This is a genomic window from Bacillus sp. 7705b, assembly GCF_002289525.1.
GTDB lineage: Bacteria > Bacillota > Bacilli > Bacillales > Bacillaceae > Bacillus > Bacillus halotolerans.
In genome coordinates this window covers 57,672-115,342 of the sequence record NZ_NSDH01000029.1, presented here as the reverse complement: position 1 = coordinate 115,342, position 57,671 = coordinate 57,672, and the positions used below count along the sequence as shown (strand labels likewise).

Below are 57,671 nucleotides of genomic sequence, written 5' to 3'. Positions count from 1 at the left end.
GGATGTACTTGCGTGCGGAACATATCCCACTCGATTTCTTTTGCTTCGATGAAGTGCTCGAATAGGTGCTCGCCTAGAGCTTTGACCATCACTTCGTTTGATTTGAATTCGTCTAATGCTTCAGCAAGTGTTGCAGGAAGGTCGACGATTCCGTTTTCCATGCGCTCTTCTTTGCTCATCACGTAGATGTTGCGGTCGATTGGAGCTGGCGCTTCTAGTTTGTTTTTGATTCCATCTAAACCTGCAGCAAGCAAGACGCTAAGTGCTAGGTACGGATTCGCAGCTGGATCTACGCTGCGCACTTCAACACGTGTGCTGATGCCGCGGGAAGCCGGGATACGGATAAGCGGGCTTCTGTTTTGCGCGCTCCATGCAACGTAGCAAGGTGCTTCATAGCCAGGAACAAGACGTTTGTAAGAGTTCACTGTCGGGTTTGTTACTGCTGTAAAGCTTGTTGCATGCTTCACGATACCTGCAATGAAGTGTTTCGCTGTTTCACTTAACTGAAGATCTGCGTTTGCATCATAGAATGAGTTAACGCCATCTTTGAAGAGTGATAGATTACAGTGCATACCTGAACCGTTCACACCGAACAACGGTTTTGGCATAAATGTCGCATGCAGACCGTGTTTGCGGGCAATTGTTTTAACAACTAGTTTAAACGTTTGGATATCGTCACAAGAGCGGACTGCACCAGCATATTTAAAGTCGATTTCATGCTGGCCAGGCGCTACTTCGTGGTGAGATGCTTCGATTTCAAAGCCCATCTCTTCAAGCTCAAGAACGATATCGCGGCGGCAGTTTTCTCCCAAGTCAGTTGGAGCTAAGTCGAAATATCCGCCTTTGTCGTTTAATTCAAGAGTCGGTTCGCCTTTTTCGTCTAATTTGAATAAGAAGAATTCAGGCTCAGGTCCTAGATTGAAATCACTGAAGCCCAGATCTTCCATTTCTTTCAGAATCCGTTTTAAATTGTTTCGCGGGTCACCTTCGAAAGGTGTGCCATCCGGATTGTAAATATCACAGATGAAACGTGCTACTTTACCTTTTTCAGCTGTCCATGGGAAGATAACAAATGTATTTAGATCAGGATACAGGTACATATCTGATTCTTCGATGCGAACGAAACCTTCAATAGAAGATCCGTCAAACATGACCTTATTATCAAGTGCTTTTGGAAGCTGGCTTACAGGAATCTCAACGTTCTTGATTGTTCCAAGAATGTCGGTAAATTGCAGGCGGATGTACTTGACGTTTTCCTCATTTACTAATTTTACGATATCTTCTCTTGTATACTTTGCCATTTCGTAAAACTCCTCCTCTAAAAGGTAAATGTATATAGCAAAACAGTTGCTAACGGATTAATGAAAGAAGCGGGACATGTCGCCTTGACGGAATGTATTTCCTCTTTGAAAACGGCCGGCTTGCATAAGCTCGTTTTTCAGGAGCTGTCTCAGTTCGTCATCAGACAGATCATGTTTCATTGGTTTCTTCGTCTTCTCATTTTGTTTCTGTTCCGGCTCGGCCGAAGCTTTCGCCAGAATTTGTTTAATTCCTGCCATGTTTACACCTTGTTCAATCAGGTGTTTAATTTCTAACAGTTTATCTACATCGTGAAATGAGAATAACCGTCTATTTCCTTCGCTTCTAGCTGGAAATATCAGTCCATTTTCCTCATAATACCGAATTTGTCTTGCTGATAATTCGGTCAATTGCATGACAATTCCTATTGGAAATAAAGGCATTGAGCGGCGAATGTTATCACTCATCTCAATTTCCTCCTTTTCTTAACTTAGTTTCATTATAGGTGATGTTATATTTTGTGTCAATAACATGTAAGGATTCTTAACATGAAATTCAGTGAAAATTTTAAACTATTCAAATTAATTTCTTATCCATTAAAGAATCCACTGCACTGCATATGGCATTTTTCACATGCGCATAGGTTAATCCTCCCTGGACATACGCTACATATGGCGGGCGGATAGGGCCATCAGCTGATAATTCAATGCTTGCTCCTTGTATAAATGTGCCCGCTGCCATAATCACATCATCTTCGTATCCCGGCATGTAGGCTGGATAAGGCGTCACGTGGGCATTGATCGGCGATGCATATTGAATGGCCTGGCAAAAGGCAATCATCTTTTCTCTGTCGGAAAACTCAACGGATTGTATCAAATCTGTTCTTTTCGCATCCCATTTCGGGTTTGAAGTGAAGCCCAGTTTTTCAAGGAATCTCGCTGTAAACACCGCTCCCTTTAAGCTTTGTGACACAACGTGAGGCGCCAAAAAGAAGCCTTGATACATTTCCTGGAGCGAGTAAAGAGACGCTCCGGCTTCCCGGCCGATGCCCGGTGAAGTCATTCGGTATGAACAAGCCTCGATCCATTCAGATTTTCCAACGAGGTACCCGCCTGTTTTGGCAAGACCGCCTCCCGGATTTTTAATAAGAGATCCCGCCATGAGATCGGCGCCTACATGGCAAGGTTCCAGCTCTTCTACAAATTCTCCGTAACAGTTGTCCACAAATACGATAAGATTTTCATTGATTTCTTTTACAAAGCGGATCATTTCTTTGATTTCACTAATTAAGAAAGAAGGACGATTGGCATATCCTTTTGAGCGCTGAATGCCGATCACCTTTGTCTTCGGATTGATAGCTGCAGCGACAGCATCGTAATCTATTTTTCCGTCTTCAGTCAGTTCAACCGCATTGTAGCCGATTTGAAAATCCTTTAGCGATCCAGAATTTTCTCCGCCTCTGACGCCGACAATTTCTTCTAACGTATCATACGGCTTGCCTGTGATATAAAGCAGCTCGTCCCCCGGTCTGAGGACACCGAATAAAGCAATGGAAATCGCATGTGTGCCTGATATAATTTGAGGCCTGACAAGCCCGGCTTCGCCCCCAAACACATCTGCATAAATGCTTTCAAGTGTATCTCTTCCGATGTCATCATAGCCGTATCCTGTAGACGGCGTAAAATGAGTGTCGCTCACCTTGTGTTTTCTATAGCTTTGAAGCACTCTCCATTCATTGCGTTCACTGATTTCTTCTATTTGTTTATGAATGCCGGCAATTTCCGTTTCCACTTCCATTGCTGTTTTTTTTAATAAATCTCCGTGTGTTAAAGTTTCGAACATGTCCTTGTATTCCCTTCTTACATATACTTCTTCAATTCACCGATGATACTTTGCTCTTCTTGTACATATCCTGATATGTCGTACTGTTCGTTTTCTTCATTAAAATGAAAACGGTCAACCATCGTTTCGGATTTGATTCTGGAGAGAAGCTTGCCCTCACTTGCCGGTACCTGCGCTTCAAAAGGCGTTAACAGTTCTTGGCGCAAATAACGCTGGATGGCTTCCTTAAACTTTTCAGCATCCTCCTCAAATCTTGCACTGACCATGATATGATTCTTTCCAACGGACGGGATAAAGTCAGGCAGCTTTTGATCGCGTTTGTTATAAGCCGTCAGCACCGGGATATCATCTGCTTCAAGCTCTTCCAGCAAGCGAAGCACCGTTTTTTCGTGCCCTGTGTACTCCTCATTTGAGGAATCAATCAGATGCAGAATCACATCCGCTTCTTTTACTTCTTCAAGCGTTGAGCGGAATGCAGCGATCAGTGTCGTCGGAAGATCTTGAATAAATCCGACCGTATCTGACAGGAGCACGCTGTAGCCGCTTGGCAGCACCATTTTTCTGGTCATAGGGTCCAGCGTGGCAAACAGAAGGTCTTCTTCATAGCTGTCAGCGCTTGTCAGGCGGTTAAACCACGTTGATTTCCCCGCGTTCGTATACCCGACAAGAGCGATTTGCAGCACACCGTTTTTCTTTCTTCTTTCCCGGTAGCGGCTTCTATGGCGAATGACAGCGGATAACTGCGTGTTAATTTCATGAATGCGATTTCTAATATGGCGGCGATCGGTCTCCAGTTTTGTTTCTCCCGGTCCTCTCGCGCCGATCCCTCCGCCTTGCCGGGAAAGGTTGATCCCCTGTCCCGTCAGACGCGGGAGAGCATACTGGAGCTGAGCCAGCTCGATTTGAAGTTTTCCTTCTCTTGTTCTTGCTCTTTTCGCAAAAATATCTAATATCAATTGCGTGCGGTCGATGATTTTTACTTCAATCGCAGTTGCCAAGGACTTTAGCTGGCTTGGTGACAGTTCATCATTAAAAATAAGAAGATCGGCTTCAAGCTCTTCAACGAGCGTCTTCAGCTCTTCAACCTTCCCTTTTCCTATATATGTAGCTGCGTCAGCCCGGTTTCGTTTTTGCGTGACGCTGGTCAATACTGTTCCATCTGCTGTTTTTGTCAGTGATGCAAGCTCTTCCATGGAATTTTCAAAATGCTCATCTGTGATATGCGGCAGCTGACATCCGACTAAAATGGCCTTTTCCTGTCTTGTTTCTTGTTCGTTCAAATGGATGTTCCTTTCTATTGCATATTGGGCAGTAGTATTATCATACCAAACCCTGCATGTGTATACCACAAATCGATTGCTGTGAAAACAAGAAATACATTAGAAAAAAAGACCTCTCACAGGAAGAGGTCTATATCGAGCCAGCGGTATCTTCTTTAATTGAAAGATCTTGGCTTTTAATGGTCATCAAATCGCTTTTTAAGTATTGGTCGCCCATTAGAAGTCTCATGGCTTGCGCTCTGATCGATTTTTCTATGACATTTCTGACAAAACGGCCATTGCTGAATTTAATGGGACTTGTTGTGCTTTTGACTGTCATTAAGTAATCCTTTAATTTCCATTCAGCTTCCTGACTGAGCTGGTATTCCCGCTCTGCGATCATTCGTTTCGCAATTTCCATAAGCTGATTGACGGAATAATCCGGGAAATCGATGGAGATGGGAAATCTGGATTGGAGACCGGGATTCAATGATAAAAAATGCTCCATTTCCCGTGAATATCCGGCAAGAATTAAAATGAATTCATGCTGTTTGTCTTCCATATGCTTGACGAGCGTGTCGATCGCTTCTTTCCCGAAGTCCTTTTCGCCGCCCCTTGCAAGGGAATAGGCTTCGTCTATAAACAAAATGCCGCCTAATGACTTTTTGATTAAATCCCTCGTCTTTTGGGCGGTGTGGCCAATGTATTCCCCGACCAAGTCAGCACGTTCCGCTTCGATCAGGTGGCCTTTTGACAGTACGTTCATTTCAAAGAACAGCCGGCCGATAAGCCGTGCAACTGTCGTTTTCCCAGTTCCCGGATTTCCTTTAAACATCATATGCAGCGCTTGCTTTCCCACCTTCAAGCCCTGTTCCGCACGTTTTTGATTGACAAAAATCCAAGCGTATATTTCCTTAATGTTTCGTTTCATTTCCTCCATTCCAACCAGTGTGTTCATCTCTTTTTCTATTTCCTTCAAAATGCCGTGCTTAGCTTCGTTTTTTTGCAAAGCCGCTTGATATTCCGCCTCTGCCTCAGCGTTTGTCAGCACCTGCTTTTGTCCGTTAAGAATAATGTTGATCTGTCCGTTGTTTTTATAAGTCACAGCGCGCTCCAACATTTTCACCTCTCAGTTCTCTCTATATGATATTCAAGCGTATGCCTTATGTGACAAACGCCTATCATGTGTCGAAACAAATGCTTTTTTTCGGGAACAATGGGGAATCCTGCGCTTTCCCGAGAAATACTTTATTTCTTATTGTATTCACGAACACAGGGTGGACAAACCAAGAGATTTTATTTTCAGCAAATTTGTTAGAACAATCAGCTATGAAAGTGATATTTCTTCGATGTATAAACCTCAGTTAGGATATTTTCAATGCGCAGATATGCTTGTAATGAGCTGAGGAATTTATGAATTATCAGATATACTTCCCTTTCACTTCAGTAGGTTGACATGAAAGTAAACCCCAGTCTGCATGAACGGCGTCTACTTCAACAGTTGAGCTTCTCTTACTGTTCGTCAATTGTGACAGCTTTTCTTTCGGTCCGTCGAATATTTCTCCCTCCTCAATCAGGATGATCCGTTTACATAAACGTTCAACGTCATCAATTTGATGGAAGGTGAGAAGAATCGTCGTTTTATGCTCAGTATTTACATGATGAAGAAATTTCTGGGTATTCTTCTTTTCGCGCAGGATATCTAAACCGATTGTCGGCTCATCAGAGTGAGGATTTTGGGATGATGTATAAAAGCCAGCAACTTTTTGGAACAAATCCGGGTAAAACACCCGGGAAATCAACTTTCCTGAGAGACTAAGCCTAGGATGATGTCAAATCCCCATACTTCTTCAAATACAAATGCCCAATAATCCGATGAAGAACTGGAGAGCAAAATAATGGCACCGAGGAAAAGAGTGAGTATAAACGTTAACCCATGCAACCAAGAGTGAGTGATATTAATAGGAAACAAAAAGAATGTCTGAATGTTATTTCCATTGAGTACGTTCTGACTGACCTCCCAAACCACAGTCAAAAAGACTGAAGCAGCATGGAGACCGTTGTGTATGTCAGCATCATTTACAGAGATACCCCTCCGCTTTCTGCTGAATTTGATTGAATAACCACCTTTATTAAACCGACTAAAAGACAAACTTTTAGCAACCTTCCTGTCATATCCTGTTGAATTGTGCGCTTTCCCGAGAAATAATTTTTCGGGTAACAGGGGTTATTTCCTCATTTTTCTGCCGGATGATAATCGTACAAGCAGAAGCCGTCTTTTTTCATATCCTGTAATGAGGTGATGGAGAATGGTTAAAATTTTTATTGATCCAGGTCATGGCGGGTCCGATCCAGGCGCAACAGGCAATGGTCTCCAAGAAAAAACGTTAACCTTGCAAATCGCTTTAGCTTTACGCACTATATTGACGAATGAGTATGAGGGTGTTTCTGTGCTGCTGAGCCGGACAAGCGACCAATATGTCAGCTTAAGCGACCGGACAAATGCTGCAAATAACTGGGGAGCCGATTTCTTTTTATCCATTCACATTAATTCCGGGGGCGGAACAGGTTTCGAAAGCTACATTTATCCGGGAGTCGGAGCACCGACAACGACTTACCAATCGGAGATTCACTCTGAAGTCATACAAGCTGTCGACTTTTCAGATCGCGGTAAAAAAACAGCAAACTTCCACGTATTAAGGGAATCCTCAATGCCTGCCCTGCTTACGGAAAACGGTTTTATTGATACGGTTACAGATGCGAACAAGCTTAAAACGAGCAGTTTTATTCAAAGCTTGGCAAGAGGACATGCAAACGGGTTAGAGCAATCCTTCAGCCTTCAGAAAACATCCGACTCAGGGTTATATAAGGTTCAAATCGGGGCTTTTAAGGTTAAAGCAAATGCGGACAATCTTGCAAGCAGCGCAGAGTCTAAGGGCTTTGACGCCATTGTGCTCTTAAAGGACGGATTATATAAAGTTCAGATCGGCGCTTTTTCTTCCAAAGATAATGCCGATGCCCTTGCTGCCAGAGCTGAGAATACCGGCTTTGACGCTATGGTCTTCCTAGAATCATAATACTGTTTGCGGACGAGCATGCCTGATAAAAAAACCCGGTTCCTCTTCATGAGAAACCGGGTTTTTTTATTCAAGAATGTCAACCACGAATTGCGACCATGTTTCCAGACGGTTATAAATGTCTGTTTGTTTTAGTTCAGAAATTTTCATCCATTTACCCGCAATTTGCTCTTTCTCTTTGACTTCCACATGTGAGCCTGGATTTAATTGAAGCGCAGATAGAATCCCGATATGCACTTTGCCGACACTGTTGTCATCATCATTTATCAAACCTAATGTGACAATGGCCTGCTTATCCTCTTCTTCGATTTGCAGTTCTTCATCAAGCTCCCGGTCTGTGTTCAGCTTTAAGACCTCGGCAAAGGAAGCAGCTCCTTCAATATGATTCATATGGCCGCCAAAGCCAAGAGAAAGCTTATTGTGAAGACGTGATTCTCCGCCGCCAGCCAGCCGCTCATAAAGGAAAACTTCATCCTCGCGTTTAATGACGACATAAGGAATCGGCTGCTTATAATGAGGATCTTCTTCTGCGTCTCCCCTTCTCATTTCAGAATAGGTCGCCTCAATTTGAGCCATAATTTCTGCTACTCGGGCATCTTCACTGTTTACGCCTTGAAAAGTCAATTTTTCTTTTTTAAACACTTCATCGCGCGGAGCGACCAAGATGATTTCATCCATTTTTCCCATGATTACTGCGTCCTCCTATTTCAACCTTCAAGCCGAAAAGAGCAGATATTATATCTGCTCTTTTTCATCATCAAAGAAAAAGTCGTCGTCTTTGATCGGCTCAACGGTCGCCTTTTTGTACCCATTCCCCTTCATGGAGAAGAAGTCATGTGATTTTGTTTTTGTATTTAATCCGTTTAAAACGATCGGATTAATGTCTTCCTCTTCAAAGTACGGATCAAATCCAAGGTTCATCAGCGCTTTATTCGCATTATAGCGGATGAACTTCTTGACATCGTGCGAGAGTCCGACTTGATCGTATAAGTCCTCGGTATACTCAAGCTCATTCTCATAAAGCTCATTCAAAAGGTCAATGGCAAATTCGCGAAGCTCTGCTTTTGTCTCTTCTGTCTGCTTATTGTAGATTTCTTGAGCGAGAAGTCCGACATAAACACCGTGAATCGCTTCATCACGAAGGATCAGGTTGATAATTTCACCGCTTTGCATCAGTTTTCCTTGTCCGTAGAAATATAACGGATAATAGAAACCGCTATAGAATAGGAAGCTTTCTAAATACACAGATGCAACCATTGCTTTGAACAGTGAAATCTCGTCATCTTTTTTAATCGCTTTGTAGAGTCCGACGATGATTTGCGCTTTTTTCTGCAAAAATTTGTTTTGTTTGACCCATTCGAATACTTCATTAATCGTTTCAGTCGGTGCCAGTGTCATGAAAATATTAGAGTACGATTTTGCGTGAACGGCGTTCTCCATCATCGCCATAAAATTCAGCACGGCTTTCCGCTGGTGGCCGTCTACGTGCTCAGCCACGATCGGCATTCCTGTATTCCCCTGCTCTGTATCAAGAAGAGTCAATCCGGCCAGTACCTTCATATACGTGTCTTGCTCGTTTTTCCCGAGGTACTTCCAAGTGAGGAGATCGCCGTTTAAAGCAATCTCTTCCGGAAGCCAGAACTGTTTCACATTTTGGTTATAAAACATTTGGGTAAAGTCGTCTTCATGCTTTGACCAGTTTGCTGCGTCATAAATTTTCGTCACTATAAACTCTCCTTTAATCAAACAACACAAGAAAGGCAGCTGTCTTGCCCAGTATCTTTCGTTCTTGCATAGTAAATGGTTTTAATTCCTCTGTGATGTGCATACAAATCAATCCGGTTTAAATCACGAGTCGTCATTGTATCTTTTAGGAACAATGTAAAGCTGATTCCCTGATCAACGTGCTGCTGGATTGTCGCGATCATATCTACGACTTTGAACATATCCATATCATAGGCTTCTTTGTAGAAGAACCAGTTATTAGATGCAAGCCCAGGCATTGGGTAGTACGTTTTTGAGTTGCCGTATGTTCTTTCTTCAATCCGTTCCATAATCGGCATGACAGATGCCGTGCTTGACTGAACGTATGAAATCGAGCCTGTCGGCGCAATGCATAATCTGTAGCTGTGATACATGCCGTGTTCAGCCACAAATGCTTTTAATTGACTCCAGTCCTCTGTCGTCGGGATATGCATACCTTCAAATAGATTTGCGATTTTTTCGTATTTCGGCGAGAAATCAGTTGAAACGTATTTATCGAAGTATTCACCAGTTGCATAGGTTGATCCTTCATATTGATCAAACGTCTCGCCCTTCTCTTTTGCGATCTCTGCAGAACGCTGGATAGAGTAGAAGTTCACCATCATAAAGAATGTGTTCGCAAAGTCGCGCGCTTCTGGACTTTCATACGCGATGCCGTTTTGCGCAAGGTATCCGTGAAGGTTCATAGCGCCGAGACCGATTGATTTCATCGCTTTGTTTGCCCGTCTTACAGCAGGTGCATTACGGATATCAGTCGTTTCAGATACGTGAGTTAAGGAATCAGTCGCAAGCTTAACAGTCTTTTCGATCGATTTGTGCTCCATCACGTTGAGAATGTTAAGCGATCCCAGGTTGCAGGAAATATCCAAACCGATTTCATCTTCTACATCGTAGTCAGTGTAAGAAGAAACCTGAGATGCCTGCAGCACTTCAGAGCAAAGATTAGAAAATTTCACCTTTGAAATATGGTTATTCGCATGTACTTTGTTGACATTATCCTGGAACATGATGTATGGATAGCCTGATTCAGAACGAAGCACCGCCAGTTTTTCGAGCAATTTCCGCGGGTTGATTTTCTCTTTTTTCACCCTAGGGTTGTCGACGAACTTGTCGTACATTTCATTCATGTCCATTTCGTCCATGTGCTGTCCGTACTCTTTATAGATGGTATGCGGATAGAATACATAAGCCGCTTTGTCCTCACGCGCAAGCTCAACGAACTTGTCCGGAATGACGACACCGATAGAAAGTGTTTTGACGCGCACATCCTCGTCGGCAGAAATCTTTTTCGTATCGAGAAAATCATTGATATCGCGGTGGAAAATGTTTAAATACGCCGCACCAGATCCTTGTCTTTGTCCCATTTGGTCAGCATAACGGAACGCGTTATCAAGAAGCTTCATGACGCCTACAACACCTTTTGTGGCATTTTCAACATCTTTGATGGCTTCACCTTTCGCGCGAAGCTTGGACAGGTTAAGAGAAACCCCGCCGCCCAGTTTAGAAAGCTGCATGGAGATATCGATCGCTCTTGAAATATCATTTAATGAATCATTGACTTCGAGCAAGAAGCAGCTCACCAGTTCACCGCGGCGTTTTCTGCCGGCGTTCAAAAATGTCGGTGTACTCGGCTGATATTCCTGATTGATCATCAGGTTCACATATTCTTTTGCTTTCTCAGTGTCCCCGTTTGCGAAGAACAGCGCAACAATTGAGATCCGATCCTCATAACGCTCGAGGATTCTTTTCTTGTCATTCGTTTTCAAAGCATAGTCATTATAGAATTTAAACGCACTCATGAAGGAAGGAAAACGAAACTTCTTAGCGTAAGCTGTCTTAAACACTTCTTTAATGTCTTCAAAAGAATAAAGGCTTAAGAATTCCTCTTCGTAGTATTGATTTTCAATCAAATAATCCAGCTTCTCTTTTAGATCGTGAAAGTAAACTGTGTTTTGATTGATATAGTCTACAAAATAACTATGTACAGCCTCTTTATCCTTATCAAACTGGAATTTTCCATCTTTTTGGATCATGATTTCGTTATTTAACTGGATCCATTTTGGCACTTGATTTTGTGACAACTCTTTCTACCTCCTGAGTAAACAATTCAACGTCTTTAGATGTGCCGCTGAGTTCAAATTTGTGCAAAATCGGCACCTGATATTGTCTTGAAATGGTATCGGCGCTTTTCGCAAAGTTATCGCCCCATACTTTATTGCCGCTCGCAGCGACCCCTAATAAGAGATGGGCGTATTTTTCGAGAAATGATTGTGTTGATGCCGGTACCTGGCCGAAGTTTGTCGTGTAGGTGACCAAAACAAATGGAGTGTCCAGGTGGTCAATTTCGTCCACCTTGCGTATTTGCTGAAAGTCTATTTTATTCACAAAGCGCTGAACATTCCCTGTTTTTGAATCAAATATGATTTGTACCACGTTTTATCACGACCTATCAAAAAATATGAATCTCTCAACCACTAACACTATATATAGTATACTACCCTCTGGTAAAAACACAATATATAGATTCGTTTTAATAAAAAATTCATATTTTCTCTCTGGCACCCTCATCAGGGCCCAAAAAAGAGAGCAGAACGAGAATCATCTCTCATCCTACTCGAAGTGTCGTTTTTAAGCCGATGTATATCATAACATGAAAAAAAACTGCTTAGTAGTCTAGATTTTTTTTTCTTATACTGTCACAGCATTTTTCGCTTTCGACTGTTTCTTCTATTTCTGCATCAGCGCCGATTTCTTCTAAAACTGCCTTCAATGCGCTTATAATTGAGGCTTCTCTGATTAATTCTTTTCCATTAACAATAATACTCGTTCCATATTCATAGCAGGAATCGTCTTCACAGATTTCTTCCCAGTGATTGACAATAATCTTATGCTTCATCATTTCACCCTCTGTATGTTCTGTGTCAGTATTCAGTTTAGCGGCCTGCGTCTGCTTTGTAAAATTCCATGCTTGTGAATTTTATTCAAGCTCATCAGACGGAAACGCTTTTTTAAGCTTTACCTTGTTATCAGCCTCATTATACTCATAAATTTCTATATTGCCGTCATTTACGATTCCAAAATGATTATTTTCGAGCGGAAATGAACTTGGCTGGGGCGTTTCATAAGAATCTCCGCTATCTGTTTCAATCACTGTTTCATCTCTCCCGCACGCACCAAACAATAAGAACACAGCAATCCAGACAAGTGCAATTCTGATTCGTCTCAACTCCGCTTCAGATTCAGAAAACATTCGTTCACTCCTCTTACGTTCAAATTTTTTACATTATATACACTTTCCTCCTTCTTATGTTCTCATTATAAAAAAGACCACGCAAGATAAAAAACAAGAGAGGCTGCTGTGTTAGCCTTTCAGCCCCTCCCTTTCTTACTTCTGTACATAAATGGATACTGAACCTCCGTTTACATGAAACTCTCCCCATCCATCAGAATGAATTGTAACAGGATCGGAGCGGTTCCCAGTAATGTCATACCATGTCTCGCCGGCATTTTGCTTTCCGACGTACATCCTCTTTGACCCGCCAGGACCGTCTGTGATTAATGCAGCCAATCCTGATTGGGCGGCCGATTGATCACCTTCCCTCGTCCAGCCAATCACATCCTCATGGTCAAAATAATCATGCTGGGTCCCGTATGCATAATGTTTACGCGCTTTTAAAATGGGTTCTATTTTATTTTTGAGCGACGGAATTTCCCTTGACGATGAACCCTTTGTTCCATACATATCTCCATAGAAAACCTGCGGGTAACCAGCCTCTCTTGTTAAGATGAAGGCATAAGCGAGGGGCTTAAACCATGTTTGTACAGTCGACTCCAATGATTGCCCCGGCTGTGTATCATGATTTTCCACAAATGTTACCGCTTGCATTGGATGCTTCGATACAACAGTGCCGTCCAGCAAATGTCTCATATCATAGCCGCCCCCCTGTGAGGATGCAGCCTGCAAATGATAGTGAAGCGGGACATCAAAAACAGATTGCTTAAAATCAGTTTTATTCAAATAGTTTTCGAGCTCGTTCAGGTTATTTTGCCAATACTCTGCAACTGTAAACATTTCCTTTCCTGTTGATTGTCTGACTGCCTTTACCCAATCACTCAGAAAAGAAAATTTAATATGTTTAACAGCGTCGAGCCGAAAACCGTCGAGTTGAAGCTCGTTTGCATACCAGGTACCCCACCTTTTCGTTTCTGCGACAACATCCGGATGATCATAGTCGACGTCTGCATACATCAAATAATCGTAGTTGCCGTTTTCCCTTGATACTTCCCAATCCCATGCCTTTCCATCCCCTCGAAACTTATAGATGCGGTTCAGCTTTCGGGATTCGTCCCAATCCGCTCCGTCGAAATGGTACCAATGCCACTTAAAATCGCTGTACGTGCTTCCGCGGCCCGGGTAATGAAAGCCTGTCCATGCTTTTATTTGATACTCTCCTGATATTTCCTGATTTCTATCGTTTGGATTCACTTCGACCGCGGTTACATCTTCCGTTGCATCCGCGCCTGCCTTATGATTCAAAACAACATCACCGTACACTTGGATGTTTTGCGAGTGCAGGGAGCTGATCGCTGACTGAAGCTCCGGTTTTGTGCCGTATTTTGTGCGCATTGTCCCTTTTTGCTGAAATTCTCCTAAATCGTACAAATCATATGGGCCATATCCATTGTCAGATTGACTCGTTCCTTTGTATGCAGGCGGAATCCATACAGCAGTGATTCCAATTTCAGATAAATGCCCCGCATCTTCTTGCAAACGTTTCCAATGTTGTCCGTCATTAGGCAGGTACCATTCAAAGTACTGCATCAGCGTGCCATTTACGCTTGCAGCCCAAGTTTTAGATACCGGCAACGTGACAAACAGCAATGTTAAGAAAAACACCAGACCGCATGATATGGCACGTTTTCGTTTGTGATTCATTTTCCTCTCCCCTTTCCAGTGATTACAAATCATTGTACAACAAAAGGGATTTTACACAAATAACCAATTTCCTGTATTTTTTGTAATCTCTATAGGAATTTCTGCGACACAAAAAACCTCGGGCTGAAAACCCGAGGTTCTTCTATTTCGTTTTATCTTTATGGTCTATTCTAATTCAAGCTGGACGTTTTTTTGCGGTGCAAAAGTTGAGATCGCATGTTTATATATAAGCTGCTGCTTACCTTCCGATTCTAGCAATACGGTAAAGTTATCAAAGCCTTTCACCTGGCCGCGCAATTGAAAGCCGTTCAGTAAAAAAACAGTGACATACGTATTTTCTTTGCGGATTTGATTCAAAAACTGATCCTGAATATTAATCGGTTTCATGTTTCGTCCTCCTTGATTCTCTATATCATACAGTTTCGATTAAAGTTGCAGTTTTCCTGCTATATGTGTGAAAATTTCCTTTTTTTTCAGCTCCATATCAACAGGCGGGGTCATATTGAACCAGTCAACCGGCATTTTGTTGCGAAACCACGTCAGCTGGCGTTTCGCATACCGTCTGGAGTTTTGTTTTAATTGCTCGACAGCCTCAGAAAGTGTCACAAATCCGTCAAAATATGCGTACAGCTCCTTGTAGCCGATCGCCTGTATCGATTGACAGTCTCTCAATTTTCGGTCGTAGAGCTGTTTCACTTCCGGAAGAAGTCCGGCTTCCATCATCAGATCGACTCGCTGATTAATCCTGTCGTAAAGCGTGTCTCTGTCCATTGTAAGCCCGATTAATACAGCATTGTACAGCAGCTCCCGCTTTTGCTCTTTTAAATGCTGCGACATCGTTTTACCAGATGTATGTAAAATCTCCAGTGCGCGAATCACTCTTCTTGTATTATTCGGATGAATCGCTTTTGCTGCCTCCGGATCAGCCGCAGCCAGCTTAGCATGAAGGAATTCAGCTCCCTCCTGCGCCGCAGCCTTCTGCATTTCTTCCCGAAACGCCGGATCGTTCGCCTCTTCCGTAAAGGTATAATCGTAAAGGACGGATTGAATGTAAAGCCCTGTACCGCCTACAATCATCGGAAGCTTTCCTTTTTTTGCGATCTCGCTGATTTTATTTCTGACCAAGCCTTGATAATCCGCGGTGGAAAAAGAATCTGCCGGGTCTAGAATGTCAATCAGATGATGCGGCACACCTTCTGTCTCCTGTTCAGAGATTTTAGCTGTCCCGATGTCCATTCCTTTATAAACCTGCATGGAATCTCCGCTGATAATTTCCGCGTTCAAAGCCTTAGCAAGCTGAATGCTTAAATTGGTTTTCCCCACTGCCGTTGGTCCGACTAATATGACAACGGGCTGTTTGTTATTTTTCACTATGTATCACTCTCTTTTACAAATCTCCCCCCATTATAGCACTCATCATATATAACCACCTATCCATTTTGCCCTTTTTTTGCAGCAGTAAACATTTCTTCTACCAGCCAAGAGGCTCATTTCCGACAATTTCCCGTGTCTTGCCTTTCAAATGATGGCGATGCGTTTTTTTGCTGTGATTTCGGGGATCGTACACAACGCCTCCGTAACGGATCTGAATCGGCTCGTTATAAGCGAGATAAGTGTTTTCTTCAATTTTGTGATAATGTGTTCCGTCAGCCCTGGGAATGGCAGGGCCCGAGATCCCGTAATAGCGGTGGAAATGACCATTTTCAAACGAAGTAATCCCAGTGAAGTAGTGTGTATGGCGATCCGTATTCGTTCCGTTTGCCGGCTGAGTAAAACCTTCAATGATATGATAATGCCCCTGTTCACTGGTTGTTTTAGCACGATAAGCATGTACGTGAGGCGGCGCCATGGCCCAGTCAGACTGATACAGGCCCAATCAATTCACTCTCCTTCTTTTTCAGCTGAACGCCCAATCAAATTTGGGTAGGCTGAATACACTGCATCATCTACACTTTATTATTGGAGGAAAGAAAAAATGAACGAAGTGGAATATTTCATTGACGAAAATGATGCAAGAATCTTTGGCAGACCAGGGTTCGGCTACGGGTTTGGACGGCCAGGTTTTGGATTTGGAAGACCTGGGTTTGGCTATGGCTTTGGACGGCCGTTTGGATTTTACGGAGGACCTTTTTTTGGCGGGCTGGTAGGCGGACTTGTAGGAAGTGCTTTATTTAACCCTTATTTTTATGGCGGATATCCTTATCCCCCGTACCCATATTACTACTAAACCCGGCAGACCCCTTATAAAAGGGGTCTTTTTTATCCCCCGAATCTGAGTTGAAATGAATCTCTTGACTCATACATAGGTTTGCACTAATATTTTTCTAGCTGATGATCTTTTCATTACCTAACATTTATCATATTTTGAGTGAGGAGGATTACGATGATGATCGGTTACTTATTCCTCACAATTGCCATATGCTCAGAATCAATCGGAGCAGCCATGCTGAAAGTGTCTGACGGCTTCAAAAAGTGGAAGCCGAGTGCATTGGTCGTGATTGGTTATTCCCTTGCCTTTTATATGCTGTCGCTTACCTTAAACCGCATCCCTCTAAGCCTTTCATATGCGACATGGAGCGGCGTGGGTACGGTGCTGACGGCCGTTATCGGTGCGAAATTTTTCAAGGAAAAACTGAATGTAAAAGGACTTATTGGGATTGCTCTATTAATTTCAGGTGTTGTGCTGCTTAATTGGCAGTAAGGGAGTGTTGTATATGAGAGGATTTCTTTATTTGGCTCTTGCCATATTATCTGAGGTATTTGGGAGCACAATGCTCAAACTCTCCGAAGGCTTTACGCAATTCTGGCCTATTATCGGAGTGGCTGCCGGATTTCTGTCCGCCTTCACGTTTTTAAGCTTTTCTTTAAGAACCATAGACTTATCAAGCGCTTACGCCACTTGGTCCGGTATCGGGACGGCGCTTACAGCTGTAGTCGGTTTTTTGCTTTTTGGCGAAACCATCAGCTTGAAGGGTATATTTGGGCTGACACTCGTTATTGCAGGCGTTGTGCTGTTAAATCAGTCAAAAGCCCCTAATAAAGAAAAAAAGCAGACGGCCTGTCAGTGACCGTCTGCTTTTTTATGATTGCTCCGATATTTTTACAGAAGCTTCTAGCTGCAGTTCGACGTTTCCTTGAATGGCTCGTGAGATCATGCAGGAAGACTCCGCTTTTTCACAAAGCTTGTGGGCTAACGCAACGTCTTCTTCTGAGGCATCGTGTCTGAGGACTACTGCGGGGCGGTGAATGATTTTTTTGTATGTAAAGATCCCTCTTGTCACATCGACTATGCCTTCTGATTCCATCTGCAGATCTTCTTTTTCCAGTCCGCTTCTTTCCATCATAGCAGCAAGCGTAATAATATAACAGGTTGCCGCTGCCCCGAGAAGCATTTCATCCGGGTTGGTCCCCTCCCCCGGTCCGTCCATTTCTTGAGGAATAGAAATAGACGTGATGAGATTCCCGCTTTCGATTGTGCCGACATCATTGCGTTTTCCCGGCCAATTCGCTTTTAAATAAAAATGATGATCTGCCATTTGATTGCCTCCTTCAATGGATTCCATTTCAGTCTACTGATCTTCCTTGATTTTGTCCTCTGATTTGCTTATTAGGAATATTCTTTTTCAAGTACATGTTTTATCGCCCGGACATAAGAGTAGAATTCACTGGTTTTCGTGTATTTCCTATCTTTATAGTAAAAATCATCAAAAAAGGCTTCTCTCTGTTCACGGCTGATTTCCAGCTGGATACTCAGCCCGGTTTCCCCCTGGTTATTAATGTTATCTGCACTTAATCCTGCAAGGCCGCTTTGAGAGGACGCTAATTCAGCGGAAAACCCTCTTTTTTCAAGAGCTCTGACAATCATTTTCGCCCGCTTACGGTCTGTTCCTCCGACAAGTGTATTTTTCTTTTCTCCTTTATATCCGTGAAAAGCGACAACGTACTGGTGCTCCTTGATCTTCTCTTCAGCCAATGGCTCATCAAAGTTGGTGCTTGTAATGTGCAGCGTTTGATTATCATGTGACTTTAAGCCCTCAAACAGGTAAGTCGAGTAGTCATCGTTGAAATAACGCACAAGCTCACTTACTCCGCCTTCAATTCTTCCGCCGTGCGGAGACATGATTAAAACTTTGCTCCCTTTTTTCTCTTGATAAGAAATATCATAATCAGCAGGGTCCTCATTCTCTGCCAGACTGCTGAAATTTGAATATGTATCCGGCTGGTTGGATGGTTCAGGTTCTAATGAGTAATGAACATATCTTATGAATAAGACTATGGCTAAGACTAATATGACATTTAGTAAAAATCTTCTCATGTTAAACTCCTTTCACAAGAATGGCAAGGTTCATTATATGAGGTATAGTCAATAGGTTTTATCTTACCATTGTATACACCATATCATCAGTGAAAAAGTTCCCGGTTTCAAAAAATCAATTGAATGTCACATTTATCAGCGGTTATATTCAAATATCAGTGAAAAAAGATTGAGAGGAAAAACGAAAAAGGTAGGAATAACCTCACTTGGTAATTAAATGTATAGAGGAATAAGGAAGGTTTTACTAAAAACCAGGCTGTCCGGGATGCTGAAGCGGACGGCCTGTTATAGTCCTGCGAACCGGGGTTCTTGCTTCCTTGTTCGCACAAAGTCACAGGAGAGGATAGAGTCTAATAAAAACGTTCTGATCTGATGGTTCGTAAAACAAAAAGCTTTAATTTGTGTTTTGCTTTTCTGCCTGACGATAATCGTTCTTTTTGTTATGGTGCCGTCTTTCTTCATATATATAATGCTGATTGGTATCTGATCTTCCAAAGACCGGCGTAAGAAGATATTCATACGATTATCGCTCCTCCTGTTTGATATATATAAATGATAATACGAACAAACGTTCTTTTTCAATACCTAATGATTAACAGTACACATGATTCTTTCGTATCAGATTCAAAAGATTCATAAAAACAAACTCTTGTCCGCCTCCTCTAAAGGACAAACAAACTTACCAAACATATGATCCACTCATAGAGTATACAGAGAACTTCATAATAGGAGGAAAATCGATGTTTGGCTACTCTATGGTACAAATGGTGAGAGCAAACGCTCATAAGCTTGATTGGCCATTGCGTGAAAGCGTCTTGCAGCTCTACAAGCCCTTCAAGTGGACTCCTTGCTTTTTACATCAGTTTTTTGAAACAAAATTAAAAAACAGAAAAAAAATGTCGGTCATCATTGAATTCGAGGAAGGCTGCCATGAGGCCGGCTTTCAAATGGCGGGACGGGTTTTACAAAAAGAAAAACGCAGCAAGCTAAAAAACCGTTTTAACAAAATCAATTGCTGCAGCGCAGAGGTTACCCCTTCAGCATTGCATTCTCTTCTTTCTGAATGCAGCGATATTCGCAAAGTGTATTTAAACCGCGAAGTCAAAGCGCTTCTTGACACAGCAGCCGAAGCAAGCCATGCAAAGGAAGTCGTCAGAAGCGGGCAAACCTTAACCGGTAAAGGCGTTACAGTCGCAGTAGTCGATACAGGAATCTACCCGCACCCTGACTTAGAGGGAAGAATTATTGGATTTGCCGATATGGTAAACCAAAAAACAGAGCCGTATGATGATAATGGACATGGCACACACTGCGCAGGTGATGTCGCAAGCAGCGGCGCGTCATCTTCCGGCCAATACCGCGGACCTGCACCGGAAGCCAATTTAATCGGAGTAAAAGTGCTGAACAAACAAGGTTCAGGCACGTTAGCGGACATTATTGAAGGCGTCGAATGGTGTATTCAATATAATGAGGACAATCCGGATGAACCAATTGATATTATCAGCATGTCCCTTGGCGGCGATGCGCTGCGTTATGACAATGAACTGGAAGATCCATTAGTCAAAGCAGTTGAAGAAGCTTGGAACGCCGGGATTGTCGTCTGTGTTGCTGCCGGAAATTCAGGCCCTGATCCGCAGACAATTTCAAGCCCTGGTGTAAGCGAAAAAGTCATTACTGTCGGCGCGTTTGACGATAACAATACAGTAAGCAGCGAAGATGATACAGTTGCTTCTTTCTCAAGCCGCGGACCGACTGTATACGGGAAAGAAAAGCCCGATATTTTAGCACCGGGCGTAAACATCATTTCCCTTCGCTCACCGAATTCATATATCGATAAGCTGCAAAAATCAAGCCGTGTAGGGTCTCATTATTTTACAATGTCGGGGACATCAATGGCAACGCCGATCTGTGCGGGAATCGCCGCCTTAATACTCCAGCAAAATCCAGATCTTACGCCGGACGAAGTGAAAGAGCTGCTTAAAAATGGGTCTGATAAATGGACAGGCGAAGACCCGAATATTTACGGTGCCGGAGCAATCAATGCTGAGAAAGCTATTCCTGGTGAATAAGATTTCATGATCTTCGTGAACACTGCTGGTTCGTTAAAGGGTCAGCAGTGTTTTTTAGCATACATAAGCCGGTATATCCCAGCAGAGTGTAAAACATAAAACAATTGGGAATAGTTACAGTATAGATCAAAAGGAGGAATGACTGATGGCACTCAACAACACTGAGCTTTCTGAATGGTTGAGAGAGCGGATCGGCCAGACGCTTGATATTAGAAAAGGCGAACTGACCAATAACCAAGACGAGATTTCAGATTTGGATCAGATTGTTCTTCACCTTCAAAAAGTGGGCATACGCAGCGCAAACCACCCTGACGACTACGTTGCAAATGACGAACTCGTCCTGGAAGGCGAAGGAACAACCTTTACTGAAGCTGGAGACGTACCGCTTCCGCAGAACGCTTATGAAATTCCTTTATTAGGGGATATTCACATTCACCAAGAAAATGGCGGATTGAAGGTACTGACAGATCGTGCGGTATATACTATTGATGTACAAAACAAATGAAGAAACTTTCACCTGGTCGAAAGAATACAGCGCCTTTGAAATTGCCCCAAAGGCGCTTTTTTGCATGGAATCATTTCCTTACCCGCAAGCCGATATTTTCGTCCCAAAACTATTGAACGGCACCTAAAATAGATATATAGTTTTAGACATAACAGGTTGTCGTTTCCAATGGGATTCTGTTATACAGATTGCGCAAAGCTTTCTTTTACATCTGGTCTAAACTGAATAAATGCATCTGTCTTAATCTATTAGGCGAGGAGAATGGAAAATGGAAAATTTGATGTTTCATCCGCATGCTAAAGAGTTTCATGAAAACCCCTTTTCAGTTTTAGGCCGTTTTAGAGAACACGCACCCATTCATCGATTCGAATTACACCGTTTTGGAAGTACATATCCGGCGTGGTTAATCACCCGTTACGATGATTGCATGGCATTTCTTAAAGACAACCGAATTACAAGAGACGTTAAAAATGTAATGAGTAAAGAACAAATTGAAATGCTCAATGTCAGTGAAGACGTTGATTTCGTATCAGATCATATGCTGGCAAAAGACACACCTGACCATACTCGTTTAAGGTCACTGGTTCACCAAGCATTTACCCCCCGCACCATTGAAAATCTACGCATCAGCATCGAACAAATTACTGAACGATTGTTAGATGAAATGGAAAAAGAGAATGAAACAGACTTTATGGCATCCTTTGCCTCTCCGTTACCGTTTATCGTGATTTCTGAAATGATGGGCATACCGAAAGAGGATCGGGCACAGTTTCAAATATGGACCAATGCCATGGTTGATACTTCAGAGGCCAACCGAGAACAGACCAATCAGGCTCTTCGGGAGTTTAAAGACTATGTTGGCAAGTTAATTCATGAAAGAAGAATACAGCCAAAAGACGATTTGATCAGTAAACTTGTGCATGCTGAAGAAGACGGCCAAACGTTAAGTGAAAAAGAACTTTACTCTATGCTGTTCCTTTTGGTGGTAGCAGGGCTTGAAACGACGGTTAACTTAATCGGATCTGGCACCCTTGCATTGCTTCAGCACAAGGAAGAATTAGAGAAACTGAAACTGCATCCTGAAATGATAGATACAGCCGTTGAAGAATTGCTGCGCTACACCTCCCCTGTCGTTATGATGGCAAATCGGTGGGCCATTGAAGACTTCTCCTACCAAGGCCATTCTATCAAAAAGGGAGACATGATTTTTATAGGAATCGGTTCTGCCAATCGAGATCCTGAACGATTTGAAAATCCAGCAACATTCGATATAACCAGAACACCTAATCGGCATATCTCTTTCGGCTTTGGGATACACTTCTGTTTAGGAGCGCCGCTGGCAAGATTGGAAGGGCAAATTGCGTTTAACGCACTGCTGAAACGATTTCCGCAAATTGAACTTACGGTAACGCCTGAAGAGTTGAAATGGAGAAAAAATGCTTTTTTAAGAGGATTAGAAAGTCTTCCAGTCTCACTTGCAAGGAAAGATTCACTTTCACACCTCAGCTGATTTTTTCAGCAGATAAAAATCCCCCTTTTAAAGGGGGATTTTAAATTTCCTCAGCGCTTTACCAATTCATCAGCGTTTTCTTCGCTGGCTTCATGTTTTTTGCGAAAAGCCTTAAGGAAATTCGCGTTTACTACGCCTCTGTTTGAGTATAGTTTTTCACAAAACTCCAGCATGGCGCTGGACGCTTTAGATTCTGTTAACATCATCATGTGATTGCTGGAATCGACATCCACCAGATGAAATTGAGGGATTTGCCGCTCCCATTCCTCCCAGTAGTCAGTATCATCCAACGGTATTTTTTCATTTAAAATGGTAAAGTAAATGTCCAAGTCGCCAAGGAATGACCTGCTTTTATTGCGGAAATAATAACATTTTACCGCTTCAGGATCCACAAGCGGCTGCACAGTGTACGCCTCAAATTCATAAGCATGCTGAGCTTTGACCATTTGGTTAAGCTGAGTCCGTATTCTCTTCTCCGGTTTGTTTAATCCCCGCTTTCTTGCTAAACCAATCAGTTCAGTTAAAAATTCCTCTTCCTCTCTGTCAACATCTACCTCTTCACGGCTGATGAGAACGTCTGTAAGCTTTTCCGGCTGAACAATAGATGCAAGCATCGTATTTATCGTTTGAAGCATTGACGTTTTTACAGAAGACTCATTTTGTTCACGTCCAGGACTGTAAGGGGAATCAATCATGACCATGCTTTTTACAGCAAGCCCCTGGCTTTGCAGCTGGCGTGTTACTTCATATGCGAGCAGTCCGCCTAAGGAATATCCGCCTACATCATAAGGGCCTTCCGGCTGTACGGCTCGCATAATGTCTATATAATAGGAAGCCATTTGTTCAATTCCGTGTAAAGGAGCATGATTTGTCATAAAGCCCCTGGCTTGAATGCCGTAAAAAGGACGCTGGCTTTTCTTCGCAAATGGCGTATAGATTTCTACACCGCCTACTCCTCCATGAAACCAAAATACAGGGCGCCCCCGCTTGCCATCGTTTAACGGTATCAATTCCGGAAATGACCGGCTGACAGTCTGGACTGAATGGTCTTGTACTGTGTTTTCCCGTTTCGTTGCTATCAAGTCCACCATATTCTGCACGGTTTGACACGTTTGCAGCTCTGCCAGGCTGATTGACAGGCCAGCTTCTGCTTGCAATTGCTGCAATAACTGTATACAAACGATAGAATCAAACCCGTAATCTTGTAATGCCTTTTGAGGATTTAATTCTTCAGGCGTCATGCCCAATACATCAGATATCATTTGAATATCGTTTCTTTTGTGAAGGGGAATCTCAGCATTTGAAAAAGCAGGTGCTATTTCTGGTGACAGAAAGTCATTCCAGCAATTTCTTTTTTCAAACGGATAGGCGGGCAATGATATTCTCCGCGCACCTTTTCCTCGATGAAGCTGCTCCCATGGAATTTGCACTCCTTTTGCCCAGCAAAACGCGATCTTTTCAAGATGGTTTTCAGACAATAGTGTCTGCATCACGATATCGCCCAATGTTCCCTCAAGCAAGGCGCCGATATCTGACAAGCCTTCTTCTGAATTTCCGATAAAGCAAGGTACAGTGCTTTTCGGCTTTTCGGCTTTTTCCGCAGCTGTTAAGTACTCTTCCAATCCGAGCACGAGTTCATCCTTACTGCGGATGACCAAGGCCATCCGGTCACTCATCTCTTCTCGTCCGACTTGAAGTGTGTAAGCGTAATTTTGTAAAGACAGTTCTTTTTGCTGTTTTACATAGTCAAGCATCTGTTGAACAACGGCTCTTAGTCTGTCTTGGTTTTTTGCAGAAAGCACCACAATGTGCGGCTCATCTGTATGTTCAATTGCTGGTTCTGTATTAGAAGGAACATATTCTTCTAAGATGATGTGCGCGTTTATTCCTCCAAAACCATAGCTATTAATGCTTGCTCTGCGTGGTATCGTTCTGCCAGCATCATCCTGTATTTCTTCCCACTGCTGGTTTCTGTCAATCATCCGGAAACGCGTTTCCTTTATTGACACCTGATCATTCAATGAATCAAAACCGGGAATACCAGGTATTGTTTTATGCTGCATCGCCATGCTGACTTTCATAAGAGCAGCCATGCCTGAGACCAGTTCTCCATGCCCGATGCTCGGCTTTAAGCTGCTGATGTAACATGGCATTTCTCCTTGCAGTTGGTGCGAATGCTCCGATTCGAGCTGTCTGTATCCCGATTTCAACGTTTCCACTTCTATAGCATCAGCCACTGGCGAGGCGATCCCGTGCGCTTCTATATAAGTCACCGTTTTCGGATCTACTTGCGACCCTTGGTAAGCCTTCTTCATCGCATCCTTCATTCCGATCGGATTAGGCGCGTGCAGTGACATTCCCCTGCCGCCATGCGATACACCTGTCCCTTTAATGACAGAATAAATATGATCAGAGTCTTCAATGGCTTTTTGTAAAGGTTTAATGATGAGAACCCCTGCACCTTCACTTCGAACAAATCCATTCGCCTCTGCTTGAAAGGACTTGGCTTTTCCTTCCGCACTCAAATATCCCATTGAATCAAAACCGATAAAGCCCTTTGGTGAGAGCAGAAGGTTCACAGCGCCAACAATGGCTTGCTCACATTCGCCGTTTCGAATGGATTGAATCGCTCTGTGCAAAGCGACAAGAGCTGAGGAACAGGCTGCCTCATAATATTCACTTGGCCCTTTTACATTCAGTGCATAGGAAATACGGTTTGGCATTAAGGAAGGAATCACAGCCGCATCGGTATTGCCGGCTGCGACAAAAACTCCTGTCGGGCAGCTGGATAAGGCTTGGCCTGTTATACCGGCGTCTTCCATCGCCTTCCACGCATGTGTCAAAAGCAGAAACTCCTGGGGATCCATTGTCGCTGCTTCTTTCGGTGAAATGCCGAAAAACAGCGGGTCAAACTCACCTATGCCTTCTATAAACCCGCCCCATTGAAGGCTTGACTGCTTCCCATCAGTATTTTCGGTATATTTTCGCCAATCCCAGCGTTCTTCCGGCACTTCAGAAATACAATTCCTCCCATGAACCAGGTTATCCCAAAATTCCGTTACATTGTTTGCTTTTGGAAACTGCCCTGACATGCCGATAATGGCTATACCGTCTGCCGTATATTCTTTTGTTTCATCCGTCTTTCTTTCATAGGTTTGCATTTGCATTATTTTATTTTCTTTTATATTCGGGGATTTCTGCTGTTGCTTGACCCCTCCAAACAATTGAACAAAGGATTTTTCATGTTTCTCGGCAAAAAAGTCGGCCAGTTCTTGAAGAGTCGAATATTCAAAAAACAATGTAGGATTTAGCTCAATCTTTGTCGCTGATTCCAGCTCTCTTGTCAACGCAATCAATTGGGAAGAATCGATCCCCAAATCCATGATATGAACTTTTGCAAGAGACAGTTTTGATGGATTGGCCGCCTTATCAGCCAGTTTATCTGTGAGATAGCTTCGAATACGGTCTCTTATATCGTGTATTTGAACTTCCTGATTTTCCTCTTTGCTTCCTCGATCTGTTAAGCGGAATTGCTTTAAAGAGTAACCTGAATAGCGCATCACCGTTTCTGACGCTTCATTCATCACATCGATGTCAAACAGCAGCATTTCACCGGTATTCTTAACCAAAGTAATCAAAAGCCAGCAATCTTCTCTTATTTTATTTTTTGTGAATTGAATATCGTTGATTCCAAATGGCAAGAAATGCCCCTCTATGTCTATTTGTTCTATGAAACTGAGAATTGCCAGGTAAGCACTGTTTGTAATCAATGGGCTGACAGTGTAATGATGCGCATTTGCCATGCCGTTTTGAGACAAACGCACTTTTGCAAGGATTGAATTATTGCCTCTGTACAGATGAGTGATGGTTTTATATAAGTCTCCCCACTCAACGCCGCCGTCGATGGTTTGATACATTTGGTCAATATGATCCAGCTCTGTTAACGAACGTTTTACGCTTTCGATGTTGACTTTTTTTGTTTCAAAATGATCTTTTTGGCATTGCCCGATTGCGGCAGGCTTCCACGTCTCAGATGCCCGCTCACGATACATGATTGGCAAATCGATTGCATGATCTTTCTGAAGAGGATCAGCTTTCACTTCAATTGTTTGCCCTTGGTTTATGACAACAGGGTTTAGATAACTTAATTTACTGATACGGCCGCTGATTTCCTCAGGAAACATTTCAAAAAATGCGTCAATCGCAAGACTTGCATAGGTTGCACCGATGAGCACCCGTTCTTTGTTGAACACATGGCCTTGAACGTAAGGCTCATCGTATACGAATGAATCTTGTATCAGCGGATGATTAACCGTTTGCTCATCATGCCTTTTCCCTTCTTCATGAGGCAGGGCACCAAATTGAAAGACTGTTTGATGGTCAAATGCATAGTGAGGCAGATTGATCCGGCCAGTTTCATTCCCTTGATGTATATGGTCAAAATGAATCGAAGCCCCCGCAGCCCATTGCTGTGCGGTTAAGCTTGTTTCTTCATGGGCTGACCCTGCATTCGTAGAAATCGCATCTGATTGTAAATCAAAGGATGTATAGATACCATCTTGGAGTGAGCTTCCTTTTGTTTTTTGGAGAATCTCTAGTTTTTCAATCAATTCCTGCGTCGACGATACCGAAAGTGCAGCCCGATGTTCTAAGTCATGGTTGATCCTGTGCAGTGAGCGTACAACTGCTCCAATAGAAGAAGATGGTTTTTTTTCTAAAAACACTCGCAGTTTTTCAAGATAGCTGAGCAGGCTCCATTTCGTTTTCGCAGAAAAAACGGCCAGATATTCCTGCTGGTGAGGCACTGGATGTTGCTGCTCAGTTGCAGCGCCGATAAATTCTTCTATAATGAGATTCGCATAGGCCCCTCCCGCTCCGAAAGAATTAATCATGCTTCTTCTGGGCAGATGCTTTCCTGTATCGGGATCTTTTAACCGCTGCCACGGCTCCGTTCGTTTTTGCAGATAAAATGCTGTGTTTTCCAGGTTAATATTTGGATTGACAGGGGTGGCATTAATCGTCGGCACAAGCGTCCCCTTTTTCATCTGCAACAGAACTTTCGTGAGCTGAGAAATGCCGGAAGCCGCCTCCAAATGTCCAAGATTCGATTTTACAGAGCCTATCGCACAAAACTGTTTCTTATTTGTATACTGTTGAAATGCATTAGATAGTGCGATTACTTCAATCGGGTCACCTAATGCTGAACCATTTGCCGCAGATTCTATATAGCCGATTGTTTCCGGATCAATGCCGGATTGCTGAATGGACTTGGAGATTAATGCAGCTTGCTGCTTCGGGTCTGGCGCTGTATACATCTGCCTTCCTCCGCAATGATTGGCAAAGCTGCTTTTGATGACAGCATAAATATGGTCGTGATCTTCTATCGCTTTAGATAGCGGTTTTAGCAGGACGGCTCCGACGCCTTCACCCGGAATAAGCCCGCTTCCTGTGCCAAAGCTCTTACTTTGATTTCCATTCCCTAAAAGATTTGCGCGCTCCAGCGCATCATATTTTGAGAGATCCAGTGTTAAATTGACACCGCCGGCTATTGCCATCGAACAGTTTTTCAGTTTCAAACTCTCACATGCAAGATGGATTGCGTTTAATGAACTGGAGCATGCGGAGCTGACAGCCAGACTTGGTCCTGTCAGGTTAAAAAAATGAGAAACGCGATTTGCAATATGCCAATCTCCGCCATTAGAGCTCAGCACCGCTTGTTCTAATGAAGGGATATTCCAAAAATACTGATTATACATGTTTCCAACAAAGACACCTACTCCCGTTCCGTTGTCCTGCAGTTCATTTAATTGGATTTGGGAATAGCCGCCGTCCTCAAATGTTTCCCAGACGGTTTCTAAAAATAAACGAAGTTCCGGCGTCATTTCCATTACTTGATTCTGATCCGCTTCAAAAAGATGATGATCAAACGCATGTATGTCTTTTAAAAATCCGCCGTAGCGCTTCTTATCTGACGATTGTAATGATTCTTTCGATAAAGTGTTTACTAAAGATGTCCGCCATCTTGATTGCGGAGCCTCTGTAATACAATTATCCCCAGCTATTAAATGCTCCCAGAGCTCTTCTACGTTTTCAGACATCGGATAACGTCCGCTTATGCCGATAATTGCAATATCTTCTGTGCCGTAATGATTTGGTGTGGTTCTATGAGAAGGGAGTGCCTTTACGTTTTTCGCTGTTTCGGTTTCTGATTTTGGATTCGCCTTTGCTTGCTGAGTTTTAATTAGCTGCTGGTCTCCGCTAAAACGGCGCGTTTGATATGTAAACGGCTGTTCAGATTTTACTGGCTTCGCTTGAATAGAAGTTTCTTTATTTGCGGGCTGTGATTTTTCTTTCAGCAGTGATGTCCGCAGCTTCCCTTCATGCTCCTTTATCAGAAAATCGACGAGTTCTTTCGTATTGCTGTGTTCAAATAAAATTGTTTTCGGAAGCTCACCCGTCAGTTTTTCTAACTCACGAATAAAATTCACCTGCAAAATAGAATCGATTCCATACTTCTCAAACGTTGTTTCTGCATGTATACGCTCCGGTGATAGTTTTATTGATTTTGCTAACGTATGTTTCACAAATTGTGTCGTTTGTTCAAGAAGAGAATCCTCATCACTATCCTTCGTTTGAGAATGATGTTCATCTAGATGGTAATCTATAATTTCTTCTGCTGGTTTTTCTGTTCGTGTTTTTTGACGGACGATTCCGTCACTTTCCGCTGCGATGATCTGCTGGCCGAGCTGATGTGATTGTTCAGCCATAAAGGAAACATAACGAAAGCCCTCACTCTCAAGCACCATTTTCCATGAGTCTGGATATAAACCGGGGCAGCCCGGGATACGCAGATCAGGATCTTCATACAGCCACCAGCCCTCTAACAAGCCAAAGGTCAGGTGTGAATATATATTATGGTCATTAATCTCATTCAGAAGGAGCAGGCCGTTTTTCTTCAAAACCGTTTTGGCATTTCTCAATGTCTGCCGGATATTTTTCGTCGCATGAAGCACATTTGCAGCGACAATCACATCATATCCGCCCACTTCTATATGTTGTTCAGCCGCCGGCTCTTCCACATTAAATACCTTATACGTCAGATAAGGGTTGTCCGGACCGTACATTTTTTCCGCATGCAGTAAAAACGCCTTGGAGAGATCTGTATAGCAATATTCTTTTATATGTGACTGATAGGCTTTCATTTTTTGAAAAACCGCAGCGCTTGTGCCGCCTGTTCCTGCTCCGATTTCTAGTATACGAATCCTTGCTTCAGGCTCTTGCTTTAGACGCTCCTGCATAAAGGCAGCCAAGGTGTCTGCCAGCACATCGTTAAAATAGTCTGCGACTTGATTGTTTTTATAGATTCCTTCCACTAATTCCATAGATGAGTTCGGAAAAAGGATATCGGTGGCAGATGCCTTGCCGGTCAGAATATCCGGCAAGGCTTTAAGTGCAGTCTCTACTAACACCACCATGGCTTTCATGTTACTGTCTTGAAGCAAGTCTGCTTTTTTTTCATCCCATTCGTACCATAATTCATTTATGTCCTCTGTTGAGCGGGTTACGGCGTATCCATTTGCCGTTTGTTGAAGAAAACCATGCCGCTCCAAAATCGATAGGCTCTCCTCAAACCATCTGCCATAGAAATTCTGCAGCACCGGCTGGGGCTTATTTTCCTCGAAAAATCCTATGGACTGCAATTGTGCTAACAGCATCTTACAGAGAATGTCTTCTGTGTTTCGCATTGGCGCTTCCCCTCCTATAACAGTTGTTGTATCGTTGTGCTGTCTCCCGGGTGATAGCTTCGCAGTTTCTCAATGGCGGAGCTGTGAGTTTCCGGATACACCTCAATTGTTTCGTCATTCTGTCCTGAGTCATTGCCCGTTTCGCAGTCTGCCATCTTCATCATCACAAGCTGTTTCAGCGGCCCCCCGAGCAGCAGTTCCAACGCTTCCATCGCTTCAGGGGCTTCAATGGAGCCTATGCCCGCCTGCGCCATTCTTCGCTGATAATCAGGTGAGGAAACAACACCAATGCTGCCCCAATAACTCCAATTGATCACAGCTACTGTACAAGGCCATACTTGTGAAAGCCGATGAGCAAAAGCATCCTTAAAGCTGCAGCCGGCAGCATAATTGCTCTGTCCTGAAGCTCTTGCAAATGATTGTACGGAAGAGAAAAACAAAGCAAAGTCCAACGGCTCTTTCTGGAAGACTTGAGCCATTTGCACACTTACATCCACTTTTGCAGAAAGAACATTTCTGAAACGTTCCTCGTCCATATTCATCAGGCTTTGGTCTTGCAAAACGATGGCAGAATGAATGATTCCGTTGATTTCCCGATGTATTTGTTTGATGGCTGCATAAGCGCGTTCCAAGTCCTCTCGGTTTGCGGCATCAGCTTCGATATAAAACGGAGCCGGCCCTAAACGCGCAAGTCTGTCCAGCTTGCTTTGAATGGATGCATCTTTTGTTCTTCTGCCAATCCAAACGACATGCGCTTGGTATGTTCGAATCACATATTCGCTCCAAGCTTCTCCAATTCCGCCCGCACCGCCTATGACCACATAAACGCCTCCGTGTTTATACTTGGTGTGCACAGGCTGATTGCTGTGTACAGGGATCAGACGCTGTTTGTGCCAGGTTTTGTTCCGATACGCCCAAGTATTTCCCTCTTGGTCGAAAGGCAGGGAAAAGATTTCAGCCACCGGCCAATCCTTATTTCGATCTACATCGATCAGTTTTGTCTGCCAATTTGTATATTCTTTTGCCATCGAGCCGATCAGACCGTGAAGACCGGCATCAATTGGATTGACAATGTCATGCTGACCAACACATTGCGTATTCGCTGTCACGACCGTCCAGCTTATCGTCTTCTCTCCATAGCCTAAAGAAAGCATCGCCTTAATGAGCCTGAACAGTTGCATAACGCTTTGGTTTTGGGCTTCAATCATGTCATCACCGATTTCGTACTCCGCAATATGGGAAGGAGAAATCCACACAATATGGTCAAATGCCCCTAATGCTTCAAGCTCGTTTGCCAACTGATGAATAGAATCATGCGGCTTGATGTGCAGCTCTTTGGCAAGCGGGAACTGTCTTTGTACAGCGTTTCTGCTGTTTTCATCCCCACCTAGAATGACAACACGCTCATCAGCAGACGGAATGATCCTGCTATTCTCCGTTTGCACTTGATCCCATACCGGCGCCATTAGAAGCGCTCCATTAAGAGACGCCTTGCTGTCAGATGGTTTTATTTTTTCCGGGCGTTGTATGTCTTCTTCTATCACTCTTGAGGAGATGCCCTTGATTCTTACACATACCTGGCCTTGTTCATCACATAGATCAATATCCAGCCGTTGTATTCTGTCCTCGTTTGGACGCGAGGCGACAGAGACCCACATGTTTTCTGTACATGGGCTGTATACCTCAAGCTCCTGCAGTGCAAAAGGCAATGAAAGCTGTTCATCTCCGGAATTCAGCTTTAACCCGATCGACGCCTGTAAAGCAGAATCCGTCATACTCGGATGAAGTACAAATTCGTTCAGCGTTTGAGATACTCCAGACGGCAGCGAAAGCTCTGCCAACGCTTGATTGCGGCCAATGTAAAGCTGCTGTATTCCTTGAAAACCAAGCCCGTATTCTATGCCGATCGCTTTAAATAACTCATAGCACTGTTCATTTGACAGTATGCTTTGACTGCATTGCGATTGTAGCGCGCTGATATTATGAGAAGGAATGTTTCCTGCTTCTCTTATCTCAACACTGCCCTGACTGTGTACCTTTCGTGCGCTCTCACCTTCTTCTGTAAAGATTTCAAAAGCAATTTCACCATCGTGCTGAGGTTCAAGACTGATATGCACTTGGACAGGCTGACCGTCCGCCACAATCGGCTGCACCCAAACAACATTTTTTATATGAATGACAGATTGATGATCTTTGAGCCCTCGCACTGCCTGCGAAATGGCTGCATGCACCATCTCAAGATACGCGACCCCCGGCATGACCGGCTTTCCCTTCACCTTGTGGTCGTTGAAAAAGAACTCAGCGCCTGTAAAGATTGAGCTGAAACGCTGCTCTGTCAAATCAGAAGTGTTGGTTTGTACTAATGGGTGCAAAACTGCTGTATCGACAGTTTTTGTCGGTGCCTTTTGCGTGATTGCCTCCTCTTTCATATCCGATATCCAGTAGCGCTCTTTTGCAAATGGATAGGTCGGCAAGCTGATGCGGTTAGGCAGTTTGCCGCTGTACAGTTTGTTCCAATCTATTTTTAATCCTGCTACCCATAATTCAACCAGTTTTGTATAAACTTCGGGTTCCCAGTCATTTTTGAGTGTTTTCTGAATGTCTTCGTCTGACCTGAGTGTCTGTAATATCCCTTTATTCGCCCTGCCTCTATACATGTTGGTCGCATTGGTTTGTCCTTCTATAAAGAGGTACAGTTTCTCCAGCAAATCTTGAACCGAGACAGCGATAATCCCTAATCTCTCCTCCATTGCATCGCGCCCCTCTTGGAGTGTATAAGCAATATCAGTGAGATCACGATCTGAGATTGAATGTTTGCTGATAAAATCCGCCAATTGCTGTGCTTGGTCCTTCAGGCGATCTTCTTCCTTTGCCGACAAGACAAAGATGCCCGGGTTCTGTGATGTCACTGCTGGCGCTTGTTCAGATGGAGCAGTTTCTTTTGGAATATATTCCTCAATGACCACATGGGCATTGACACCGCCTATGCCAAATGAACTGACTCCGGCTCGGCGAGGCAGCTCCCGTCCGTTTTCATCCCGCAGCGATTTCCATTCTCTGGATTTCTGCACGATATAAAATGGGCTGTCTTCCAATCTGATATACGGATTGATCGTCTCACTGTGCAGACTTTTTACCAGCGTTTTGTGTTTTAGCTGCAACAGGATTTTGATGACACCGGCTACACCGGCTGCGAGCGATAAATGGCCGATGTTTGTCTTCGCTGAACCCAGTCCGCAATGGCTGGCATGAACAGAAGGATCTCCCGTTTTCTCGTACAGTTCTTTAAATGCAGCCTTCAGCCCGTTAATTTCTACCGGATCGCCAAGTTCCGTTCCGGTTCCATGCGCTTCAATATACGTCACAGTTCTCGGATCGATTCCCGCCTTCATATAAGCGGTTTTTACGACTTCTGCCTGAGCCTTCGGATTAGGAGTCGTCAGAGAATTCGCGCGGCCTCCGTGATTTACCGCACTTCCTTTGATCACACCGTAAATATGATCGCCGTCGCGTTCCGCCGCCTTTAGTTTTTTCAGGAAGAGGATGCCTGCACCTTCACTGACCGCAAATCCATCGGCTTTATCAGAGAACGTTTTGCATTTTCCTTCTTTGCTCAGAGCCCCTGCTTTATCGTAGGCAATGTGGCCTTGCGGTGTTACAACCGTGTTGACGCCTCCCGCGATCGCCATTTCACAGTTTCCAGCTTCAATTGCACAAACTGCATGATGAATGGCGACCAGTGAGCTTGAACATGCAGTGTCAATTGGTTCGCTCGGTCCATGAATGTTCAGAAAATAACTGACTCTATTTGGTCCGGCAGAAGGACTCATATTAGCAGCTGCTGAGCCTTCGATATCTACATTTGAGAGAAGAGAGCTGTATCCCGTGTTTCCAGTACCGATGAATAAGCCCGTTTTGGTTCCTGATAGGCTTTGGGCTGAATGTCCCGCTTCTTCTATCGCTTTCCAAGCATAGGTCATTAATAGACGCTGCTGAGGCTCCATCTGCTCAGCCTCCAGCGGAGAAATGCCGAAGAACAACGGATCAAAGTCGGCTACTCCATCAATAAAACCGCCCCATTTGACGTTCGTTTTATTTGCTTCTTTTAACGGATCTCCGTAGTACTCACGCCAATCCCAGCGGTCTTTTGGAACCTCTGTTATGCAATCTGTTCCTTCTTTCAAATTCATCCAGTACTCCTCAACATCCTTTGCTTTTGGGAAAACTCCGCTCATCCCTACTATGGCAATAGATTCGGGCTCAGGCGCATGCTCGGCTGCCTTCTTCACTGGCAGCTCCTTTGGTTTGCCAAAACGGTTTTCGGTTGAAAACCTGATGTCTCTCATGGCTTTTTCCGCAGGCTGTACAGGCAGATCCTCCTTGACAGGTACTGCAAATTGCGCCGAGAATGTATTTTGATATTCTGCTGATAAATACGCGGCAAATGCAGAAACAGTTACATGCTCAAAGAAAATTGTAGGGGTCAGATCCAGCTTGTATTGTTCATTCAATATATTAGCGAATTCAGTCAAAGTGATTGAATCAAATCCATATTGATTAAACTCCATATCCGGATCAATCTCTTCAGTTTTGATTTTGAGCAATTGAGAGATTGCTTGCTTTAAAATGTCTTGTATTTGGTCCAATAAGCTGTCTTGATCCATTCTTGCTTTCTGGGTCACCGGTTCTTGCGCTGGTTTATTCGGAACATCTTCAGAAGGCTGCTTTTGAGACAGCTTTTCTCTCATCATGTCTCTGATACCTTCCATGACAATGACGTTATCTTTATCAAAAGCCAACCCTTTATAAAGTGCCTGAATGCCGGTTTCGGTTCGCATAGCCGTAACGCCAGTATTTTTCATTGTCATTTTTTCAGTTTCTTTATTTACACGCATGCCGCCCTCTTTCCACAGCGGCCAATTGATCGACAATGTTTGGCCGTGTCTGTACATGGCGGTCACAAGCGCATTACGATAAGCGGCATAGCTGTCCATAAATGCATTAGCCATTGCATAATCCGCCTGTCCCGCGCTGCCGGTGATACTAGATATGGAAGAGAAAAGGATAAAGAAATCTAACGCGAGATGCTCGGTTGCCTTATCCACATTTACGAGCCCTTTTACCTTAGGAGCGAGGACCTGCTTAAGTTCATCATTTGTTTTATTCATGAGATAGTTGTCTTTAAGCAGTCCAGCACTGTGAATCACGCCATGCAAGTCGCCATAATCAGCTGTGATCCTTGTGATTAACTCGGACGCAGCCTCCGTTTGAGTCACATCAACCCGTCTGTACTCTGTACGAGCACCTAAACGCTGCAGTTCGCTAAGCTGTAATTGCTGATCAGCGCTAAGCGCGGACCTGCCTGTAAGAATCAAAACAGGCTGTTTGACTTGGCTTGCAATTTCTTTCGCAAAAATAAATCCAAGTCCTCCTGCACCGCCTGTGATGAGGTACACACCCTTATCCCTCCACGGCAATCTGATTTCACGGTCAGGCGTATGAATTTCATTTAATTCATTGATGTACCGTTTGCCTTTTTCATATTTAATGCGCTGATCTCCTGCGTTTCTTTTATTCTCTTGGACTATCTCTGCGATCCTATTCATAGTTTCGTTTGTATCGATTTCAATCGTCTGGCCGATCAGCTTTGTATTCTCCAGCCCGGCCGTTTTAAGGAGCGCCGAAAGTCCTGAGAAAGAGTAATGCTTTCTTTGCGCTGAGGTAAGCATTTGGATCAGAACATGGCCTTGCGGCTTGCTTTTGAGGATACTCTGTATCGTCTCAATCGCTTGTTCGGCATAATCTTGGAATCGCTCTGCCAGACCCTCCCGATAAGACTCTAATACTATACATTCCGCTCCTTTGAGCTTTGATTCAATACTGTCTTTTGAGAGTCCGTTCATTTCACAAAGCATGATAATATGCCGTTCATATTCTGGTTCCAGACCGTCTTTGTCGATCTCCTTAGACATCCATTTTTCCTCAAACATCAAAGTTTCCATTGTTTGGTCAGACTCTGCTGATCTAGGGTCGCTTTCTGCCGCTCTGAATGACAAACCTTTTAACCGTACGCAAACATTGCCGTTCTCATCTAAGATATCGATATCCCGTTTTTGCACCTTATCAGTCGCTTTGCTGCCTTCACTGAATCTGGCGTATACCCACATGTTCGAGGAGCATGTCCCGAAGACTTCAAGCTCTTGAACCGCAAAAGGCAGCGTCAGCCGGTTATCTCCTGCGCCTGTCAAAATGCTGGATGCCTGTAAAGCGGAGTCCATCAGACCCGGATGCATGCTGAATTGGCCAATTGTATCTAAGACAGAAGGATGCAATGACAATCTTGCCAATACAAAATGTTCAGCTGTATAAATCTTTTCTACACCGCGATAAGCTGGACCGTAGTCAAAACCAATCATTTTATAGGTGTCGTATACTTCGTTTACAGAGAAATGAGTTTGCTGACACTTCTTGCGCAGGGATGCTACATCAATGACCGGCGTATCCGCAGCAGGATGTAATTCAGCCCCGCCTTGACTGTATACTATTGGTTTGTCACCGGCTATTTCCGGGTTGCCGTAGATTTCATACGTAATGTCACCATGCTCCTCCGGAATAAGCCTGATGTGTACTTGCACCGGCTGCTCCCCGACTACAATCGGCCGCACCCACACTGTGTTTTTGAGCGTAATGCGATACTGACCGTTTTGTACCTCGGCAGCCTGCTCAATGGCAGCCCGCGCCATTTCAAGATGGGCCACTCCCGGCAAGATCCGTTGGCCTTTGACAACATGATCTGCAAGGAAAAACTCTTCTCCCGTATAGATTGAGCTAAACCGCTGTTCCGAGAGATTCGAAGTGTTTTGATGCATTAATGGATGTAACACAGATGCGCTGATGTGAGATGCTTTTTTGTCGGCTTCAAGGCTTCCCCTATTTGCGACATAATCAGAAATCCAGTAACGGTCTTTCGCAAACGGATATGTCGGCAAGCTAATGCGATGCGGCTCATTCTCGCCATACAGCTTCGCCCAGTCCACATCAAGCCCTTTCACCCATAATTCCAGCAATTTTGCATACTTTCCGCGCTCCATCCATTTTTCAACCGCTTCTTGAAATTCTTCATCTTCCGTCAGCATTTGCAGCGTTCCTTTATCAATCCGCCCTCTATATACATCCTCCACATTATTTTTGCCGGCTGCATAGTCTTTTAGCTTGTCTTGCAAATCCTCAATTGACCCGGAAATGATCCCCAGCCGTTCTTCCATCGCGTCTCGCCCGGCTTGCAGCGTATAAGCAATATTTGCGAGATCTTCGTCTTTGTAAATATGCTGGTCTAACGCTTCAGCCAGCTGCTGTGCGTATTCTTTCAGTCTTGCTTCATTTTTAGCTGATAGGACGAAAATACCTGGATGTTCAGAAGTGATCGACGGTATGTTGCCAGCGTCCGCCTTCGGAATATATTCCTCGATGAGCACGTGGGCATTTACCCCGCCGATACCAAATGAACTGACGCCTGCACGGCGAGGCAGCTTCTGCCCCTGCTCATTCTGTAGCGCTTTCCATTCTTCTGTTTCCCGAACGATATAAAATGGGCTGTTTTCAAGCTGAATATACGGATTGACAGTCTCGCAATGGAGACTTTTCACTAAGGTTTTGTGTTTAAGCTGCAATAAAATTTTAATAATTCCTGCTGCACCGGCTGCAAGCGATAAATGACCGATGTTTGTCTTCGCTGAACCAAGGCCGCAATAATGATTGGCAGAAGTGTCTCCTTCTTTTACACCCAGCCCTTTAAAAGCCGCTTTCAATCCGTTAATTTCAACCGGATCTCCAAGCTCCGTACCTGTTCCGTGCGCCTCAATGTACGTCACCGTTTTGGGATCGATTCCCGCCTTTTGGAATGCCTTTTGAATGACTTCCGCCTGGGCCTTCGGATTAGGCGTCGTTAAAGACGCCGCACGCCCCCCGTGGTTCACTGCGCTTCCTTTTATCACCCCATAAATATGGTCTCCCGCTTCCTCGGCCGCTTTTAACTTCTTCAGAAACAGTATGCCGGCTCCTTCCCCATGAGCAAAACCATCAGCTCGATTTGAGAACGTCTTGCATTTGCCTTCTTTGCTCAGGGCACCCGCTTTATCAAAGCTGATATACACCTCAGGCAGAATAATCGTATTAACGCCGCCGGCTAATGCCATGTCACAAGTGCCTTCCTCGATTGAGGAAATGGCGTGATGGATCGCTACCAATGAACTGGAGCACGCCGTATCAATAGGTTCACTCGGCCCATGCAGATTAAGGAAATAACTGACACGATTCGGACCGACTGACGGGCTCGTGTTAGCTGCCGCTGACCCTTCTATTGCCGAGTTCCCTTTAGATAAAAGAGAACTGTATCCTGTATTTCCCGTTCCGATGAATACGCCTGTTTTTGTGCCTGACAGACTTTTTGCCGAATACCCTGCATCTTCAATCGCTTTCCATGCGTAAGTCAATAATAAGCGTTGCTGTGGCTCCATTTGTTCAGCTTCACGCGGGGAAATGCCAAAGAATAATGGGTCGAATTCCGCAATGCCGTCAATAAAACCTCCCCATCTTACATTCGTTTTATTGGCTTCCTTCGCAGGGTCCCCTTCATATTCGCGCCAATCCCAGCGGTCTTTCGGAATTTCCGTCATGCAGTCCTTGCCTTCTTTTAAGTTCTTCCAGTAGGCATCCACATCTTTTGCCATAGGAAAAATGCCGCTTATTCCGACGATTGCGATTGGCTCGGGACCGGATTCACTCTGTATGGTTGCCGGCAGCATAACCGGCTGCTTTCGGCGTCTTTTTGAGGTGACATGTATGGTTTTATCCTGTTCAAATGCAGGCTGAGCCTGAACCTTAGACCTGGTCCGTACAGCAAATGTTTTCGCAAATACCGCTTGATATTCTTCTGACAAATGCTTGCCGAACTCATGGATCGTCGGATGGTCAAAAAAGACGGTTGGCGTCAGCGCCAGTTTATATGCCCGATTGATATGGTTGGTGAATTCAGTCATAGAAATGGAGTCAAACCCATACACCGTCATTTCGGCATGGTCATCAATCGTTTCAAATGGAACCTTTAATAGCTTGGCGACCTCCCGCTTTAACATCGCCTTTACTTTATCCAGCAAACTCCCTGTGTCAATGCTCTTTTCCGGTTCAGTCATGCTTTCTGTTTCCCTCTTTTCAATAGGTGCTGAGGCTGTTTTTGACAGCATGTTTTGTTTTATCTTCTGAACGTTGCCTTCCATCACCATGACCTGGCTTGCCTCACTATTGAACGCTTGATAAAAAGCCTGTATGCCTTGTTTTGCTTCCAGAGGAACAATTCCGGCCAGCTGCACAAGTCTTTTCTCCGTTTCACGATCGACCTTCATGCCGCCCTCTTTCCATAATGGCCAGTTTACAGAAAGCGTTTTGCCATGCCGCTGACCGTGTTCGGCTAGCGTACTGCGGTATCCGGCATACATATCCATAAATACATTGGCTGCCGCATAGTCAGCCTGACCAAGGCTGCCTAAACTTCCCGAAAGAGATGAAAAGAGAATGAAAACATCCAATGCCAAATCCTTGCTGGCTTCATCCAGGTGAACGAGTCCTTTTACTTTAGGCGCCAGCACATCATGCAAATCTTCTGCTGATTTCTTGGCCAAATAGCTATCTTTAATAATTCCCGCGCTATGAAGAATGCCATCAAGACGGCCATGTTCTTTCTGGATATTGTTCATTAACTGGTACACTGCGATTTTATCGGCAACATCCATTTGCTGATAGGTGATCTCGGCCCCTATAGCGCGAAGCTCTTCAATCTTCCCTCTTTTATTATCATTCAGAGGTGAACGGCCCGTCAGAACGACTGTCGCGTTTTTCGTTTGTTCAGCAATTTCTTTTGCGAACATAAGGCCTAAGCCACCGGCACCGCCTGTGACGAGATAAACGCCGCCGTCTTTCCACGGCATGCTGATGTTACGGCTTGCCGCTTTCATTTCACTCCAATCTGCAATAAATCGTGTGCCGTTTTGATATCTGATATGGGTGCCGCTGCTTATTTGATTTTCTTTCAGTTTGCGGGCGATACTTTCCCCGCTTTCTTCACTGCTGATTTCAATCATTTGTCCGGTCAGCTTAGCCGTTTCTAACTCGGCCGTTTTCAGCAGCCCTGTCAATCCAGAAAACAATTGCTGCTCGCCTTCTGCGGAGGTCACGATCTGAATCAGAATATCTCCTTTCGGTTTCTCGCGAATCAGCGCTTGCACTTTTCTAAACACCTGTTCCGTATACGAATGAAAACGCCCATCCACTGAAGCAGGCCTTGCTTCCAGGATGAAGACATGGACATGCTCCATTTCTGCTTCGATCTTTTTTCTCATGTCCTGATCACATTCACAGAGGAACACGAGATGCTCTGCATATTCTTTATCCGCTTTTCCGCCAGCCTTTTGTTCTTTCCAAACGGGCTGAAGCAATAAGGTTTCTGAATGTGATGATTCTGTTTGTATGTCAGCCTCCATCACTCTCGTCGAAAACCCCTTCATCCGTATACAAACGCTGCCATGCTCATCGCATAGATCAATATCAACTTTCTGTATCAGATCGCCCGGTTTATTTTTTGAATTGAATTGAACATAAACCCACATATCAGAAACGCATCCATGAAAGACTTCAAGCTCCTCTAAAGCAAATGGCAGTGCAGCTTTAAAGTCTTCACTGTCAGAAAGCTCCGCCCTGGTGACGTTTTGCAAATATTCAGCCGCCTGTAACGCCCCATCCAATAAACTTGGATGAAAAGCATAATCGGCTGCTGTATGAGAGACAGATCCCGGCAGCGATAATTTGGCAAGCAGCTGGCCGTCTCCTTTATAAACGGTCTCCACACTCTTGTATCCTGGACCGTAATCGGCTCCGATCATGCCTTCATAAAATAAGGAGGTGTCCATCAAGCCTTGATTACATTGATTCTTTATCGCCTCTAGATCCAATACCTCCGCATGCTTTGGCTGAAATAATTCCGCTATGCCCTGGTTATATACAATTGGGTCTGCGTCAGCGGATTCCGGTTCACCATACATCCGATAAAGAATATCTCCGCCGTCTTCATCATAGAGTCCGATGTTTACTGTAACCGGCTCATCTCCCGCTACAACCGGACGCATCCAAACCACATGTTTCAGGCGGATTCCGGATTCCTCATCATCTAAACCGCCAATTCCTTGTTCTATAGCGGCTCTTGCCATTTCAAGCGTGACAGCTGCCGGCAAAATCGCCATCCCTTTAATGATATGCTCAGCAATAAAATACTCCTGTCCTGTGAAGCTGGAGCTGAACCGCTGCTCCGATAAAACAGATGTATTCTGGTGCACCAAAGGATGCAAGCGTGACGGTACGGCTGTTTTACGATTGCCCGTGCTGATGTCAGGCCAATACCGTTCTTCAGCAAAAGGATATGTCGGCAGACTCATGCGGCGCGGCTTCGCATTCGGGTAAAGATGGCGCCATTCAACCTGAAAACCTTTGGCCCACACTTCGGCAAGCTTTTTCAGTTTGCCTTTGGACATCCATGATGCAACCAGTTCTTCCGTTTCCTCATCTCCAAGCAAGAGATCAGCGGATTTCACTCGCGTTTTTTCTCCTTGAATACAGCCTTCTGTCAACGGTTGTCCATTCACAAAACGCTCCAGCTGCAGCTTCCATTCTTCCAAATCGCTCGCCATAAAAATAACTCTTGTGTCCATCGCCTCCCGGCCGATCTGGAAGGTGTATGCCAAATCCCTTAAAGAGTGTATTGTCAGATCATTTTGACTGACAAATGTCAGCAGTTCCTTTACATATGCTTGCAGCCGCTCCCTGTTCTTTGCCGATACCGGAATGAGGTACGGAGGATTTCCTTCGTTATCCGCTCTTGTATCTTGGGCATTTTCATATTGTTCGAATATGGCATGAGCGTTCGTTCCGCCAAGCCCAAACGAGCTCAGCGCTGCCCGATGTACACCTTGATTTTTCTGTAATAATTTTCGTTCGCGGACAACATAAAATGGAGAGCTGTCAAAGTGAATATTAGGATTCGGCTCCTGGCAATTGATAGTTGGCGCAAGTTCGTTATGAGATAAGCTCATGGCAACCTTAATGCAGCCGGCTAACCCTGCGGCAGTATCCAAATGTCCGATATTGGTTTTCACCGAACCGATTCCGCAAAATTGTATTTTGTCCGTGTATTGCTTGTACACTTTGTTTAAGGCAGAAATTTCAATAGGGTCGCCTAATTTAGTCCCTGTACCGTGTGCTTCAATGTAGCTGATCGTTTCAGGATGGATATCGGTTTCGTCCAATACGCTCTGTATGACTTCTGTTTGGCCTTTTACGCTAGGTGCATAAAAGCCGGCCTTATCAGCTCCGTCATTATTGATTCCTATTCCGCGCATGATGGCGTAAATATGGTCTCCGTCTCTTACCGCATCCACAGCTTTTTTCAATAGGACGACAGCTACACCTTCTCCTCCAGCCATTCCGTCAGCTGCGGCGTCAAATGCCTTAACATGCCCGTCACTTGAAAAATTCAATCCGTTTTGATGCACATAGCCTATTCCTGACTGCGCGTGCAAGGTTGCGCCTCCAACAAGCGCGTATTCAGATTCACCAGCTGTTAGGCTTTTGTACGCTTGATACAAACCTACTAGTGAAGAAGAACAATTGGAATGAACAAAGTAGCTTGGCCCCTTTAATCCGAGCTTGTGCGAGATCATCGTCGGGATCGTTCCGCTTTGGGCTAATACCCATGAGACATAGCCATCCGGAGATTCATGTCCTTCTGTTCTCTCCTTCGGCAATAACGTTCTGTAGGAATTGTTGCTTGCAGACATATACACACTTGTTTCCGGAATCTCTTTTGCCACATAGCCCGCATCCTCAATTGCTTTCCATGAATGCAGCAATAAGAGACGGAGCTGAGGGTCCATAAACTCAGCATCTTTAGGAGAGATCTGAAAGAAACCTGGGTCAAACAAATCTTTTCCCTCAATCACAGATTGCACAGGAACGTAATCAGGATGTTGAATTAATTCTTCAGGCACTCCATTTTCTCGCAGTTCTTCTTTTGAAAAAAATTGAATACTTTCCTTGCCTTCTTTGATTTGATTCCAGAACTCATGATGATTTTTTGCCCCCGGAAACTGGCAGGAGATCCCCACAATGGCAATACTGTCTTCAAAATACGGCGGCAGCGCTTTCTGTTCCGTTTGTTTCACCCTCTTCACATTCTGCTTGCTTTCATTTTGAGGAATGGCCGCCGCATCTGTGTTTTTCATTTCAATAATGTATTGGCTGATGGCCCTGATATTGGCGTACTCGAACAGCTCCGTTACACTGAATTCACAGTCAAATTCTTTTTGGATTCGTTCCGCCACGGCCACGGCAAGAAGTGAATCGCCTCCCACATCGAAAAATCCGTCCTCTGGCCCAAAACCGCTGACTTTCAGCATATCCTCCCAAATGAGCTGCACTTTGCCTTCTACCTCTGATAACTGTAAGTGTTGTGTTTTTCTATTATTTAAAATGACCTTCCGATGTTCCAATTCCTTGCGGTTCACTTTCCCGCTTGGTGTTAACGGCATCTCATTCAGGCGGATAAAGTGCGCAGGTATCATATATTCCGGCAGACTGGATTTCAGGCAACGGCGCAAATCGTTTGGATCGATAGGCGGATGTCCATTTTGCTCCGTATAATATGCAGCCAGCTTTTTATGTCCTTCCAGCTGTTTGACCACTACTGCCTGATCTAAAATGCCCGGATATTCACTCAGTTTCGTTTCTATTGCACCTAATTCAATTCGGAAACCTCGGATTTTAACCTGGCTGTCAATGCGGCCTAAATATTCAATATTGCCGTCAGGCAGCCATCTTGCTGAATCACCGGATTTATAAAGCTTGGTCCCAGATTCAAACGGATTGTCAATAAATGTTTCCGCTGTCAGGCCGGGCTGGTTATAATAGCCCCTTGCCAATCCGTCGCCTGCGATACAAAGCTCACCAGGTTTTCCGATCGGAACAGGCTTCAAATGCTGGTCCACGATATAAATCTTCGTATTGGATACAGGCTTGCCGATTGGCGTATGATGACTGGCGATATCTCCTGTTCCGCATCCGAAATAAGTCGCGTAAATGGAGGCTTCTGTTGGTCCGTAAATATTTTCAACACGGCAGTTTTTAAAGATCGATACTGCCTTTTTCACCAATTCCTTAGGAAAGGCTTCTCCTGCAACCATCATGTATTTGATTGGTCCTTCTTCAGTAAATTTCCTGTTGTCTTTTGCCGTTTCTAAAAATACATGCAGCATGGCAGGGACAAAATTAACATGGGTCACATGATATTTTTCAATCACATCCATGCACAGCTGCGGTGATTTCTCTTCATCCGGCGGAAGAATAATAAGACGGCCATTTCCGATAAACCAGCCGAATAATTCCGATATGGATACGTCGAAAACATAGTTCGTCTTTAATAAATAAGCGTCCTCAGCAGTGACAGGATACTGAGATTCAAGAAAATTCAGCGTATTCATAATGCTCTGATGCTCTACCATGACTCCTTTAGGCTGACCGGTACTGCCCGAGGTGTAAATGATATAAGCGAGATGATGGGGTTTGACTTCTCGTTTCAATCCACTTTTTTGTTGAGCTGTGTCCGTTTGACTGCAAGCCAAATCGATATTGATGACTTTTACATGGTCATCAGTTAATTTGTTTACTTTGTCATGAGCTTTAGATTGTGTAAGGACAATGGACGCTTCACTGTCTTTGAGCATGTACGCTAATCGTTCTTGAGGGAAGTTCGGATCTAGAGGCACATACGCCCCGCCGGCTTTCAGAATCCCTAAAATTCCGATCAGCATATCAAACGAACGCTCTGCACAAATCCCTACCGGTCGTTCCGGTCCAGCCCCCTGTGCCTGAAGATAAATGGCCAGCGATGTGCTTTTTTGATCTAATTCCTTATATGTAAGAGTCTCCTCTTCGAATACGACCGCTATCGCATCGGGGGTTTTTTTCGCTTTTTCCTCAAAAATCTCATGTATGCACTTGTCTTTGGAGTCATTTGTCTTTGTCTCATTCCATTGCTCGAACAAGCTGATTTGTTCTTGATCTAACTGTAAAGAGTATGTTTCAAGTGATAAAGACGGATCGTTAATGATGTTTTCAGTGAGTTTGATGTAGTTCTCCATCATTCTTTCAATGGTAGATAATTCATATATATCAGGGTTATACAGAAGATGAAGCACTGTTTCGTTTTCTTGTTCATACACTTCCAGCGCCAGCTCGAATTCCCCTTCTTGCCGAATGTCTTCGATATATTTGATGCCAAGAGCTTGATATGGTTCCAGCATTTTTTGTAAGCCTGCTGTCTGAAAGAAATTCTGGTAGAGAAAGGCTGTTTGAAAAATCGGAGAATCCGCTGCTGAGCGGTCTACATTCAGTGCTCTTACCAGTGCCGGAAACGGGTATGCCGCATGGTCAAGTCCGTCTGCCACTGTCAGCTGCAGGTCTCGAAGGAACTCTTGAAATGTTTGGGTTCCTATCTCTTTACTCCGAACAGCCATCATATTAATAAAGTACCCGATGATCGATTCAAAACCGTCTTCAGGCCGCCCCATTGTCGGGACTCCCACAATGATGTCCTTTTGTTTTGTATAGTGATGCAGCAGCACTTTATAAATAGAAAGGTACACAACAGATTCGTTCACATAATGAGAACGTGCTAACGACTTTATTTGCTTGCTCAGGTTATGAGGGAGCAAGCTTTTGTAAGCTTGCCCCTTATATTTTTGTGCTGAAGGACGTGGACGGTCGGCCGGCAGCTCAAGAATAGGCAGCGTTCCGGACAGCTGCTCTTTCCAATAAGCGAGATGCTCAGCCCCTTCTCTAGCGCCCAGCATACGGTTTTCCCAGTCAACAAAGTCAGGATAATCGGCCGGTAAAGTCTGCAGCATCAACTCTTCGCCTTGCAGCAATTGTTGATACGCCTCTAAAAGCGTCGATATAAATGTCAGCATTGACACACCGTCAAATATAATATGATGAACCGTGATAAGCACAATGCATGCCTCGTTTGACTGATGAAACAGACATGTGCGCATTAACGGACCAGTTTCCAGATGAAAAGGTTCTTTAGCTTTTTCTTTTAGGTAGGGCAATACCTCAGCTGAATGCATAGCTGAGATATCCGCTTCCTCAAAATGAAGAGCCTGCGACGGCTGAACCGTTTGAAATGGAATGCCATTTTCCTCTTGAATCACACTCGTTAAAACAGGATATTGTTTCTGTACAAACAGAAGGGCTTGCTTGAACGTCTCAACATGTAATTTTTTGCTGATGCGAAAGCATAAAGGAATATTATAAGCACCCATATCAGGAGACATTTTTTGAAGCATCCATAAACCTTTTTGACCTTCTGAAAGCGGACTATTCAACTGACGCTTCATACTTTGAAGATGTTCTTCTACCTCAGTAATCGTTAATTCTCCTGATCTGTAGGCATCGAGAATTTCTTTATGGTTCATACGATTAACTCCCTTCTATGATGTTTTGCACACTCTTAAAATCCAAATTCCCTTGCGCCACCTCTTGCATCAAACCGATGATTTGCTCGTCAGTGTACAGGCTGTTGGTTTGATTTTGCGGCAGAGCCTCCGCGCTTCGGTTTTTTCCTTCAGCTTTTAAGGCCACATAAGCAGAAAGCGCTTGGATTGTCTGGAATTCAAGAAGCTCCCGGCCGGTCAGCTTGATCTGAATGGTCTTTTCTAAATGACGCATCAGCTTTCGGCCAAGAATTGAATCCATCCCGTATTCTTGAACGTTTCTTTTGAAACTGATTTGATGCCGTGACAGGCTCAGCTCTCGTTCCAGAAATTGTACGATGATGTCTTGAATGTGTTTCTCTTCATTGGACTCGTCAGTCTCACTTTGGGCGACTTGTGACGATGGCCTAATATTCTTATCTGATGAGATCCAATAGCGTTCCTTTGCAAATGGATAGCCAGGTAACGGAACGATACGGACATTATTGTCTTCATGGAGCAGTTCCCAAGAAATATGATTTCCTTTCGTCCACCAATCTGCTATCTTTTTAAAATCTTTTTCTATGACGACCGTTTTCAGAGATGTCTCATCTCGTTCTTCTGAAATGTCTTCCGCATTCCCTGTATAAAAGGATGTAAATTGGCCGAATGATTCACCATTCTTCACCGCTTCTGCAAATTCCTTCAATTTTCGCACCAGTTGTTCCTGATTATTCACTACGATCGCCAGTCTTGCTTCCATTGCTTTTCTTCCAACCTGGAGTGTATACGCAACATCAGGTAAAGAAAGGCTGTCATTATGCTCTGCATACTCAAGCATTTGCAGAACAGCATCGTGAAGCCGATCCTCATTTTGAGCAGAAAGCACGATAACTTGCGGACATTCGGTTGGCTCTTGATGCGCGGATGCCTGCTCATTCGGAATGTATTCTTCAATTACTGCATGCGCATTCGTACCGCTGATGCCCGTTGTGCTGATTGTCCCCATCCTCGGATTATGATTTTTTCTGATCCATGGCTGGTTCTCTTTGTGAAGCACAAAAGGGCTTTCTGCAAACTGAATATAGGGGTTGCTCGATTGACATTCATGGGTAGCCGGAATGGTTTGATTCTTCATAGCCATCAGCATACTGATCAAAGCAACCACACCGGAAGCTGCAAATGTGTGTCCGATTAATGATTTAATCGAGCCGATGGTGCAGAATTGCTTCTGTTTCGTATATTTGCTGAACGCACCCGTTAATGCCTGTACTTCAAGCGGATCTCCCAGATTTGATCCAGTGCTGTGCGCCATCACATATTGAATATCCAGCGGATTGATCTGATATTTTTCATAAATGCTTTCTATTAATTCCGCCTGGCTAAAAGGATTGGGAGCTGTCATTCCATTGGTTTTGCCGTCATAATTCACGCCGCTTGCTTTTATACATCCATAAATGTGATCTTGATCTTCAATTGCCTTTGATAATGGTTTCAGCAGAACAGCTGCTACCGCTTCACCAGGCACAAGCCCATTGGCATCCTGGTCAAACACTTTGCATTGTCCATCTGGAGAAAGCATTTCCGCCTTTGTCAGCGCCTCATAAGACATTTGAGAAATATTCAGACTGACGCCGCCGGCTAAAGCCATTTCACAGTCTCCCTGACGCAAGGCTGCGCATGCCTGATGAATGGCTACAAGTCCTGAGGAACATGCTGCCGTCAACGCCATATTAGGTCCTTTTAAATCTAATGCGTATGCAATTCGCGCAGCCAATGTGGCGTTTTGAGTGCCGGTAATGTAATCCGTATCACCGGTTAAGTGGGCATATTCTCCTTCTTCCACACCCACATAAACGCCGCAGGACTTTCCTTTAATCCGGTTTCCCATATATCCTGCGTCCTCAAATGTATGCCATGCTTCTTCCAGAAACAATCGCTGGCGCGGGTCCATACTTTCGGCTTCTTTAGGCGATATGTGGAAAAACAGCGGATCAAATCGGTCTATGTCTTTCAAAAATGCGCCCCATCTCGGCACTTCTGCTTTCTCTGGATGTCCTTTGACTTCACGCCAATCCCAGCGGTCTTTGGGAATTTCTGAAATGCATTTTTTTCCGTTTTTCAGATTGTTCCACAATTCATGAACCGAATCAGCTTGAGGAAACCTGCCGCTCATTCCGATAATGGCGATAGGCTCTGTGTAAAGCTGCCGGCCGCTTCTATGGCTGTTTTGTGTTTCGAGTGCTGCAGAAACCGGCACTTCAGCTTCTGCCTGATTCTGAGTATCAGATGCATCATCCCGGTAAAATTCTTCGATCAGGCCTTTATGATCCGTTAAAAAGAAGCGGATCAATTCTTTTAAAGTCGAATAGCCAAAAAATAATGCAGGCGTTATCTCGACTTTGTAATAGTCAGTTAACACGTTCGAGAATTTAGCCAAGTAGATGGAATCAAATCCAAAGTCGGCCCAGTTCTTATTCAAGTCTAGCTTGTCTTTTGAGATCTTAAGCAAGGTGTGAATATGCGTTTTCAAGTCCATTTCCAAACGTTTTTCAACGCTAAGGTGCTTCATCCCGCCCGATGTTTCTTGTGCAGGCGGGGCTATCATGTCCGGTTCTGGAACGGCACGTTCAGTCATTCCTAAAAAGCGGCGGACCCGGCTTGGCTGACCGGCTATGATAAGATGCTGCGCATCCTGCTGAGACAAAATGTGTTCAAACATACGTATGCCTTCTTCCGCTTCTAAGAAGCGCTGACCGCTTGACTTCAGGTACATCTCGGTAGTTTCGGCATTCCCGATTGTCATCCCGCCGTCCTTCCAAACAGGCCAGTTGATAACAAATGTATTACCGTGATGAAGCTCGTTTCTGTAATGTGCATAAGCCATTTGGAACCGATTCCCTACCGCATAATCACAAAAACCAAAGTCTCCTAAAATAGCAGAAGACGAAGAGAAGTAACAGATAAAATCCAGGGTTTCTTTTTTAAACCACTCGTCAAGCGCGATCGTTCCATTGATTTTCGGTTCAATAATGCGCTTGAAGCTATCCATCTCTTTTTCAAAAATAGAGGACCCGCTCTCGATACCGGCGGCATGAATGACACCATTGATGGTGCCGTACCGGTCTTTTCCGCGTTTCACGCAGTCTCCCATTGCGATCGGATCACACACATCCGCCTCTGCATACATGGCTTCGCCGCCTAAATCCTTCAATTCTTTTAGCTGCTTTTGTTTTTCTTTATTGATAGGCGTTCGTCCTGTCAGAATGATGTTCGCGGCATAGTTTTTAGCCAAATGCTTGGCGAATAAATAACCGAGCCCTCCTAACCCGCCTGTAATCAGGTAAGTTCCCCCGAACTTCAATTTGCTGTTGCCTGGCTGTAACGTTGTCTGTTCAATCTGACATACATAACGTTTCTCATTCTGATACAAGACGGTTTGTTCGGTTGAAGCCTGTAATTCCATCCAGATCTTACTTGTCCAATCGTCCATTGATTCTTTTGGAATTTGATCAGCATCCTGAAAGATTCCTGTCACTTTCGTATTCGGAAGGACTAGCCCGAGTGAACGTTCAAATCCTATCCATGATTCCAGATAACTTCGGTCAAAACCATTTTCAAAACATCCAGCCAATAACACACGGGCAGGTTGAAGCTTCGCGGCCGCCATAGCTTGCAATAAATAGACTGCACAGGAATAATCCTGACTACAGCTTGAATCCTCCGTCGCCCATAAATAGAGGATTGCATCCGGTTCTCCATGTTCTTCCTGAATCCTACGGAAGGCTTTCTCAAAAGTGCCGGGATCCTTCCGTACAATTTGATAAGAGTATTGAGACTGTTTGCCGTACGTTTCGCCTTGAGAAACAAATATGACCTGGGTCTCTGTATCAAAGCTTTTCACAGCTGAAGCGAATGCTTGTTGCTTGTCTCTGTCAGTCAGAAAACAGACGAGAGTTGTGAAGCTTTTCGATGTGAGAGACACCTGCTGTTCTTTCCATACTTCTTTAAAGGTCATCACCTCGAAGTCTTCTTGCTCTTGGTGTTCTATATTGTTTTCAAAGGACGTTGTTCTCTTTTCAACTCTTGATGCCCAGTAATGTTCCTTCGCAAATGGATATGTCGGCAGGCTGATTCGGATCGGCTTATGAGCTCCGTACAGCTTTGTCCAGTCAAAAGACAAGCCCTTCACCCAAAGATCCAGTAATTTCGTAAATTTCCCTTTGCTCATCCAGGCGTCTATCATCTTCTCCGTATCTTCATCAGCTGATAAGAGCGCTAATGCTTGTTTATTATCTTCGATACGATCCAGATACAGACCCTCTGCTTTCATTTCTATAAAATCTTGCAGCTTGCTCTCTAGATCTTCTATTGATTCGGCAATAAAGCCAAGCCTTTCTTCCATTGCTTCACGGCCTGTTTGCAGCGTAAAGGCAATCCGGACCAGATCTGATTCACTGTACCTTTTCTCGCGAACGGCAGTGAGCAGCTGCTCCGCTCTTTCTTGAAGCCGTTCACTGTTTTTCGCTGACAGCACGATCAGAGCAGGAGGATGAGCTTGGGGTGTTTGTGCCCCGGTTTTCGGAATATATTCTTCTAAGATCAGATGGGCATTTGACCCTCCGGCGCCAAAACTGCTTAATCCGGCGCGTCTTGGCACTTCCCGACCATCAATGATCGGCCGCTTCCATTCACCAAGCTTTTGCTGAACGACAAACGGAGTTTGGCTAAATTCAATATTTGGATTCAAACGCTCAGCATGCAATGATGGTGCGATTTGACCGTATCTAAACTGAAACAGTATTTTTGTCAAACCAGCGATGCCGGCTGCACTTTCACAATGACCAATATTGGATTTACTGGAGCCGATCGCGCAGAACTGTCTTTCTTGTGTATCTTCCTCAAACGCTTTTGTTAATCCAGCAATCTCAATCGGATCTCCTAATGCAGTGCCTGTTCCGTGTGCCTCCAGATAACTGATCGTTCTGGCTGGGATATTGGCATGCTGAATGGCTTCTTTAATCAGCTTGGCTTGGGCATTCGGATTTGGAACCGTATATCCGTTGGTTTTGCCTCCGCTGTTAATGGAGCTGGCCTTTATCACCCCATATATATGGTCACCGTCTTCTATTGCTTTTTGCAAAGGCTTTAAAATGACGGCACCCACTCCTTCTCCGTCAACAAACCCATCTGCGTCATCACCGAATGATTTACATTTGTCAGTTTCAGAGAGCATGTTCATGACAGATAAGTTCTGATAGTGAACAGGGTCGACAACTAAATTGACGCCTCCGGCAATGGCGCACTCACTTGATCCGCTGTAAATGCTTTCTAACGCCAAATGGATCGCTGTCAGAGAAGACGAACATGCTGTGTCAACAGCAAGGCTCGGACCTTGGAAATTCAGCAAGTAGGATACCCTGTTGGCAATGGACCAATAGCCGTAGCCAGTAGGATAATTTTTGTTCATTACTCCGGCAAAGACGCCGACTTTTCTGCTTGAGCAGAGCGTGTCTGGCGTGTATCCCGCATCTTCAATACTCGCATAGGCGGTTTGCAGGAATAATCGCTCCTGAGGGTCCATTCTTTCTGCTTCTAGCGGAGAAATTTGAAAGAATAAAGGATCAAAAGTATCCATACCTTTGATAAATCCGCCCCATTTTGTATAAATCGAGCCTTCTTTTCCTTTTTCTTTATCGTAATATGCTTTCCAATCCCAGCGGTCTTTCGGGATTTCCTCTATACAATTTCTTCCTTCTTTTAGATTGTTCCAAAATTCTTCTGCTGTCTCCGCCTGAGGATAACGCCCGGATATGCCGATAATGGCAACATCACGGCTGACCGGTGCTTGTGCCAGTGATGGTGCTTCTTTCTCGCGGCTGCGGCCAAGCTTACGATAGCGCCGGGTTGTATCAGGCGCCTGCCCAGCCTCCTGTGAAGATTTGTTATTGATTGCTACCGGCTTGTCATTTTGCACTTGACGGTCAAGGCCTGTCAGTCTCATAAGTGCTTCTTTTTTCGTTTTGATTAAGTGTTCCACTAACGCGTCTATTGTCTGATACTCAAAAAATAAAGTGCTGCTCACATGGTCCAGTTCCTTACGTAATGTATTCGTGAGCTGAACAACGACAATAGAATCGATGCCGTACTTTTCAAGCTGTTCAGATGAATCAATTTTACTTGCAGGGATTTTCAATGTTTGTCCGATTAGTTTTTTCATATACTCGGTGCTTCTTTCTATCAAGACGGCATCATTTGATGATCCGCCTATCTCTGAAGCTACGTTTTGGACAGATGCCGGCTCCTTCCTCGCTGAAGAAAAATCCTTTTCTGCAGGAGGCACCATTTCCATAGCCATACGGCGCACCACTCCGTTGCTTGAGGCTGCGATGATCTGGTGACTGAGGTCATGTGTTGCTTCTGCCGGGAAGAACACGGATTCAAAACCTTCGCTTTCTAAGGCCTCTTTCCATTTGTTTGGATATAGACCAGGACAGCCGGGAATTCGCAGCGCAGGATCTTCATACAGCCACCAGCCTTCCAACAGTCCGAAGGTGATGTGTGGAAACAAGCTGTTTCCCGCCATTTCATTTAGTAACAGCAATCCGTTGTGCTTCATCACAGCTTTTGCATGCCGCAGCGTTTGGCGAATATTTTTTGTCGCGTGAAGAACATTAGCGGCAATTACAACGTCATAGCCGCCTGCCTCGATTTCCTGCTGATCGATTGGTTTTTCTACGTCAAATAGCTGATATGTCAGGTAAGGATTTTCCGCCCCATACTCTTTTTCTGCATGCAGCAAAAACGCCTTTGAAAGATCTGTATAACAATATTCTCCTATATGATTTTGATAGGTTTTCAGTTTTTGAAAGATTCCGGCACTCGTGCCGCCAGTACCTGCGCCTATCTCCATAATGCGAATGGAGGTTTTAGGGTCCTGTTTCAGCCGTTCATCTACGTAAGCTGTTAACGTATCAGCGAGCACTGTATTGAAGTAGTCTGCAACTTGGTTATGCTTGTAAATACCTTCCACCAATTCCATTGACGAATGAGGGAACATGATATCTGTCGCAGGCACCTTCCCTGTCAGGATATCCGGTAATGCTTTCAGCATGGCCTCAGCTAATACAACCATCGCTTTTGTGTTGCTGTCTTGGAGCCATTCTGCTTTTTTTGCATCCCATTCATTCCAAAGCATGTCTATATCCGCTGCCTTGTCCTTCCTCACCAAAGAATCTCCATCTTTTTTAAGGTAGTCTTGCTGCAGAAGGAATTCGCTGCTTTGCCGGAGCCACTTTTCATAAAACTCACGAGTATTGTTGTTTCCTTGAAGACGTTCAACCGATAATGTATGACCATCAAACAGCCCGGCCGTCTGCAGCTGCGCTAACAGAAGTCTGTAAAGGAGAGCGTCCAGCTCCTCGTGTGTTACTCTTTTTATTTTCCGTGTTTCCGGCAGGCGTCTCTTCAGGCTTTCGGCGTCTATCGAAGGCTGCTGCGGGTAAAGGGTGATGAATTCCTTCTGATTCACGCCTTCGACTGCAACAGGTTTAGTCGTATGAATGAAAGCCGTTTGGCTGACAGGCCCTGAAAGCAGGGCTTCTAACGCTTCCATCCCTTCCTCAGGTTCAATTAAGCCTAAGCCAATTTGATTCATGAGCTGCACATAATTTTCATCTTCGGCCGCTTCACTGTTCCCCCAATATCCCCAATTCATGACGTTAACGGGACAACTCCAGCTTTGGGACAGCCGGTAAGCAAATGCATCTGCGAATGCACAGCCTGAGGCATAATGGCTTTGCTTCACATTTTTGATATGGGACACAAGCGAAGAGAAAAATAGAGCAAAATCCAAATCCTCCTGCTGAAATACTTGGGCCATATGAACACTTACATCCACCTTTGCCGCCAATCCAGTTCTGAATTCTTCGAGCGTCATATTTTCCAGGCTTTGTTCAAATAAAACCATTGCAGAATGAACGATCCCATGAATATGAGGATGGCGTTTTTTCACTTGTTCATAAGCCTGCTGCAATGAATGCATATCCGCAGCATCGGCTGCAATATAGTAAGGCGCAGGTCCAAGTGCCGAGAGACGGTTTAATTTTGCTTGGATGGCATCATTGATTTGACTGCGTCCAATCCAAACGATCTGTGCCTGATAGCGGCGGATCATATACTCACTCCACGCCTCTCCGATGTACCCAGCTCCTCCAATAACCACATACACTCCGCCGGTTCGATATAACGTATCATTTGAAGGGGATTGCTGATAGGGAATCAATTGCTGCTGATGCCATTGGTGATTCCGATAGGCCCACGCGTGCCCAAGACGGTCTGCAGGGAGTGTAAACATCTGTTTGATCGGCCAAGTGCAGCCTTCTTCAAGGTCAATCAGCCGGATATTCCAATGCGGATATTCCTTAGCCATTGTGCCAATGAGTCCATGAATGCTAGCATGAGCAGGATTGACAGCTTCATGCTGAGTAATCGGCTGCGCTTGGACGGTGATAATTGACCATTCCAGCTTTTCCCCGCCATAGCCTAATTGAAGAAGTGCTTTCACAAGCTTAAATACGTGAAGAACGTTTTCTTCCTGTTCTTCAATAAACATCTGCTCTGAGTGTAGCGGGGCAATCCACAGTACATGGTCAATGCTGCCGCACGCTTGCAGTTTGTTCGTTATCGTTTCCATGTGATCTGCCGGCTGGATATCCAAAACCACAGCCTGAGGATAGTATTGTTTCATTAACTTCTGTTCGTGCTCAGTACCCCCTAATAAAACGGCTTGTCCACCGGCAGCCGAGACACCGCTCTCCGCATTTGGAGACACTGGTTCCCAGACAGGAACCATCATCGTATGTCCTATCGATGATGAATCCGCTGCTATTGCTTCCGGAGATTGAGGTTCTCCTTCCAGCGCTCTAATGGAAGCACCCTTCATTTGCACACAGACATTCCCGTCTTCATCGCATAGATCAATATCATACTTTCTGATTTTGTCCTCTGCCTTACTGTCTGAACTGAATCTAATATAAGACCAGATTTCAGAAGGGCAAGGGGCAAGAATGTTAAGTTCCTGCATTGCAAACGGCAGAGACAGCTTATGGACTTGAGCATCCGTATTGACTGAGCTAACGATAAAACCAATCGATGCATGGAAAGCGGCATCCATCAAACTCGGATGGAGCATGAATTGCTTCTTACCGTCTTCCAAAAAAGCGGGCAAGGAGATTTTTGCAAGCAATTGTTCGTGTCCGATAAGCACTTTTTTAATCCCTTGATAGCCCTCTCCATAGTCAAGCCCTATCTTCCGAAACGCCGCATAGCATTGCTCTGACGTCACTGTATCCAGACTGCATTCCGCCTGCAGCGCTTTAATATCTAAAACAGGAATGTCCGGTTCAGCCCCTAGGATTGCAGTCCCTTGGCTGTGTATCATCTGGTTTTCATCTTTGCTGTAAATCTCATAGCTGATCTCTCCGCTCTCCTCAGGATAAAGGCCAATATGTATCTCTTTTGGTTCACTTTCAATCGCGATAGGACGAATCCAGACGATGTCTCTGAGCGACACAATTCTTTGTCCCTCTCCCAGATCACCCGCTGCTTTTTCCGCTGCTTCCCTTGCCATTTCTAAATAGGCAACACCCGGCAGGATTTTCTGTCCCTGCACAACATGATCTGATAGAAAAAATTCCTTGCCTGTGAAGCTAGAGCTAAAGCGCTGCTCAGAAAAGTCTGACGTATTCCTATGCAGCAGCGGATGTAATGCAGCATTCGTTGTTCTGCCGCTGATTTTCGTCTCAGGTGCCGGTATCCAGTAGCGTTCTTTTGCAAACGGGTAGGTTGGAACACTTATTTTAAGCGGCTTGCGAGCGCCGTAGAGTTCATCCCAGTTGACCTGTTTTCCTTGAACCCATGATTCCGCGATGTTCTTCAAATCTCCCGCTTTTGCCCCGGTAAACCCTTGGCCCTCTTTGGCCTGTCCGGGCCAGCAGCGATCGGCTTCTTCACCTTTTACAAATGCTTGAAGTTGATGAATTAGATCCTTTATGTCTTTTACGATGAAGGCTGCCCGCTCCTCCATTTCCACCCGTCCTGCCTGCAGTGTATAACCAAGCTCAAAAAGATTAATGTCCTCGTGAAGAAACTCAATGAGTTTGCCGGCGTATGCTTGCAGCCTGTCTATATTTCTCGCCGACAAGGGGATAATTGCCTCTTCATATTTCACAGAAACAGAGGCTGAGTCGTTCTCTTTCGGGATGTATTCTTCCAAAATGATATGCGCATTGGACCCTGACGCTCCAAACGAACTTACACCGGCACGGCGGGGATACTTAATCTCCATTCCGTTTTCTGTCAATGCCGGCTGCTCCCATTTCTTTGCTTCGCGCTGAACAAAAAACGGTGATTGATCCAGCTCCAAATAAGGATTCAGCTCTTCTGAGTGTAGGGATGGGACCAGCGTTTTATAATACAGCTGCAGAACGGTCTTCGTTAACCCGCTGATGCCGGCTGCAGATTCAGCATGGCCAATATTTGATTTCACAGAACCGATCGAACAAAATTGCTGATCCTGCGTATTTCGGCTGAAAGCCTTCACCAATCCTTGAATTTCAATTGGGTCTCCTAATGAGGTGCCGGTGCCATGCGCTTCCACATAGCCGACCGTACGCGGATCGATTCCTGTTTTTTCTAAGCAGGTTTCTATAACATCGGCTTGCGCTATAGGGCTCGGAACCGTAATGCCGCTGACTTTGCCTACATGATTAATGGCAC

General features: G+C 44.4%; 29 protein-coding genes (2 of these 29 cut by a window edge). 7 read left to right on the top strand and 22 right to left on the bottom strand.

Going from position 1 to position 57,671, the window contains the following annotated elements:
* From glnA to CJU60_RS11940, 6 genes are all read right to left on the bottom strand, one after another.
* On the bottom strand, positions 1 to 1,301 hold the 5' portion of the coding sequence (glnA, locus tag CJU60_RS11970; RefSeq protein ID WP_024121509.1) for a type I glutamate--ammonia ligase. Its footprint begins 34 nt before the window's first position; only the first 1,301 of its 1,335 coding nucleotides appear in the window; the start codon lies at positions 1,299 to 1,301; the stop codon falls past the left edge of the window.
* Positions 1,302 to 1,358: 57 nt separating this feature from the next.
* A complete protein-coding gene (gene glnR / locus CJU60_RS11965; RefSeq protein WP_010334345.1) occupies positions 1,359 to 1,766 on the bottom strand; it encodes a transcriptional repressor GlnR in 408 nt (135 codons plus the stop codon).
* A 109-nt stretch (positions 1,767 to 1,875) separates the two neighbouring features.
* Complete coding sequence (locus CJU60_RS11960) at positions 1,876 to 3,141, bottom strand: methionine gamma-lyase family protein (RefSeq protein WP_095713883.1); 1,266 nt, start codon at positions 3,139 to 3,141, stop codon at positions 1,876 to 1,878.
* A gap of 17 nt (positions 3,142 to 3,158) precedes the next feature.
* A complete protein-coding gene (gene hflX, locus CJU60_RS11955) occupies positions 3,159 to 4,421 on the bottom strand; it encodes a GTPase HflX (RefSeq protein ID WP_095713882.1) in 1,263 nt (420 codons plus the stop codon).
* A 130-nt stretch (positions 4,422 to 4,551) separates the two neighbouring features.
* Entirely contained in the window at positions 4,552 to 5,520 is a 969-nt protein-coding gene (spoVK, locus tag CJU60_RS11950) for a stage V sporulation protein K (RefSeq protein ID WP_049809927.1), read from the bottom strand.
* 301 nt (positions 5,521 to 5,821) lie between these two features.
* Positions 5,822 to 6,175, bottom strand: a complete 354-nt coding sequence (locus tag CJU60_RS11940) for a P-loop NTPase family protein (RefSeq protein ID WP_141243779.1) — start codon at positions 6,173 to 6,175, stop codon at positions 5,822 to 5,824.
* Between the two features lie 534 nt (positions 6,176 to 6,709).
* Between CJU60_RS11940 and CJU60_RS11930 the strand changes: the two genes are divergently transcribed.
* Positions 6,710 to 7,477: an N-acetylmuramoyl-L-alanine amidase gene (locus CJU60_RS11930; RefSeq protein WP_095713880.1), complete on the top strand. Its 768-nt coding sequence runs from the start codon at positions 6,710 to 6,712 to the stop codon at positions 7,475 to 7,477.
* Between the two features lie 66 nt (positions 7,478 to 7,543).
* Here CJU60_RS11930 and CJU60_RS11925 read toward each other — a convergent pair whose 3' ends face one another.
* The 10 genes from CJU60_RS11925 to CJU60_RS11880 all read right to left on the bottom strand — a co-directional run bounded on the left by CJU60_RS11925 (position 7,544) and on the right by CJU60_RS11880 (position 16,026).
* Positions 7,544 to 8,164 carry a hypothetical protein gene (locus CJU60_RS11925; protein WP_095713879.1) on the bottom strand — a complete coding sequence of 207 codons (621 nt, stop codon included), beginning with the start codon at positions 8,162 to 8,164 and terminating at the stop codon, positions 7,544 to 7,546.
* A gap of 48 nt (positions 8,165 to 8,212) precedes the next feature.
* Complete coding sequence (gene nrdF, locus CJU60_RS11920) at positions 8,213 to 9,202, bottom strand: class 1b ribonucleoside-diphosphate reductase subunit beta (RefSeq protein WP_044155791.1); 990 nt, start codon at positions 9,200 to 9,202, stop codon at positions 8,213 to 8,215.
* A 17-nt stretch (positions 9,203 to 9,219) separates the two neighbouring features.
* Positions 9,220 to 11,322 carry a class 1b ribonucleoside-diphosphate reductase subunit alpha gene (gene nrdE, locus CJU60_RS11915; RefSeq protein WP_095713878.1) on the bottom strand — a complete coding sequence of 701 codons (2,103 nt, stop codon included), beginning with the start codon at positions 11,320 to 11,322 and terminating at the stop codon, positions 9,220 to 9,222.
* Entirely contained in the window at positions 11,282 to 11,674 is a 393-nt protein-coding gene (gene nrdI, locus CJU60_RS11910; RefSeq protein ID WP_024121498.1) for a class Ib ribonucleoside-diphosphate reductase assembly flavoprotein NrdI, read from the bottom strand. The genes nrdE and nrdI overlap by 41 nt, the downstream gene beginning before the upstream one ends.
* A 232-nt stretch (positions 11,675 to 11,906) precedes the next feature.
* Positions 11,907 to 12,137 (bottom strand): hypothetical protein, encoded by a 231-nt coding sequence (locus CJU60_RS11905; protein ID WP_024121497.1) that lies wholly within the window; start codon positions 12,135 to 12,137, stop codon positions 11,907 to 11,909.
* 81 nt (positions 12,138 to 12,218) lie between these two features.
* Complete coding sequence (locus CJU60_RS11900; protein ID WP_024121496.1) at positions 12,219 to 12,491, bottom strand: YmzC family protein; 273 nt, start codon at positions 12,489 to 12,491, stop codon at positions 12,219 to 12,221.
* Positions 12,492 to 12,626: 135 nt separating this feature from the next.
* Positions 12,627 to 14,177, bottom strand: a complete 1,551-nt coding sequence (amyS, locus tag CJU60_RS11895) for an alpha-amylase (RefSeq protein WP_095713877.1) — start codon at positions 14,175 to 14,177, stop codon at positions 12,627 to 12,629.
* Between the two features lie 165 nt (positions 14,178 to 14,342).
* Complete coding sequence (gene hfq / locus CJU60_RS11890) at positions 14,343 to 14,564, bottom strand: RNA chaperone Hfq (RefSeq protein WP_003221097.1); 222 nt, start codon at positions 14,562 to 14,564, stop codon at positions 14,343 to 14,345.
* Positions 14,565 to 14,603: 39 nt separating this feature from the next.
* Positions 14,604 to 15,548, bottom strand: a complete 945-nt coding sequence (gene miaA, locus CJU60_RS11885) for a tRNA (adenosine(37)-N6)-dimethylallyltransferase MiaA (RefSeq protein ID WP_095713876.1) — start codon at positions 15,546 to 15,548, stop codon at positions 14,604 to 14,606.
* A gap of 100 nt (positions 15,549 to 15,648) precedes the next feature.
* Positions 15,649 to 16,026, bottom strand: coding sequence for a YmaF family protein (locus tag CJU60_RS11880; RefSeq protein ID WP_253295324.1), 378 nt, complete (start codon positions 16,024 to 16,026; stop codon positions 15,649 to 15,651).
* Between the two features lie 126 nt (positions 16,027 to 16,152).
* Here CJU60_RS11880 and CJU60_RS11875 point away from each other — a divergent pair, with 126 nt between their 5' ends.
* From CJU60_RS11875 to erbB, 3 genes are all read left to right on the top strand, one after another.
* Positions 16,153 to 16,404: a hypothetical protein gene (locus tag CJU60_RS11875; protein ID WP_024121492.1), complete on the top strand. Its 252-nt coding sequence runs from the start codon at positions 16,153 to 16,155 to the stop codon at positions 16,402 to 16,404.
* Positions 16,405 to 16,560: 156 nt separating this feature from the next.
* Positions 16,561 to 16,878 carry a multidrug efflux SMR transporter subunit EbrA gene (gene ebrA / locus CJU60_RS11870; protein WP_024121491.1) on the top strand — a complete coding sequence of 106 codons (318 nt, stop codon included), beginning with the start codon at positions 16,561 to 16,563 and terminating at the stop codon, positions 16,876 to 16,878.
* 13 nt (positions 16,879 to 16,891) lie between these two features.
* Positions 16,892 to 17,245 (top strand): SMR family multidrug efflux transporter EbrB, encoded by a 354-nt coding sequence (gene erbB / locus CJU60_RS11865; protein WP_024121490.1) that lies wholly within the window; start codon positions 16,892 to 16,894, stop codon positions 17,243 to 17,245.
* Between the two features lie 12 nt (positions 17,246 to 17,257).
* On the opposite strand, the gene CJU60_RS11860 is transcribed toward erbB, so the two are convergent.
* The 3 genes from CJU60_RS11860 to CJU60_RS11850 all read right to left on the bottom strand — a co-directional run bounded on the left by CJU60_RS11860 (position 17,258) and on the right by CJU60_RS11850 (position 19,011).
* Positions 17,258 to 17,713 (bottom strand): OsmC family protein, encoded by a 456-nt coding sequence (locus tag CJU60_RS11860; RefSeq protein ID WP_024121489.1) that lies wholly within the window; start codon positions 17,711 to 17,713, stop codon positions 17,258 to 17,260.
* Between the two features lie 71 nt (positions 17,714 to 17,784).
* Positions 17,785 to 18,492: a poly-gamma-glutamate hydrolase family protein gene (locus tag CJU60_RS11855; RefSeq protein WP_024121488.1), complete on the bottom strand. Its 708-nt coding sequence runs from the start codon at positions 18,490 to 18,492 to the stop codon at positions 17,785 to 17,787.
* A gap of 285 nt (positions 18,493 to 18,777) precedes the next feature.
* Positions 18,778 to 19,011, bottom strand: coding sequence for a WYL domain-containing protein (locus CJU60_RS11850; protein WP_024121487.1), 234 nt, complete (start codon positions 19,009 to 19,011; stop codon positions 18,778 to 18,780).
* A 221-nt stretch (positions 19,012 to 19,232) separates the two neighbouring features.
* Here CJU60_RS11850 and CJU60_RS11845 point away from each other — a divergent pair, with 221 nt between their 5' ends.
* From CJU60_RS11845 to CJU60_RS11835, 3 genes are all read left to right on the top strand, one after another.
* Positions 19,233 to 20,561 carry a serine protease AprX gene (locus CJU60_RS11845; protein WP_024121486.1) on the top strand — a complete coding sequence of 443 codons (1,329 nt, stop codon included), beginning with the start codon at positions 19,233 to 19,235 and terminating at the stop codon, positions 20,559 to 20,561.
* 145 nt (positions 20,562 to 20,706) lie between these two features.
* The gene (gene ymzB / locus CJU60_RS11840; protein WP_024121485.1) at positions 20,707 to 21,066 is read left to right on the top strand and encodes a protein YmzB; all 360 of its coding nucleotides are present in this window, start codon (positions 20,707 to 20,709) and stop codon (positions 21,064 to 21,066) included.
* A 268-nt stretch (positions 21,067 to 21,334) separates the two neighbouring features.
* The gene (locus tag CJU60_RS11835) at positions 21,335 to 22,576 is read left to right on the top strand and encodes a cytochrome P450 family protein (protein WP_095713874.1); all 1,242 of its coding nucleotides are present in this window, start codon (positions 21,335 to 21,337) and stop codon (positions 22,574 to 22,576) included.
* Between the two features lie 50 nt (positions 22,577 to 22,626).
* Here the strand turns inward: CJU60_RS11835 and CJU60_RS11830 are convergent, their stop codons facing one another.
* From CJU60_RS11830 to CJU60_RS11820, 3 genes are all read right to left on the bottom strand, one after another.
* Positions 22,627 to 30,321: a beta-ketoacyl synthase N-terminal-like domain-containing protein gene (locus CJU60_RS11830; protein ID WP_095713873.1), complete on the bottom strand. Its 7,695-nt coding sequence runs from the start codon at positions 30,319 to 30,321 to the stop codon at positions 22,627 to 22,629.
* 14 nt (positions 30,322 to 30,335) lie between these two features.
* On the bottom strand, positions 30,336 to 46,817 hold the full coding sequence (locus CJU60_RS11825; protein WP_095713894.1) for a non-ribosomal peptide synthetase: 16,482 nt from the start codon (positions 46,815 to 46,817) through the stop codon (positions 30,336 to 30,338).
* 82 nt (positions 46,818 to 46,899) lie between these two features.
* Positions 46,900 to 57,671, bottom strand: the 3' portion of a protein-coding gene (locus CJU60_RS11820; protein WP_095713872.1) for an SDR family NAD(P)-dependent oxidoreductase. The gene runs 2,029 nt beyond the window's last position; 10,772 of the gene's 12,801 nt are visible here — the last part of the coding sequence; its start codon lies beyond the right edge, outside the window; its stop codon occupies positions 46,900 to 46,902.

Coding starts and splice junctions, on each gene's coding strand:
- glnR (WP_010334345.1), bottom strand. CDS start 1,766: ATGAGTGATAACATTCGCCGCTCAATGCCTTTATTTCCAATAGGAATT.
- CJU60_RS11960 (WP_095713883.1), bottom strand. CDS start 3,141: ATGTTCGAAACTTTAACACACGGAGATTTATTAAAAAAAACAGCAATG.
- spoVK (WP_049809927.1), bottom strand. CDS start 5,520: ATGTTGGAGCGCGCTGTGACTTATAAAAACAACGGACAGATCAACATT.
- CJU60_RS11930 (WP_095713880.1), top strand. CDS start 6,710: ATGGTTAAAATTTTTATTGATCCAGGTCATGGCGGGTCCGATCCAGGC.
- CJU60_RS11925 (WP_095713879.1), bottom strand. CDS start 8,164: ATGGGAAAAATGGATGAAATCATCTTGGTCGCTCCGCGCGATGAAGTG.
- CJU60_RS11905 (WP_024121497.1), bottom strand. CDS start 12,137: ATGAAGCATAAGATTATTGTCAATCACTGGGAAGAAATCTGTGAAGAC.
- CJU60_RS11900 (WP_024121496.1), bottom strand. CDS start 12,491: ATGTTTTCTGAATCTGAAGCGGAGTTGAGACGAATCAGAATTGCACTT.
- amyS (WP_095713877.1), bottom strand. CDS start 14,177: ATGAATCACAAACGAAAACGTGCCATATCATGCGGTCTGGTGTTTTTC.
- hfq (WP_003221097.1), bottom strand. CDS start 14,564: ATGAAACCGATTAATATTCAGGATCAGTTTTTGAATCAAATCCGCAAA.
- CJU60_RS11880 (WP_253295324.1), bottom strand. CDS start 16,026: ATGGCGCCGCCTCACGTACATGCTTATCGTGCTAAAACAACCAGTGAA.
- CJU60_RS11875 (WP_024121492.1), top strand. CDS start 16,153: ATGAACGAAGTGGAATATTTCATTGACGAAAATGATGCAAGAATCTTT.
- ebrA (WP_024121491.1), top strand. CDS start 16,561: ATGATGATCGGTTACTTATTCCTCACAATTGCCATATGCTCAGAATCA.
- erbB (WP_024121490.1), top strand. CDS start 16,892: ATGAGAGGATTTCTTTATTTGGCTCTTGCCATATTATCTGAGGTATTT.
- CJU60_RS11860 (WP_024121489.1), bottom strand. CDS start 17,713: ATGGCAGATCATCATTTTTATTTAAAAGCGAATTGGCCGGGAAAACGC.
- CJU60_RS11855 (WP_024121488.1), bottom strand. CDS start 18,492: ATGAGAAGATTTTTACTAAATGTCATATTAGTCTTAGCCATAGTCTTA.
- CJU60_RS11850 (WP_024121487.1), bottom strand. CDS start 19,011: ATGAATATCTTCTTACGCCGGTCTTTGGAAGATCAGATACCAATCAGC.
- CJU60_RS11845 (WP_024121486.1), top strand. CDS start 19,233: ATGTTTGGCTACTCTATGGTACAAATGGTGAGAGCAAACGCTCATAAG.
- ymzB (WP_024121485.1), top strand. CDS start 20,707: ATGGCACTCAACAACACTGAGCTTTCTGAATGGTTGAGAGAGCGGATC.
- CJU60_RS11835 (WP_095713874.1), top strand. CDS start 21,335: ATGGAAAATTTGATGTTTCATCCGCATGCTAAAGAGTTTCATGAAAAC.
- CJU60_RS11830 (WP_095713873.1), bottom strand. CDS start 30,321: ATGCGAAACACAGAAGACATTCTCTGTAAGATGCTGTTAGCACAATTG.
- CJU60_RS11825 (WP_095713894.1), bottom strand. CDS start 46,817: ATGAAGCGTCAGTTGAATAGTCCGCTTTCAGAAGGTCAAAAAGGTTTA.